The 55,319-nt window shown below is 43.9% G+C and carries 49 protein-coding genes and 2 pseudogenes; 20 read left to right on the plus strand and 31 right to left on the minus strand.

Annotated features, from left to right (window positions below):
* Positions 1-186 precede the first annotated feature (186 nt).
* Positions 187-1,359: an RCC1 domain-containing protein gene (locus ACGF49_RS11000; protein WP_387490938.1), complete on the plus strand. Its 1,173-nt coding sequence runs from the start codon at positions 187-189 to the stop codon at positions 1,357-1,359.
* 79 nt (positions 1,360-1,438) lie between these two features.
* Here the strand turns inward: ACGF49_RS11000 and ACGF49_RS11005 are convergent.
* Positions 1,439-1,600 (minus strand): annotated as a pseudogene (locus ACGF49_RS11005) (zinc ribbon domain-containing protein); the annotation flags it as partial.
* Between the two features lie 459 nt (positions 1,601-2,059).
* On the opposite strand from ACGF49_RS11005, the gene gmk reads away from it, so the two are divergent.
* From gmk to spoT, 3 genes are read left to right on the plus strand one after another with little or no spacing between them, the layout of a single operon-like run.
* Positions 2,060-2,683, plus strand: a complete 624-nt coding sequence (gene gmk, locus ACGF49_RS11010; protein WP_262978032.1) for a guanylate kinase — start codon at positions 2,060-2,062, stop codon at positions 2,681-2,683.
* A 54-nt stretch (positions 2,684-2,737) separates the two neighbouring features.
* A complete protein-coding gene (gene rpoZ, locus ACGF49_RS11015) occupies positions 2,738-3,013 on the plus strand; it encodes a DNA-directed RNA polymerase subunit omega (RefSeq protein WP_011144672.1) in 276 nt (91 codons plus the stop codon).
* Between the two features lie 17 nt (positions 3,014-3,030).
* Complete coding sequence (gene spoT, locus ACGF49_RS11020) at positions 3,031-5,148, plus strand: bifunctional GTP diphosphokinase/guanosine-3',5'-bis pyrophosphate 3'-pyrophosphohydrolase (RefSeq protein ID WP_271866041.1); 2,118 nt, start codon at positions 3,031-3,033, stop codon at positions 5,146-5,148.
* 27 nt (positions 5,149-5,175) lie between these two features.
* On the opposite strand, the gene ACGF49_RS11025 is transcribed toward spoT, so the two are convergent.
* The 12 genes from ACGF49_RS11025 to ACGF49_RS11080 all read right to left on the minus strand — a co-directional run bounded on the left by ACGF49_RS11025 (position 5,176) and on the right by ACGF49_RS11080 (position 16,707).
* Positions 5,176-5,544 carry a hypothetical protein gene (locus tag ACGF49_RS11025; RefSeq protein ID WP_271866040.1) on the minus strand — a complete coding sequence of 123 codons (369 nt, stop codon included), beginning with the start codon at positions 5,542-5,544 and terminating at the stop codon, positions 5,176-5,178.
* A gap of 33 nt (positions 5,545-5,577) precedes the next feature.
* Positions 5,578-6,045 carry a CaiF/GrlA family transcriptional regulator gene (locus tag ACGF49_RS11030; protein ID WP_262978030.1) on the minus strand — a complete coding sequence of 156 codons (468 nt, stop codon included), beginning with the start codon at positions 6,043-6,045 and terminating at the stop codon, positions 5,578-5,580.
* 155 nt (positions 6,046-6,200) lie between these two features.
* Positions 6,201-7,562, minus strand: coding sequence for a hypothetical protein (locus tag ACGF49_RS11035; RefSeq protein WP_387490943.1), 1,362 nt, complete (start codon positions 7,560-7,562; stop codon positions 6,201-6,203).
* A gap of 117 nt (positions 7,563-7,679) precedes the next feature.
* Positions 7,680-10,418 carry a fimbria/pilus outer membrane usher protein gene (locus ACGF49_RS11040; RefSeq protein WP_228900987.1) on the minus strand — a complete coding sequence of 913 codons (2,739 nt, stop codon included), beginning with the start codon at positions 10,416-10,418 and terminating at the stop codon, positions 7,680-7,682.
* Between the two features lie 75 nt (positions 10,419-10,493).
* Positions 10,494-11,288 carry a molecular chaperone gene (locus ACGF49_RS11045; protein ID WP_387490947.1) on the minus strand — a complete coding sequence of 265 codons (795 nt, stop codon included), beginning with the start codon at positions 11,286-11,288 and terminating at the stop codon, positions 10,494-10,496.
* Positions 11,289-11,324: 36 nt separating this feature from the next.
* The gene (locus tag ACGF49_RS11050) at positions 11,325-12,062 is read right to left on the minus strand and encodes a molecular chaperone (protein ID WP_228985051.1); all 738 of its coding nucleotides are present in this window, start codon (positions 12,060-12,062) and stop codon (positions 11,325-11,327) included.
* A gap of 62 nt (positions 12,063-12,124) precedes the next feature.
* Positions 12,125-12,814: a fimbrial protein gene (locus ACGF49_RS11055; RefSeq protein WP_387490950.1), complete on the minus strand. Its 690-nt coding sequence runs from the start codon at positions 12,812-12,814 to the stop codon at positions 12,125-12,127.
* Positions 12,815-12,864: 50 nt separating this feature from the next.
* The gene (locus tag ACGF49_RS11060; RefSeq protein WP_387490953.1) at positions 12,865-13,581 is read right to left on the minus strand and encodes a fimbrial protein; all 717 of its coding nucleotides are present in this window, start codon (positions 13,579-13,581) and stop codon (positions 12,865-12,867) included.
* Positions 13,582-13,648: 67 nt separating this feature from the next.
* The gene (locus ACGF49_RS11065; protein WP_387490956.1) at positions 13,649-14,275 is read right to left on the minus strand and encodes a fimbrial protein; all 627 of its coding nucleotides are present in this window, start codon (positions 14,273-14,275) and stop codon (positions 13,649-13,651) included.
* Positions 14,259-14,999, minus strand: a complete 741-nt coding sequence (locus ACGF49_RS11070) for a molecular chaperone (RefSeq protein WP_387490959.1) — start codon at positions 14,997-14,999, stop codon at positions 14,259-14,261. The genes ACGF49_RS11065 and ACGF49_RS11070 overlap by 17 nt, the downstream gene beginning before the upstream one ends.
* A gap of 125 nt (positions 15,000-15,124) precedes the next feature.
* Positions 15,125-15,715: a fimbrial protein gene (locus tag ACGF49_RS11075; RefSeq protein WP_262978024.1), complete on the minus strand. Its 591-nt coding sequence runs from the start codon at positions 15,713-15,715 to the stop codon at positions 15,125-15,127.
* A gap of 425 nt (positions 15,716-16,140) precedes the next feature.
* The gene (locus ACGF49_RS11080) at positions 16,141-16,707 is read right to left on the minus strand and encodes a tyrosine-type DNA invertase (protein ID WP_011144659.1); all 567 of its coding nucleotides are present in this window, start codon (positions 16,705-16,707) and stop codon (positions 16,141-16,143) included.
* Between the two features lie 430 nt (positions 16,708-17,137).
* Here ACGF49_RS11080 and recG point away from each other — a divergent pair, with 430 nt between their 5' ends.
* The 3 genes from recG (at position 17,138) to ACGF49_RS11095 (ending at position 20,508) form a co-directional block, all read left to right on the plus strand.
* On the plus strand, positions 17,138-19,219 hold the full coding sequence (gene recG, locus ACGF49_RS11085) for an ATP-dependent DNA helicase RecG (protein WP_387490964.1): 2,082 nt from the start codon (positions 17,138-17,140) through the stop codon (positions 19,217-19,219).
* 656 nt (positions 19,220-19,875) lie between these two features.
* Positions 19,876-20,154, plus strand: coding sequence for a hypothetical protein (locus ACGF49_RS11090; RefSeq protein ID WP_011144657.1), 279 nt, complete (start codon positions 19,876-19,878; stop codon positions 20,152-20,154).
* Positions 20,155-20,247: 93 nt separating this feature from the next.
* Positions 20,248-20,508: a hypothetical protein gene (locus ACGF49_RS11095; RefSeq protein WP_011144656.1), complete on the plus strand. Its 261-nt coding sequence runs from the start codon at positions 20,248-20,250 to the stop codon at positions 20,506-20,508.
* Positions 20,509-21,142: 634 nt separating this feature from the next.
* On the opposite strand, the gene ACGF49_RS11100 is transcribed toward ACGF49_RS11095, so the two are convergent.
* From ACGF49_RS11100 to ACGF49_RS11120, 5 genes are all read right to left on the minus strand, one after another.
* Positions 21,143-22,300, minus strand: a complete 1,158-nt coding sequence (locus ACGF49_RS11100) for an RCC1 domain-containing protein (protein WP_387490967.1) — start codon at positions 22,298-22,300, stop codon at positions 21,143-21,145.
* An 82-nt stretch (positions 22,301-22,382) separates the two neighbouring features.
* Entirely contained in the window at positions 22,383-23,591 is a 1,209-nt protein-coding gene (locus tag ACGF49_RS11105; protein ID WP_387490970.1) for a hypothetical protein, read from the minus strand.
* Between the two features lie 655 nt (positions 23,592-24,246).
* Entirely contained in the window at positions 24,247-24,468 is a 222-nt protein-coding gene (locus ACGF49_RS11110; RefSeq protein WP_146748055.1) for a hypothetical protein, read from the minus strand.
* Between the two features lie 124 nt (positions 24,469-24,592).
* Entirely contained in the window at positions 24,593-24,883 is a 291-nt protein-coding gene (locus ACGF49_RS11115; protein WP_011144654.1) for a type II toxin-antitoxin system RelE/ParE family toxin, read from the minus strand.
* Positions 24,873-25,127: a type II toxin-antitoxin system RelB/DinJ family antitoxin gene (locus ACGF49_RS11120; RefSeq protein ID WP_118985207.1), complete on the minus strand. Its 255-nt coding sequence runs from the start codon at positions 25,125-25,127 to the stop codon at positions 24,873-24,875. The genes ACGF49_RS11115 and ACGF49_RS11120 overlap by 11 nt, the downstream gene beginning before the upstream one ends.
* Positions 25,128-25,362: 235 nt before the next feature.
* On the opposite strand from ACGF49_RS11120, the gene ACGF49_RS11125 reads away from it, so the two are divergent.
* The 3 genes from ACGF49_RS11125 to ACGF49_RS11135 all read left to right on the plus strand — a co-directional run bounded on the left by ACGF49_RS11125 (position 25,363) and on the right by ACGF49_RS11135 (position 26,588).
* Complete coding sequence (locus ACGF49_RS11125) at positions 25,363-25,629, plus strand: type II toxin-antitoxin system CcdA family antitoxin (RefSeq protein ID WP_228902147.1); 267 nt, start codon at positions 25,363-25,365, stop codon at positions 25,627-25,629.
* Positions 25,630-25,908: 279 nt separating this feature from the next.
* A complete protein-coding gene (locus ACGF49_RS11130; RefSeq protein WP_012776389.1) occupies positions 25,909-26,178 on the plus strand; it encodes a type II toxin-antitoxin system Phd/YefM family antitoxin in 270 nt (89 codons plus the stop codon).
* Between the two features lie 2 nt (positions 26,179-26,180).
* Positions 26,181-26,588 carry a type II toxin-antitoxin system RelE/ParE family toxin gene (locus ACGF49_RS11135; protein ID WP_113041183.1) on the plus strand — a complete coding sequence of 136 codons (408 nt, stop codon included), beginning with the start codon at positions 26,181-26,183 and terminating at the stop codon, positions 26,586-26,588.
* Positions 26,589-26,863: 275 nt separating this feature from the next.
* Here ACGF49_RS11135 and ACGF49_RS11140 read toward each other — a convergent pair whose 3' ends face one another.
* The 4 genes from ACGF49_RS11140 to ACGF49_RS11155 all read right to left on the minus strand — a co-directional run bounded on the left by ACGF49_RS11140 (position 26,864) and on the right by ACGF49_RS11155 (position 31,293).
* Complete coding sequence (locus ACGF49_RS11140) at positions 26,864-27,691, minus strand: class I SAM-dependent DNA methyltransferase (RefSeq protein WP_387490977.1); 828 nt, start codon at positions 27,689-27,691, stop codon at positions 26,864-26,866.
* A gap of 558 nt (positions 27,692-28,249) precedes the next feature.
* Positions 28,250-29,017, minus strand: coding sequence for a Fic family protein (locus ACGF49_RS11145; RefSeq protein ID WP_387490979.1), 768 nt, complete (start codon positions 29,015-29,017; stop codon positions 28,250-28,252).
* 154 nt (positions 29,018-29,171) lie between these two features.
* Positions 29,172-30,143 (minus strand): TauD/TfdA family dioxygenase, encoded by a 972-nt coding sequence (locus ACGF49_RS11150; protein ID WP_113041186.1) that lies wholly within the window; start codon positions 30,141-30,143, stop codon positions 29,172-29,174.
* Positions 30,130-31,293 carry an MFS transporter gene (locus tag ACGF49_RS11155; RefSeq protein WP_158536487.1) on the minus strand — a complete coding sequence of 388 codons (1,164 nt, stop codon included), beginning with the start codon at positions 31,291-31,293 and terminating at the stop codon, positions 30,130-30,132. The genes ACGF49_RS11150 and ACGF49_RS11155 overlap by 14 nt, the downstream gene beginning before the upstream one ends.
* Positions 31,294-31,463: 170 nt before the next feature.
* Here ACGF49_RS11155 and ACGF49_RS11160 point away from each other — a divergent pair, with 170 nt between their 5' ends.
* The gene (locus tag ACGF49_RS11160) at positions 31,464-32,369 is read left to right on the plus strand and encodes a LysR substrate-binding domain-containing protein (RefSeq protein WP_158536488.1); all 906 of its coding nucleotides are present in this window, start codon (positions 31,464-31,466) and stop codon (positions 32,367-32,369) included.
* Positions 32,370-32,541: 172 nt separating this feature from the next.
* Here the strand turns inward: ACGF49_RS11160 and gltS are convergent, their stop codons facing one another.
* From gltS to ACGF49_RS11175, 3 genes are all read right to left on the minus strand, one after another.
* Complete coding sequence (gene gltS, locus ACGF49_RS11165; RefSeq protein ID WP_112895311.1) at positions 32,542-33,750, minus strand: sodium/glutamate symporter; 1,209 nt, start codon at positions 33,748-33,750, stop codon at positions 32,542-32,544.
* A 378-nt stretch (positions 33,751-34,128) separates the two neighbouring features.
* Complete coding sequence (locus ACGF49_RS11170; RefSeq protein WP_113041189.1) at positions 34,129-35,682, minus strand: 4-hydroxyphenylacetate 3-hydroxylase family protein; 1,554 nt, start codon at positions 35,680-35,682, stop codon at positions 34,129-34,131.
* Between the two features lie 48 nt (positions 35,683-35,730).
* Positions 35,731-35,874 carry a hypothetical protein gene (locus ACGF49_RS11175; protein WP_158536489.1) on the minus strand — a complete coding sequence of 48 codons (144 nt, stop codon included), beginning with the start codon at positions 35,872-35,874 and terminating at the stop codon, positions 35,731-35,733.
* A gap of 401 nt (positions 35,875-36,275) precedes the next feature.
* Between ACGF49_RS11175 and ACGF49_RS11180 the strand changes: the two genes are divergently transcribed.
* From ACGF49_RS11180 to ACGF49_RS11190, 3 genes and pseudogenes are all read left to right on the plus strand, one after another.
* Positions 36,276-37,985 carry an AsmA family protein gene (locus ACGF49_RS11180; RefSeq protein WP_271859125.1) on the plus strand — a complete coding sequence of 570 codons (1,710 nt, stop codon included), beginning with the start codon at positions 36,276-36,278 and terminating at the stop codon, positions 37,983-37,985.
* A 22-nt stretch (positions 37,986-38,007) separates the two neighbouring features.
* Positions 38,008-38,172, plus strand: coding sequence for a hypothetical protein (locus tag ACGF49_RS11185; protein ID WP_158536490.1), 165 nt, complete (start codon positions 38,008-38,010; stop codon positions 38,170-38,172).
* 21 nt (positions 38,173-38,193) lie between these two features.
* Positions 38,194-38,379 (plus strand): annotated as a pseudogene (locus tag ACGF49_RS11190) (NUDIX hydrolase); the annotation flags it as partial.
* 48 nt (positions 38,380-38,427) lie between these two features.
* On the opposite strand, the gene fabY reads toward ACGF49_RS11190, so the two are convergent.
* The 3 genes from fabY to yihX all read right to left on the minus strand — a co-directional run bounded on the left by fabY (position 38,428) and on the right by yihX (position 40,526).
* The gene (gene fabY / locus ACGF49_RS11195) at positions 38,428-39,345 is read right to left on the minus strand and encodes a fatty acid biosynthesis protein FabY (RefSeq protein ID WP_112878919.1); all 918 of its coding nucleotides are present in this window, start codon (positions 39,343-39,345) and stop codon (positions 38,428-38,430) included.
* 72 nt (positions 39,346-39,417) lie between these two features.
* Entirely contained in the window at positions 39,418-39,855 is a 438-nt protein-coding gene (dtd, locus tag ACGF49_RS11200) for a D-aminoacyl-tRNA deacylase (RefSeq protein WP_112878920.1), read from the minus strand.
* Positions 39,856-39,899: 44 nt separating this feature from the next.
* Complete coding sequence (gene yihX / locus ACGF49_RS11205) at positions 39,900-40,526, minus strand: glucose-1-phosphatase (protein WP_113041192.1); 627 nt, start codon at positions 40,524-40,526, stop codon at positions 39,900-39,902.
* Positions 40,527-40,682: 156 nt separating this feature from the next.
* Here yihX and ACGF49_RS11210 point away from each other — a divergent pair, with 156 nt between their 5' ends.
* The 3 genes from ACGF49_RS11210 (at position 40,683) to ACGF49_RS11220 (ending at position 43,577) form a co-directional block, all read left to right on the plus strand.
* Positions 40,683-42,137 (plus strand): carbon starvation protein A, encoded by a 1,455-nt coding sequence (locus ACGF49_RS11210; protein ID WP_113041193.1) that lies wholly within the window; start codon positions 40,683-40,685, stop codon positions 42,135-42,137.
* Positions 42,138-42,840: 703 nt separating this feature from the next.
* Positions 42,841-42,993, plus strand: coding sequence for a DUF5993 family protein (locus ACGF49_RS11215; protein ID WP_041380504.1), 153 nt, complete (start codon positions 42,841-42,843; stop codon positions 42,991-42,993).
* Positions 42,994-43,007: 14 nt separating this feature from the next.
* Positions 43,008-43,577 (plus strand): disulfide bond formation protein B, encoded by a 570-nt coding sequence (locus ACGF49_RS11220; protein WP_113041194.1) that lies wholly within the window; start codon positions 43,008-43,010, stop codon positions 43,575-43,577.
* An 85-nt stretch (positions 43,578-43,662) separates the two neighbouring features.
* Here ACGF49_RS11220 and typA read toward each other — a convergent pair whose 3' ends face one another.
* Complete coding sequence (gene typA, locus ACGF49_RS11225; RefSeq protein WP_113041195.1) at positions 43,663-45,501, minus strand: ribosome-dependent GTPase TypA; 1,839 nt, start codon at positions 45,499-45,501, stop codon at positions 43,663-43,665.
* A gap of 408 nt (positions 45,502-45,909) precedes the next feature.
* Between typA and glnA the strand changes: the two genes are divergently transcribed.
* From glnA to glnG, 3 genes are all read left to right on the plus strand, one after another.
* Entirely contained in the window at positions 45,910-47,319 is a 1,410-nt protein-coding gene (glnA, locus tag ACGF49_RS11230; protein WP_113041196.1) for a glutamate--ammonia ligase, read from the plus strand.
* A 153-nt stretch (positions 47,320-47,472) separates the two neighbouring features.
* On the plus strand, positions 47,473-48,522 hold the full coding sequence (gene glnL / locus ACGF49_RS11235) for a nitrogen regulation protein NR(II) (protein WP_113041197.1): 1,050 nt from the start codon (positions 47,473-47,475) through the stop codon (positions 48,520-48,522).
* A gap of 9 nt (positions 48,523-48,531) precedes the next feature.
* Complete coding sequence (glnG, locus tag ACGF49_RS11240) at positions 48,532-49,989, plus strand: nitrogen regulation protein NR(I) (protein ID WP_113041198.1); 1,458 nt, start codon at positions 48,532-48,534, stop codon at positions 49,987-49,989.
* Between the two features lie 7 nt (positions 49,990-49,996).
* Here the strand turns inward: glnG and ACGF49_RS11245 are convergent, their stop codons facing one another.
* Complete coding sequence (locus ACGF49_RS11245; protein ID WP_113041199.1) at positions 49,997-51,286, minus strand: ISL3 family transposase; 1,290 nt, start codon at positions 51,284-51,286, stop codon at positions 49,997-49,999.
* Positions 51,287-51,311: 25 nt separating this feature from the next.
* Positions 51,312-54,518 (minus strand): Eco57I restriction-modification methylase domain-containing protein, encoded by a 3,207-nt coding sequence (locus ACGF49_RS11250; RefSeq protein WP_271859126.1) that lies wholly within the window; start codon positions 54,516-54,518, stop codon positions 51,312-51,314.
* Positions 54,519-55,319: the final 801 nt, after the last annotated feature.

Raw genomic sequence — 55,319 nt, forward strand, 5'->3', positions numbered from 1 at the left:
AATCCTCATAATCTCTTCACCTGTTATGAGCGGGTTAACACACTGCGTTGACCGCCAGCAAATCAAATACCGCAATACAGGTGCTTACATCCTTTAAGCAGAAACCCAGTTTGACGGGGAAGAAATAGGTTTTGCGGCGCAGAATTCCTACAAATAAATCCGATACAGCCTTATCAGGAGAGCAATATGAATCAACATAACGAGTTCTCATTCAGCACAGAGACCAAAGACACTTTTATCAAACAACGATCTGGAAGCAAAGCTATCAACTATGATAGCAATGGCGTCATAGACTCTAATAACTCTGGAACCGCCATATTATTACAAAATGGTCATATCGTTGCCTGGGGGGATACGGACCACGGTGGCGAACTCCCACCTGAGATTGCTGAACTGAACGATATTGTCAGTTTAAGTGCCACACAATACGCCTTTGCCGCCCTGCGAGCCGACCGTAGCGTCGTTACTTGGGGGGATGCGGGCTACGGTGGCAAAACCCCGTCTGAGATTGCTCAACTGAACGATATTGTCAGTTTAAGTTCAACATATGCTGCTTTCGCCGCTTTGCGAGCTGACCGCAGCGTCGTTACTTGGGGGAGTGCAGGCTACGGTGGCGAACTCCCACCTGATATTACTCAACTGAACGATATTGTCAGTTTAAGTTCAACATATGATAGTTTCATCGCCTTGCGAGCCGACCGCAGCATTATTAGTTGGACCAGTAGTTATAGTTATGTCCCATCAAAAACTGCTCAGCTGAATGATATTGTCAGTTTAAGTATAAATGATAATGCTTTCGCTGCCCTACGGGCAAACCGCAGCGTTGTTGCCTGGGGAGGGGGTTATAGCACTTATGTCCCATCAAAAATTACTCAGCTGAATGATATTGTCAGTTTAAGTGCAAATGATGATGCTTTCGCTGCCCTACGGGCAAACCGCAGCGTTGTTGCCTGGGGAAGGGCTGATAGGAAGCATATCCCATCAGAAATTGCTCGGCTGAATGATATTGTCAGCCTAAGTTCGACAAATTCTGCTTTCTCGGCCTTACGGGCAAACCGTAGTGTCGTTGCTTGGGGAGATCTAGATAATGGTGGCATACTCCCACTCGATGTTGCTCAACTGAACGATATCGTCGGCCTGAGTGCAACAAATTCTGCTTTCGCGGCCCTGCGGGCGGACCGTAGTGTCGTTGCCTGGGGGAAGCCAAGTACCGGTGGGTTTGTTCCACCCGAAATCGCTAAATTGCAGGATATTGTCAGCGTAGACTCATCGGGGAGCGCCTTTACGGCTTTGCGAACAAATGGCAAACGAGTTGGCTGGGGAGGCGGGGATATTAAAGCACATGGTGAATACGATTAATTGCCGATTAAGCCATACTCTTTCATTGTAACCCGGTGACTGCTCCCCGCCGTAAAAAAACAGCGAGGCTTCCCACTTCTCAGGCCGCAACCGTCTTTATGACGGATTTACGCTGGCCTCCGTGGGCAGAAACGACGAGTCCCGCCGCCTGTAATGCTGTTATGCCCTTGCGCTGGATGTTGATCGCCGCATTGATATCGCGGTCATGTTCGACTCAACAGAAAGGGCATTGCCAGATCCGCCCGCTCATGGACTGCCGCCAGACGTAATCGGGCCTTGCCGCGGTTAGCACTGCCCTTTTAAGACAGTAAAAACGCTCAAAATAACGCGCTTTTTCATCTCAATGCGTCGGATATTATAGTGCTTCTTAACAATTAAAACTCCTTGAGAAATTAGCCATCGGCGGAACTCACTGTATTTCATCCATGCCTCCTTTTCGACCAAGCGACGATGACACATAAAACAGCAAATACACCATTTTTGTTTCATTCAACAACAGTTGTGATAATACATAGAGCAAAATTTTAACTAAAGAAGTCAACCCTTGGCGATACAAAATATCCATTGGCAATTTTTCCCCTAAGAAAATTTCGGCGGAAATGCATCGGCAACGCGACATGTGTGAATGGGTACGTGTATACTGTTATAAGAATTTTATTCTGCTTTATTTAATTATTATCCAATCAACCAAGATACCACCATGATCCAAGGCACGTTATATATTGTCTCTGCGCCAAGCGGAGCGGGTAAATCAAGCCTGATTCAGGCTTTGTTAAAGACTCAACCTCTGTATGATACTCAGGTTTCTGTTTCCCATACCACACGTGCAATGCGTCCCGGTGAGAATCAGGGTAAACACTATTTTTTTATCACCGAAGAAGCCTTTCGCCAGATGATCGATAATAATGAATTTCTGGAACACGCCCGTGTTTTTGATAATTATTACGGTACATCCCGGAAAGTGATTGAAGAAACGCTTGCCAGTGGGGTTGATGTTTTTCTTGATATCGATTGGCAAGGAGCGCAGCAGATCCGCAAAAAAATGCCCTCTGCCCGCAGCATTTTTATCCTGCCGCCGTCAAAAGAAGAGCTCTGTCGCCGTCTGCGCGGTCGAGGGCAGGATAGTGAAGATATTATTGAAAAACGCATGGATCAAGCCGTTGCAGAAATGGTTCACTATAACGAGTATGATTATTTAATCGTTAATGATGATTTCAATACTGCATTGGCCGATCTGCACACCATCATCCGTTCAGAACGCCTGCATCGGGAGCGCCAGGCACAACGGCATGATGCTTTAATCAGCAAATTATTGGCAGACTGAACCAAGTTTCAGTATGATGCCCAGTCATTTCTTTACCTGTGGAGTCGCACACATATGGCACGCGTAACTGTTCAAGACGCTGTAGAAAAAATTGGTAACCGTTTTGACCTGGTGTTGGTCGCCGCTCGTCGAGCACGTCAACTGCAAACAGGTGGTAAAGATCCTCTGGTTGCTGAAGAGAACGATAAAGTCACGGTTATCGCTCTGCGTGAAGTGGAAGAGGGCCTGATCAACGGTAAAATTCTGGACGTACGTGAACGCCAGGAACAACAAGAGCAGGAAGCCGCAGAAATGCAGGCGGTTTCCGCTATCGCGGAAAGTCGTCGTTAATCTACGGTAGGTCTGCCTTGTATCTGTTCGAAAGCCTGAATCAGCTTGCCCAAAAATACCTGCCCGGGGCTCAGATTGAGCTCCTCAAGCAGGCTTACTCTGTTGCGCGGGATGCCCATGAAGGGCAAACCCGTACCAGTGGTGAACCTTACATTACTCATCCTGTCTCAGTTGCCTGCATTTTAGCCGAGATGCGTCTCGACCATGAAACGCTGATGGCCGCCTTGTTGCATGATGTTATTGAAGACACGCCCGCCACCTTTCAGGATATCGCCCAGCCTTTCGGCCCGGTGGTTGCCGGGTTAGTCGAAGGGGTCTCCAAACTTGATAAGCTGAATTTCCGCGATAAAAAAGAGGCACAAGCGGAAAATTTCCGCAAAATGGTCATGGCAATGGTGCAGGATATCCGCGTCATTTTGATCAAACTGGCGGACCGTACCCACAATATGCGCACGCTCGGCGCGTTACGCCCAGATAAGCGCCGCCGTATCGCCCGGGAAACGTTAGAGATCTACAGCCCCTTAGCCCATCGTTTGGGTATCCATCATCTGAAAACAGAGTTAGAAGAGCTGGGGTTTGAGGCCCTTCACCCTAACCGCTACCGGGTTATCAAAGAAGTGGTAAAAGCGGCCCGGGGTAACCGTAAGGAGATGATCCAGAAAATTCTGTCTGAAATCGCAGGCAGGCTGACTGAAGCCGGCATTGAATGCAAAGTCAGCGGCAGAGAAAAACATCTCTATTCTATTTACCAGAAAATGCACCTCAAAGAGCAACGTTTTCATTCAATTATGGATATCTATGCTTTTCGGGTCATCGTTAATAATGTTGATATCTGCTATCGGGTTTTGGGGCAGATGCACAGCCTGTATAAACCCCGCCCGGGCAGAGTCAAAGATTACATTGCCATCCCTAAGGCCAATGGCTATCAATCCCTGCACACTTCCCTGATTGGCCCTCATGGGGTGCCAGTCGAGGTCCAGATCCGCACCGAAGATATGGATCAAATGGCCGAAATGGGCGTCGCGGCACACTGGGCTTATAAAGAACAAGGTGAATCCGGTACCGCCGCGCAAGTCCGTGCGCAGCGCTGGATGCAAAGTCTGCTGGAATTACAGCAAAGTGCCGGTAGCTCTTTTGAATTTATCGAAAGCGTTAAATCTGATCTGTTTCCTGATGAGATTTACGTTTTTACCCCAAAAGGGCGCATTGTGGAATTACCCGCCGGTGCCACCCCGGTTGATTTTGCTTACGCCGTACATACCGATATTGGTCACGCCTGCGTTGGCTCACGGGTTGATCGCCAGCCATATCCATTATCTCAGTCTCTTACCAGCGGCCAAACCGTTGAAATTATTACCGCGCCGGGTGCCCGGCCAAATGCCGCCTGGCTGAACTTTGTCGTCAGTTCAAAAGCCCGCGCTAAAATTCGTCAATTGTTGAAAAACCTCAAGCGGGAAGACTCCATTGGGCTGGGGCGTCGCCTGTTAAATCACGCGTTGGGTAGTGGGAAAAAACTGGTTGATATTCCACCGGAAAGTATCAATAAAGAATTGACGAGAATGAAACTCTCGACAATAGACGATCTGCTGGCTGAAATCGGGCTTGGCAATACCATGAGTATCGTCGTCGCCCGTAATTTGCTAGGCGCGCCGCCAGAAAATACCACAAATACCTATCACAACAATGGCGCCCGTAAATTACCCATTAAAGGCGCTGACGGTGTGCTGATTACGTTTGCCAAATGTTGCCGGCCCATCCCCGGTGACCCTATCATCGCCCATATCAGTCCCGGCAAAGGGTTGGTTATTCACCATGAGTCTTGCCGTAATATCCGTGGTTATCAGAAAGAACCCGAAAAATTTATGGCCGTCGAGTGGGATCACGAGATCAATAACGATTTCACCGCCGAAATAAAAGTGGACATGTTTAACCATCAAGGGGCGCTGGCAAATCTGACCGCCGCCATTAATGCAGCCAATTCCAATATTCAGAGTATGAATACCGAAGAGAAAGACGGCCGGGTTTACTGTGCTTTTATCCGGCTCACGACTAAAGACCGTATTCAGTTAGCGAATATTATGCGCAAAATTCGGATCATGCCGGATGTGATGCGAGTCAGTCGTAACAGAAACTAAACCGGATAGCTCGTGCAAATCAGCAGGTCAACAGCCAGCAGCGCTATCTACCGGTAATGACGTCGCCGGATATGGGGCTGGCGGCATATCATCCTGGTTATCAAAGAACAGACCAACCAATACTGAATCAACCTCATCCAGTATGCGGTCTAACCAACCCTCCCCATCCACACCAAACATCAATACCAGCCCGATAGCGATAAATAACAGTGGCAAGATCCATGTTCGGCACCAATACGCTAACAGCATACGGGGATACCGCGAGTAGCGAATTTTGTTGCCCAATAAAAACCCACAGACGGCCAACAATATGATCCCGATAACCAGTACTATCCGACTTATCAGCATCCCATAAGGCATCACACACAGAACCGATAAAACCTCATCTCCCATCATGGTCCCGCCAGACAGCCTCATGTGTGATACGACTCAGAAGATAAACGGACCACTAGCCCGCTGCAAAAACCAAGTGCGCATATGATTAGCTTGTGATGATGTCCGGGAGCGCGTCGACTTCACCGTTTTCGTTACCGACGCCTGACCCTTCTGAGGCATGGGTTCAACGACGGCCGTAACAATCAGCATCTGCCGGCGACTTCCTTGCTTCTCACGAAAGAAGACTTTTTCACAGGCGATCACATCACGTCGCTCATTGTAGATATAATTCATCACATCTGTTGCCCGGCGTTCTGTCACTCGGAACACCTGGCTGATTTCACTTTTGGTAAATCCACTCCCCTTCAATAATCCCCAATACGCGACTGCCATGTACAACGGTGTATCCTTCAAATGAGACAAACAGGCTGGCAGCCGAAAATCCCCATGATTACTTTGTTTGCCGGTAATAGTCTGACCTCCAGGCAAATCGGTCTGGCTGCCGCTTATCTGAAGCAGCATTGAATCATTAACATTGATTGTCATTTTACTCTCCACTGGTGACTAACGGGTCAATTTGTTACCACATGAGAAATGAAATAGTGCGATTTATTGAGATGAAATACCTATGGCGGCTAAGCCACCATGCCATATTTAAATACCTTGCCAGCACAGCGTTATTTCATGACTAGAGTTGCGTCCATAGACGTTTTGAACTCACCAGAAAGCTTGGGGTCTATCGCCTTCGTTTGCCAAAGCTGCACAGAAAACTTGTTGAGAGAATGATGAGAATAATACACTACATTATCTTTAGTTTTTTTCACGGCTGACTTATCATCTACATTAAAAACCAGCACACTTTTAGGGTCAGTCGCTGAACCAAATGTTACTGGCTGACCAATCTGGTTGCCGCCTACAAGCTTAGTCTGTATGCCTAGAACTCGCGGCAACACTTTTATCTCCAACGCGTTACCGAAGTCCTTACCCCCCCCAGTCTTATCATTGGTGTTCATCACTATACTTTTACCATCAACACCGAGATACTTGGTAGAAAAATTCACAATGGCTACGCCTGTATCGTCCTTATTGGGTGTATCGCATACAACACTTATCAATATATCAGCTGTCTCTACCGTTGCCCGGTGTAACTCTTTTGGGAATATCGCGTCCGACGGCTCCCGGCGAATCTCTCCTAAATCAAAATCCTCACTAGACTGACTTTCAAAAATACACTCCGGAGGGGATATCACTGTTACAGGGTCTTTGATAGTCGGAAGAATTGGTCTGGACCACCACATAAAATCCCCTCCATCAATTAAAATACCCACAGGTGCATGAACATTCTGGGTTTCGAATTCAACTTTTTCATCGGCCTTTCGCTCCCATGAAAAATTTACCCCTTGACAAGACACATCAAAAGAAAGGTCACTTAGTTCTGCCTTTGCTACACTCTCATCATCCTGATTACCAGTAGTTCTCGCCACGAGCGCTACTGGTGATTTAGAATACTTTGTCCCTGTACCATCGATATCCACCGTCATCTTTTCCTCGGGAATGGCTACTCCTGGACGACCATTTGTAAATTTGGCTTCAATTGAGCATTCGTAACGGCCTGAAACCACTCTCGGGACTTTAAAAATTTCCCCATGCCCTGCTTTGAGCCGGAACTCGACCTGATCCAACGTTTTACTACTACCCCACTGCATAGACAGTGTTGGAAACACATCTTTTAAGGTCGCTTTACCCGTTGCCGGATAAGTGATTATTCCGTCACTCCACTTTACCTTTCGAGCAGGCCCCAGAGCGTCAATGGCGCGATCAGCATTCCAATTTATTGTCGGCGCGGCGAACAGTGTGGGAGAAGAAAAGATACCCATGGATAGGCATATCATCCCCACCCATATCGGCATCGACCACCAGCGACAATGAACCACCATCCAACTCATATCCTGTTTTATCTTGTTAATAAATGTCTTATTCGTCTTCATCGGCTGCCCAACCGGGAGTAACTTCCCAGTTGTCCTGTTAGAAATTTTCATTCGTTGATACACCCCATCCCGACCAGATTACATCCGCCTTTCAGAGGGTCCTCTTCCTAATAATTATGGTTTTCCCCATTAGGTTGTCAGTGCAGAACCACAACACATTGCCTCATCTTAACGACAGGTTTCGTTCAATTGCCTCATTGGATTCCAGCGTTTATCTGCCTTCGCCTTTACCGGAGGGGGCCCCAGGTTAAATGCCACCTCGCACTGCTTGTCCGGTGTACTGCCCCACTTCACTTTCAGTACCCCGCTGGGTGGCATACCACTCAGATACACTTGTCCACCCTCCCCGACTATCGCGGCCAGATTTGTGTCTGTATCCCCTTTAAGCCCCGCCATTGCCCCAAACGGCACAGGCTTACCGTTATAGGTCAAATTCATCAGCAACTGCTGCCCAATACGCACGGGGTAATCCACCATCACAACCGCACCACTCGTCGGGAATACGTTCTTGCTACCCTGTGCCATGTCAGCCCCTTCCGGCAGCGATGACGGATCTAAACTGATACTATTACGGCTGTACGTCTGGGCATAAGGCACAACCGCATATCCCCAGCGATTAGTAGTCACCGAGCTGGAATTCATCACACGAATACCTGCAACCCCCGATGTCCGCACTAATACAGCAGCATCACCAATACGCGATGCCAAAGTAACGCCATGCTGATGTGCAATCAGTCCTCCACTAAACCCGTAGTTCACACCACGTCCCCCCCATGAATCGTAGTTGTATCCCAAGTTGGCTTGCCCAAAGGAACCAAGATATCCCATTGACACTGACCCGCTGCGCCCTCTCCCTTTATTCGCCTGACTCTGCGATACGTTCCAAGACAGACTATTATCATCCAGCACCGATCCGCCTATGCCCAACTGGTTATTACTGCGTCCCGTACTATCACGGGAAAAACTATAGTTAGCATACGCATTATTCAGCGCCGCATAGGAGCCAAACAGACTCAGTGGAACATTTACGTTCAACGAAATTTGCCGGTTTTCAGGCCAGTCGCCGTTACCGCGCATGCGATCAATGCTGTAATTAAGCCCCCAGCCCACACGGTAGAAGGAACCATTCAATCCCATCGATAGGGTGGTGTTAGTTTTAGAGCTTCCCCAGTAGTTATCCCGCTGACCACTGAGCCACAGAGAATAGTTACCGGGCAATGACTGGCTCAGTCGCATCTGCCAACTACTGCGTCGCCGCTCAGACATCCAAGAAGGGAGTTCTCCCCAAACACTGTAGCCTTGAGTATTCGCATCCGAAAAACTCAGGTAATTACGTGTGGAATAGCGGTACGCGGTTAAATCCACCGTCGTGCCAGTGGTCAGCATGCTTTTCGAATATTTAGCGCGGTAAGATTCCCCACGCAGGATGTCAGGCGTATTTTGTAACCGGGTCCGGGAAGTCGTGATATCCGCAGATAACGCCCCCATCATGCCCAGAGAGAGCCCGGTTCCCAGCGCCGCGGATTGGTACGATTGCGCCACCAGGCCACCACCGTATAACGTGACGTTACCAGGCAGCCCGTAAATCATCGAGGCCATACCAAACACCGGCTTACGTATACCGCTGCCATATCCACTACTGTAATAACGCCCGGCGGCCACTTCGTACTTGAATTGCCCCTGCCGCAACATCATAGGCAGACTGGAATAAGCCTGAGTGAACCCATGGTGAGTACCATCGGCCTCAGTTATCGTTACCTGCAAGTCGCCTCCGACACTGCTGCCCACTAAGTCTGTGATACGAAATGGACCGGGTGCCACGTTGGTTTGATAAATCACACTGCCATTCTGCGTCACCGTAATCTGAGCATTGGATTTAGCTATCCCACTGATAATCGGCGCAAAACCACTCAGCCTGCCGGGCATCATCGGGTCACTGGTGGCAAGCCCAATACCACGATAAGGAAAACCATCAAATACCTGACCTGCCACACTACCGGTCGAGGTATCCCCTATCGTCAGATCACTGCGTAACGCCACCACGTCCCGCTGCAAATAGGTTTGCTGAAAGTTCCAATGTTGCTGGGATTCGGTCGTTTTTTTCACTGCGTCATTGAATGAGTCATACCGGTTATAAGTTTGACTGCTATAAGAATAAGTAGCCGTATTACGAAGACGCCAGGCCCCCAGATTCAATCTAGAATTGAAGCTACCGAACAGACTCTGATTAGTCTGTTTATTACCAAATTGTGAGCGTTGATTCTGGCTGCCATTGATGCTGTAGTTCAGTAAAAAAGCCGGAATGCCCTCCTGCCATAACTTCGGATCAACCAAGCCATTCGTTGAAGGCTTCATCGCTATTTGGGGTACGCTCACATTCAGCCGCATCTGGGAAAAGTTCAAGCGGGCCGCCGCTTGGGGAATTAATTTACCCAACGGACTCTCTATCGGCTTATCCACCGGCAATGCTTTCAATGCTGGTATGCCGCTGATATTAACACCAGCCGCTTCCAACAAATCTGGGGTAAGTACCGGCGTCAGCTCGGCATTACCCTCGCTATGACGCTGGAACGTAATATCACGCGTATCAAAAAAAGTACCATTCACATAGATATCAACACGGTAAGTTCCCGGCGCCTGACCTCCTACGGTCTCAAACTGTGATAAGTCTACCGGTTGACCGGAATTCGAACCAAAGCCCAATAAAGCCGGATCAAAATAATCACGCGCTGTTGCCTGAGCGCTCCATCCCGTCAGAAATACCAGCATCACCCGACAAAAAACGAGAGAACCCCCCATTTGGTGCTTTGATAGGGTAAGAGAAGTAGAAATACCTTGATTTACACAACGACAACAAGTAAACGGCCGTTTTGAACGACAACTTATTGCCGGAATCAACACTTTCATTCTTAATTACCATCTCTTATTTAACATATAGAGGTTCATTGCTCATATCTATTCTGTCGATATCTTGCAACATCGCTATTGACCACTGCCGGATACGGCAATAGATCTACTCTCTTCATCAGTGTCTAACCCAAACTCATCAATAGCACGCCACGATACAGTGACATGACTACCAGGAGACACTTTACCTGCCGGCAGCGACCAGCTCTGCTGACCAAAGGGTGGCACCATCCTAAACAAATCCTTGCCCGGTACAGCAAACGAACTGACATGCAAAGTCTGCAACGTTATCCAAAACGGTGACGGATTAGTCAGCATCACGACATCCTCTTTTACTGACGCGCTTAACTGTTTCACCGCACCGGCAACCCCCTCTTTTGGTATCCCTTCAGGACGGTAGAACAATTTCACCGCCAGAGCTGTCACCATTTTCATCTTGCCAGAGCCATCTCTAGATACTGGTAATTGTTTCTCAGAAGGCAACATATGCAGATTCAGAAAGAACAGAGATTCTCGATCTTTCGGCAAAACCCCACCAATACGAAGGATTTTCAACACCAGCCGTTCATCTGCCCCCACCTTTGCAATCGGCGGAATAACGATAAATGGTGCCTTAGCCCCCAGCGGTAAACCGGTCTCTGGGTTTAGTTCTTGTACGATTGACTGAATGAGATAATTGTTGTCGCTGTTATTAATGAGTGTCGAAGAGACTCCGTTGCTGGATGATTCAGGATAAATCACACGAGTGTCATTGAGATGCAACCCCTTCAGACTCTCTGCTGCCCTGAGTGGCAATACCGGTAATATTATTGCCAGAATACATGACACAGTTATAACGATCTGTTTTATTGAAATATTACGCTCCACCATGTCATGCTCTTCCAATTTCAAAATATAAAAACATACTTAGTCGGCCCGTAACGTACCGCTCTGTAGTCTACTCACTCCACCGGCATCGGTGATCATCGACCATGTCACTTTACTTCCCGCCGTACCTGCCAAGGAAAAAGTCATCTGGCCGAAAGGGGCCAACATTGACGGGGCTTTGTTAAGATCTACTGCCTTGCCATCAAATTTCAATTGGGCAAAAGTCTGGTAATACGGTGTTGGGTTAGTCACTACGACAGTATTGCCTGCTCGTATAAATGTCAGTCGGCCATAGGCCTGCTCCGGTGTCATCGGCAGCTTATCTGGCCGGTAGATAAGTTTAATATTCATCCCCAGCGCAATAGACAGAGATGCACCAATCTCTCCTGGTTTTCCATTGCCATTGGCCTTGCTCTCATCTAGTGTTTTCTTCGCCGGAATCGCATTAATACGAAAACGAAACAGAGACTCACGATCAGCTGGGAAATCACCACCGGTACGTATAACACGCATCACGTTCAAGCTATTACCCTCCATGCGAAACAACGGAGGCAACACGGTAAACTCCGATGAACGGGTATTTGAGTTATCTCCCGGAGTCACAGCAGCTTGTATTAGATACACCTCATCGCCTGAATTCTGCAATGACATGCTTTGCACCTTGTCGCCCTGATGATAAATAATACGTGTCTTCCTCAACATAAGACCCGCATGTGCTGGTGACGATGCCATAACCGCCCATATCGCCAGCATTCCCATGACTATCATCTTTTTCATATATCCCACTTCATCTCAGAGAATCAGATAAAATCCCTTGAATACACCCGGCTTAACACCATCTACTGATACACGAACTCAAAATGTATACTCACATTCGCTATTCCTCCGCATAATACATTGGTATCGTTACTCTCTGTTTTACACGTTGCTGGATTCTTTTCATCGCCCACACCTCCCACATACGCCCTGAACCTCCTCATTGTTCCCTCCAATTTCCCACCATTTCCTTTTACACTGTCTGAGAGGTCTACCCTATACGGGTCAGTCTCATTCCTTACCTGTACAAACTTGTTAGTTTTTTCGTCTAATATCCTAACTCCTACTCCTTTAGCAGTAGAATAATCATCCATGAAAAGCTCCGGATCTGTTATGGCAGGCACATCACTCCATATGTAGAAAGCGGGTTTTGATTCGCCTAGATCACAGTCACTAAACATAAAGTTCAGTTCCACGGGATCTCTTGCGATATATTTGCTATTTCTGAGTTCACTGGCATAGACCGGAGCGAACTCATCCGAATAAGTGTCGGCAAAGCTGGACCCATTCACACTCAACACACAAGTCGGAGGCAATAACATGCCTCTGAAATTGATTGTACGATTCGTATTTGGATCCTTCGCCTGCACTGGAAAAGTCGTCACACAACCGATGGTCCATCCAATCAGCATCATGAAGAGCAACACATATTTTGCCCTGCTGTGATATGTCATTAATTCACTGTTTATAAGATTGCTATTTTTCGTTTTCATCTAACTCTTTCCGCCTCTCCCAATTTTTACCATCCGTGATAAATCACACCTCACTGATAAGAAAATGTAAATGTGACGTGCGCAATCAGCGTGCCGGGTTGAATAACCTTACTATCTCTTCCACGTGCAATTGCTACCGTTACATCAGTCTCACCACTGCCCTCATCAAATTCAACCGGAACATTGATTTTGCGATGATTTATTATCAAATCATCATTCAGCCCTATTTCCTTCTTTTCTTCTCCGATTAAAATAATAAACCCCAGCCCCTCAGAAGCCCCAGGATCACCGGAACCAGGATCACTAAATATTGAACCCTGTTCAGCGTCGATGGTATTTCCAGATACAGTGAGCTTGGGGACAAAGCCCACACTATCCGGATCGCCACAATTCGTTAATTTCAGCTTAAATGACTTGGTGGCTGATACATCCCCTTCATGACTAAACTCCGCCGCCAGCAGGGAACCAAAATTCAGCTCCGAACCCTTCATATCATCACCATCGATCTCTATGTCACAAGGATCAGGATAAACAACTACATTCAGCTGTACGTTTACCCCACTCGTGATCGTCGCTGGGTACTTGGGCCCGGTCTTGGGCTTGGGGTCATCAGCCATGACGCTGCTCGCCAGGAACAGCAGAACCATTACAGAACCCCAGCAGAAGCAGCGCATCACAACCTGCAATACCGGGTTTCTACCCTTGGGCAGGAAGGTCGACGGGTCATTCAGCCTGCTTTTTTTTTGTTCTGTCGCTGTCCCAAACATCGTGCTCACCTCAAATTAACCCTATCACTCTTCTGTTAACGCGATATCACGCTGCAATGCCGATACATCAACGATAATTAAACGTAAACGTCAGTGTAGCCTTGATTTTTCCTGCCTTTTTGCAGACCGCTACCGTCTGCCCGCCTGCCAAAGCACATACCAGTGAAAATTTCACCGGCACAGTAGGCGTTTTATCGTTTACGATTGTGCCTTTATTAGCCAGATGAAACGGTTCATCGTCCTTTAAATCTGGGGACCATTCTGTTCCACTAAACTTCTTCAATTGCACAGTGATGCCCACTGCCGTTGAAGCTTCGTTTTTTTCATCTGCCCCTTTATCACGAAACAAGCTCTTATCATTCGTACCAACATGATTTCCGGTAACGGTAATCGTGGGAGTAATACTGTTGCTATTGACCACACTCGTGCAATTTCTCAGCGTAATCTGAATTTCCCTGTTAACTTTTCCTAATACCAAGTCTGCAAACTGCACTATGCCCAGCTCGATATTATTGCTGTCCACAATGACATCACACGTGCCTTGCGTAATTTCGGCCCTAAATGTGGCCCCAGCAGAATTCGCTGCCCACAAGGGACCAGAAAAGAGCCACAGAACCCCACCCATGCCGATGTAATTCAGGTACCTGCGTAGATGCTGAACCCTTGAGATACCGGCTTTACTGAATTTCACCATCGAAGTTCTCTCCACCGCCGAGATCGCTAATCACCGCCCATTCCACCTTCTTTTTATTCTGACTATTCTGAGCGGGATAAACATGGGTGCTGAAAGGTGCCAGCATTTGTGGATGACTGTCAGAAAACTTCACCGGTACACCATCAACTTTAATCTGGGTAAAGCTGATGTGATAAGGCGAATTATTACTAACTTGAACGCCCCCGGAAGCATGGGTAAAACGCAGCGCTTTGTATGCCTGCTCTGGCGTACCCACTAACCCCGTTGGCCGATAAAATAGTTTGATGGTATTGCCGATGGCATAGACTACTCCACCCGCAATCTTGTCACCTTCAAGACGCTGCCCAGAAGGCTTACTGCTGGGAATAGCAGCAGCATTAAAATAAAAGACACTCTCCCGGTCAGTCGGCAACTTACTGGTATCGCCTAAGATGTGCAGGACATTATTTCCTTTAGGGTCCAAACGAAATAAAGGAGGCGTGACGTAAAATGGTGTTTTACCCTTGCCATCAACGGTGCTGGTGATTTTAGTTGTCACTAGGTAAGGGATATTGGTTGTTGTATTGCGCACCGAGACTATTGCTTCAGCTTTATCCTGTAAGAAAATAATGCGTGTAACATCGATGCCAAATCCGCCTTCAGCCCAGCTCTGTGACGCGAACAAAAACGCGCCTAGTACAAGGCTTCTTACTATGATGTTGGGAAGTCGGAGTTTACTGATCATCTTTTCTTTCTCATATCTTGGCTCAATCAGCCAGTAGTTGCCTAATAAAAGGCATCATCAATCATCTAGGATTTTTCATCGAAGGAGCCTGAGGAAGCATCCCTCAGGCTAAAACAACATAAGCATTAGTTATACGCATAGGAGAAGGTAATAGGAGCATCAATAAGCTGCTCTTTAGGGGCATCCTTATTTGATGCTATATATGCAGTAAAATCTACGTGACTCTTATTGAAATCAGCTTTACCAGCTGTGTCATTAGGAACGATCATAGAAATTATGCTACCACTTTTAACAGGCTTTACTTCATTACCTTCTGGGTAAGTTAATACTATACCTGACTGTTCACTTTTAACGTTATTAAAGAGATACTCTGATTGATTCAACGTATTACCTGTCACATACAACTTAACTTTACCTGCCTCTTTATTGTCTGCATCACAATTAGCAAGACCAATAGTGAAATGCCTTTCACTCTGAACTATATATTTCTCAATTTCTATGCCTGGAAATTTATTATCAGCTGGTTTTACAAAATCGGTTTTTTTATGGTTTCCCGTATCCACAGCTCCATTTGAACCAGGGTTAGTAACATCACATGTTGCAGCCACAATCGAACCGGTAACATTTACTATGGCATTATTCGCCGCATTAGCAGCCGAAGCTGCCCCCAAAACCAACGCCGCCACGACGCTTATCTTTAATATCTGTCTTTTCATTTCATTAATCTCTTTTTAACTACTTAACTAAAATCTGGTTCAAACTCATGCATCACGTTTTGACAAACAGAGACATCTAGCTGTACAAATATTTGTCAATTAGGACCATTTTGACAATTGGTATACAAAAATTTTTCTGTGCAAAAACAAAGCAATATGGATATAACTATAGTTATTTCGCAAATTTTAAGGATATTTAATTATTTAATCCGAAATTAGTAACAGTAATTTCTTTAAAGTAACGAAGGAAGTGTGATGTTTTTACATATTGGAATAAAAAGAGTGGATTATCGAAATGTTTTTGTGGTAGGATAGCTGCGTTTTACAAATATATACAAATCTATCTCTTTTTTTATTAGAAAACTTTTAGTATAATTTCTAGGCAATTGTATACCAATTGTCAAAATGGTCCTAACTGTCATACCTTAACGTCTACCTTTTATACTCCAAACTCCTTGAAAACGTTCAGCATTACTGGCTGTATAGCGTACCGTATGGCGAATGTTTTTATGTCCAAGATAATCTTGTATCAGTCGGGTATCTATCCCTCGATCTGCAAGAGCAAAACCGCAGGCATGACGCAACATATGCGGATGCGGATCTACCGCGATATTCGCCCGTTGTCCTAACTGGTTGATAATCTGATAGATACGCTGGCGAGTAAGCGGTTTCCCACAACGCGACAAAAACAGCCAATCACTATCAGCGCCCTGTAAAGTTTTGCGCACTTTAAGCCATGCCTTAATCGCCTTAACCTCACGCTGCAACAGGGGATGGTTAGTACAAAACCCTCCCTTTAACCGCCTGATATATAAACATTTTTCTTTTAATTCCATGTCAGATAACCGTAAATGCCTGGCTTCACTAACACGAAAGCCGTGGATATAGCTCATATAAACCAGACAGTAATTCCGTTCTGGATTAGGCCCAACTTTTGCCATTTCCAACATGCTTTCTACTTCTGATTGAGTCAGATATTTTCTTTGGCCCATGATTATTTCTCCAAAATATATTGATAGTACAACCCGGCTATATCCCGCTTAGAACAGGATAAAATAGACACCGCTACCCAAAACGATGGCCTATTGTTCACCGAGACTACAAGAGGTTATACAGATATGGGGCAAAATTTAAACACCTTTTTTGATTATTTTTTCACCTCACAAGCACGTTAGTTTACATTTGACTGACAAGACAGATTATTCAAAACAGGCTACAAGAACCTGTCGTTACAAATCGCCTTTTTCGTTATAGCGGCTTACTCTTAAGGTATTGATATGGTTTTCAACCAGTTACGAAGGAAAATATTCCATTGATTACGTTAAACTCGTCTGTATTATTATGGATGGTAAACAGGCTCAGGCCGTGACCTGCGAAACCTGATGGACTACCATGCAATCTAACGGAGATAAAAGAAACCTTATGAGAGGCCCATTGCTTGATGCCATCCCTCTGACTTCCCTACGTGGCGTCGGGGCAAATCAGGCCGCAAAATTAGCAAAAATAGGGCTGGTTAATTTGCAGGATCTGCTGCTGCATTTCCCGCTGCGTTATGAAGACCAGACACGCCTTTATACTATTAATGATCTTTTACCCGGTATTTCCGCCACCGTCACAGGTGAAATCCTGCGTACCGATGTTGTTGTTAGTCGTCGTCGAACCCTGATCTGCAAAATTAGCGATGGTACCGGCGTGCTCACACTGCGCTTTTTTAACTTTTCGGCGGCAATGAGAAACAATCTCGCGAAAGGGAAACAGGTTGTTGCCTACGGTGAAATCAGAAGAGGCAGTCAAGGCGCCGAAATTATTCATCCTGAGTATAAGATTCAAAATCATACTGGAAATGTACAGCTTCAGGAGACATTAACCCCGATTTACCCGACAACAGAAGGTGTTCGTCAGGCGACGCTGCGTAATCTCATTGATCAAGCACTGAAATTACTGGATACCTGTACAATCAATGAACTTTTACCGGAAGAACTTAGCCGCTCTATTATTAGTCTGCCGCAAGCACTGCATACCTTGCACCGCCCAACACCAGATATTGCGCTGGTGGATCTGGAAACCGGCAAACATCCAGCTTATCGCCGTCTGGTTCTGGAAGAACTTTTGGCTCACCATTTGAGTATGTTAGCCGTCAGAGCTGGCGTACAACGTTATCACGCTCAGCCGTTGCCGACTGAGGACAAGTTAAAACCGCAATTCCTTAATCGCCTGCCATTTTCTCCAACTCATGCTCAGCAACGGGTTGTCTCAGAAATTGAACAGGATCTGGCAAAAGATGTTCCCATGATGCGACTGATTCAAGGCGATGTAGGTTCAGGAAAAACGCTGGTTGCCGCATTAGCTGCGTTGCGTGCCATTGCACATGGTAAACAGGTCGCCTTGATGGCACCGACTGAACTACTGGCAGAACAGCATGCAAATACATTCCGGCGATGGCTGGAACCTTTGGGTATTCAGGTCGGCTGGCTGGCAGGTAAGCAAAAGGGGAAAGCGCGTCAGAAACAACAAGAAGCCATTGCCAACGGTCAAGTCGCCATGATTGTTGGTACGCATGCCATGTTTCAGGAACAAGTGAAGTTTTCCGGTCTGGCGCTGGTGATTATTGATGAGCAACATCGGTTTGGTGTGCATCAACGTCTGGCTTTATGGGAAAAAGGACGTGAACAGGGTTTTCATCCTCACCAATTGATTATGACGGCCACCCCGATTCCCCGTACCTTAGCCATGACTGCTTATGCGGATCTCGATACTTCTATTATTGATGAATTGCCACCGGGGAGGACACCAGTCACAACCGTTGCGATCCCGGATACGCGCCGTGAAGAAATTATCAAACGGATCAGAAACGCCTGTCTTGATGAAAACAGACAAGCCTATTGGGTCTGTACGCTGATTGAAGATTCCGATGTGCTGGAAGCTCAAGCGGCACAAGCCACCAGTGAAGAATTGACGCTCGCTTTACCGGAACTGAAAGTCGGGTTGGTACATGGCCGAATGAAAGCCGCAGAAAAGCAGGCAGTGATGGAGGCTTTCAAGCGTGGAGAACTACAGCTTCTGGTTGCAACAACGGTTATCGAAGTGGGCGTGGATGTGCCGAATGCCAGTTTGATGATCATCGATAACCCGGAACGGCTCGGCTTGGCGCAACTTCATCAATTACGCGGCCGAGTTGGCCGTGGCGCTATCGCTTCTCATTGTGTTTTACTTTACAAAACGCCACTGAGCAGTACCGCCAGAATTCGCCTGCAAGTGCTTAGAGACAGTAACGATGGTTTTGTTATCGCGCAGAAAGATCTGGAAATTCGCGGCCCCGGGGAGCTATTAGGAACACGCCAAACTGGGAATGCGGAATTTAAGGTAGCTGATTTGCTAAGAGATCAGGGAATGTTGCCGGAAATTCAGCGTATTGCCCGGCATATTCACCAACACTATCCTGAACATACCCGTGCCTTGATTGAACGCTGGTTACCGGAACGGGTACATTATGGTAATGCGTGATTGAGAACATGTCGGAACGGACTTGTCGTTTCTCAACGCCGCCAAAAATACGGATATCTGGTTTTATCCAATAATTAAGATGCTCTGTAACAGAGCTTTCTTTTAATTATTCTATTAAATTGATAATGCATTATTGCCAAAGGAATGGAAAATAGAACCACAATTATTCCTAAATTAGCATCAGCGTTAAAACATATCCCCATAAAATATAAATGGTTTTTTATTATTTTCTTAAAAAATCGAATCTAATACCTCGGATTAATTGATACGACGTGTCACTATTCGAAGTCTTTTATCAGCTAACTGGGGTGACAGGTGGTTCCGACATTTTTCATCAAATTAAGTTGATGATGTGTACGGTATTAGCGCAACATTATGCTCAAAGGTTAAAACGAGAATAGATGTAAATCTATGATAGGAAATTTTAATTAATGTAACATTGAATTACTAAGTTTAAATAGTAAATATTTCTATTAACTCAATGAATTTAATTTTAAATATTTTCTTTTCGAAGTATAAAACCTTGATGGAGGTCACGCAAATAATAGTAGTTTTGTTGGTTTTCTTATCTATACTTATATTTCATTATGGTACGTGTTAGGATGTTTTTAAATCAGAGCTAAATAAATCTACGTTGATATAATGGAGAATTTAATATGATTTATGCCAAAAATATTTCAGATAATGTGGTTAAAGTTGCAATTAGTAAATGGAGTAGTGACGAAGGTGATGATGAATATATTGATATTCCTCCAGGAGAGGTGGCTCAATGGGGTAGATCAGATAAGCGCGGTTATTTAATGTCATTAGCACGTAAAGATAGTGCCACAATGTTGTATTCAATAAAATCAAATGGCTACATAATTATTTATACTAGCTATGTTGAAAATAACGGTAGCCGGATAGACTCTTTATATTCGATACCAGCTGTCTAAAAAATTTTATTATCGCACTAGTTTTTTTAATTTAATTTTTCTTACATCATTGAATTTAATAAAAATATTCATTATTGATATAGTGGAGGATTTATGATTTATGTTAAAAATCTCTCAACTGAACCGGTTAAAGTTTCGGTTAATAAATGTGGAGAGGAAGGTAGAGAGGAATATTTAGCTCTTGATTGTGAAGATGTCAAGGTGTGGGATCTCTCCGATACGCATGGTTTTATATTGTCAGTCATACAGAAAGGTATTGAAAAATCATATTCTGCTTCTCATAACAGTTTTATTATTATTTTTGATGATTATGTACAAGATAGCGGCACCAATATATCTCATCAAGAGAAATAAATGAGAGCTTGTCATCCGATTTAATTGAGTGTTAGACAAAATTAAATCACCATAATCAGGAATGGAATCTCCATTCCTGAACTATTTATATTCAACGGTTTGCTACTTTTCCCCTAATGCTTGTTTTTCTAATTAATTTATAAAGATATTTCCAACCTCTTTGATAATTAATCAGTTGTTTTATCAACTTCCGCTGACAGAATTTCCAGACTGGGTGTTTAGTCCCAATATTTGATAAATAAGATAATAGAAAAAAATTATCGACTGACAACTATAGGTTAATACTAAATTGATTTTTTGGTAGTTGGTTTTAGATTATTTTTTATCGATAATGAGTAAAATTAAAATTATGAGGCTTGAGCAGAATAATTTAATAAAGATGTACATCTTTATGGATATTCTTATTAATACGTGAACATGTAACTTAATTTACCAAGCATTAACCGTAAAGCAAAGAACAAAAATCACCCAAGGATGGCGTAATATCTTTTCTGTTTATAAAAAAGTGAGTTATTTTGGTAATAACAAGAGCGGGAGAGCTAATATTTCAAATTAAATAAACGATAGGCCGAACCGAGGTATTATGGCCCAGCCTTGGTTTTAGGTTTTTTTAGTGATTTATAATGACAATAGATTAATCATCATATTCACTGTGTACTATATTACTACCCTTATCATCCAAAAGATCCCAAGCTAATCTTTGTCCATTTGCCCGTAAGACTGCGAATGAGTTGCCTGATGCACTTAGACTGATTATATCTTGTAGTCGGGCTATTCCTGGTGGGACTTGGAAACTAGAATTTCTGGGCCCCCAAGAAACTACACTACCATTCGCTCGCAGAGCTGCGAAACCGCGATAAGATGCTGCACTCAGGCTAACAATATCCTTTAATTTAGCAATCTCGGGCGGGACACTGATATCATCCCAGGAGACTATGCTGCGATCTGCCCGTCGAGCTATAATCGTACTTCCTGTTGAATATAGGCTGACGATATCTTTTAATGCGGCAATTTCTGGTGGGATGCTGATATTACCCCAAGAGACTACGCTGCGATCTGCCCGCAAGGCCACGAAAGTATTAGGTATTCTAACTAGGCTGACAATATCCCGTAATGTAGCAATTTCTGGTGGGACTTCGCCGCCATTGTCCCGATCACCCCAGGCAACTACGCTACGGTCTGCTCGAAGGGCTGCGAAAGCATCATTTGTTTTACACAAGCTGACAATATCTTGCCATCTTGCAATTTCAGGGGGTATAGAAAGTCCACCTCCCCAGGTGACTATGCGGAGGTTTGCCCGCCGGGCGATGAAAGTACTACCTATTGAACTCAGACTGATAATATCCTTTAATTTAGCAATTTCAGATGGGACTTCGCCGCCATAGTACTTATATCCCCAAGCTACCACGCTACCGTTCGCCCGAAGGGCTGCGAATGCAGAATCTGTTGTACTCAGGCTGACAATATCCTGTAATTTAGCAATTTCGGATGGGACTTTGCCGCCATAGTCCCTATCGTCCCAATTATCTCCCATCCAAGCTACCACGCTACGGTCTGCCCGCAGGGCTGCGAATGCATGCTTTGTTGAATGCAGGCTGACGATATCCCGTAATTGGGCAATTTCTGGCGGTACACGGCGTCCCCCCCAGACGATCACACTGCCATCTTGCAATAACATGGCGGTTGTGCCGTAAGCGGAAGTGATGGAGATCTTGTTGTCAGAGTTACTATATATTCCAACCCCAGAATGCCGGTATAGGTTGTTTGGTGAGAAGTCGTTATTTTGGTTCATATCATTCTCCTATACAAGGTCATATCGGATTTACTTTACTCACAGGGAGTCTGTACCGTAAGACCTTTGCTCAATGGATGAATTAATTATCATATTCATTATGCAATTTATTATCATCAGCCGATCCCCAACCAACTCTCTGACCATCGGCTCTCAATACTGTAAATGAGTTTCTTGACGCACTTAGGCTAACGATATCTTGTAATCGAGCTATCCCGGCTGGGACTTGATTGCCTTGATTACCGTGATCATAGTCTGAATAATTGCCATATCCCCAAGCGACTACGCTACCATCCATCCGTAGAGCTGCAAATGCGGTTTCTGTTGCACTGATACTGACAATATCCTGCAATGCAGCAATTTCTGGTGGGGTTTTGATATCATTACCTCCCCAGACGACCACGCTGCGGTTTGCCCGCAGGGCTGCAAAAGCCCCCGATGTTGTACACAGACTAACGATATCTTGTAATTGGGCAATTTCCGGCGGAATACTGCTACCCGAAGATGAGTCCCCCCAAGCGACGACACTGTGATTTGCCCGTAAGGCGGCAAAAGCAAAATTTGTTGCGCTTAGACTGACAATATCCCGCAATTGAGCTATCTCTGGCGGGATTTGAGTACCTGAGTTCTTGAACCCCCAGGCGACAACACTACGGTCCGATCGTAGGGCTGCGAAAGCAGAAACTATTGCACTGATACTGACAATATCCTGCAATTTAGCTATTTCTGGCGGGACCTGACCGCCCCAATTTTTAATTCCCCAAGCGACCACGCTGCGATTTGCCCGCAGGGCAGTAAATGCGTTTATTGTTGAACTCAGGCTGGTAATATCCTGCAATTGGGCAACTTCATCAGGTATTTTACCGCCATAAAATTCATCTCCCCAGGCAACTATGCTACCGTTTGTCCGTAAGGCCACGAAGGCAGAACTTGTTGCCTTCAAGCTGACAATATCCTGCAATTTGGCAATTTCTGGTGGAATTTGACCACCTTTATCCTCGTTCCCCCAAGTGACCACGCTACGGTTTTTTCGCAGAGCCGCGAAAGCCTCACTTGTTGCACTGATACTGACGATATCCTGCAATTCGGCAATGTCAGGCGGGATTTGGCTACTATAATCATTTCCCCAAGCGATCACTCTGCCGGTAGGCAATAACATGGCGGTTGACTCGTTATTAGAGACGATGGAAGTATTATTCTCAGAGGAGCTATTTCGGTCCGGTTGCCAATATTGCTTGATAGGATTACCTTCGGCATCCATGCTTGGTGAGGGCTCGTTATTTTGATTCATATTATTCTCCTAATGATGGTGATATCGGATTAACCTTCTTACCCACAGGGGAATCTATGCCATAAAACCTATCCCTTGCGGGTTAAGCTGAATTTCTACTGCAATTTGATACTAGCTATTCTTTGATGAAGAAGATAATAGAAAAAAATTATCGACTGATAACTATAGATTAATACCAAATTGATTTTTTGGTAGTTGGTTTTAGATTATTTTTTTATCGATAAAGCGTAAAAATTAAAATTATGAGACTTGGGCAACAGAATTTAGAGGGGATGTACATCTTTACTGCTACTTTTATTAATACGCAAACATGTAACTTAATCTACTAAGTATTAACTGTAAAGCAAAGAATAAAAATCACCAAAAGGGGCGCAATATATTTTCTATTTATAAAGAAATGAGTTACTTTGTTTCTTTAGGATTTACATTAAAAACTATTTCGTAGAGAGCGGGAGTGATAAAATTTAAAGTGAATACTCCATAGGTTGAATTATTATATTTTTCTCAGTCATTGGTTAATGGCCGGCAATAACAAAATAACACTTAATAGATTAACTAATCATATTCACTATGTGCTTTAAGTCCTGAATGACGAAGTTTCTCGGAAACTAATTGATAATCATTGTGGAACCAAATGGCGCGGGTAAATTGACGCTCATTTATACCCGTCATCTTTCAAGTTGCTTCTTTGTTGGCTGCACTCTCTCACCCCGGTCACATAGTTATCTATGCTCCCGGGGATTCGCTCCCTTGCCGCCGCGATCCATCTTGAAATCCATTGGGTATATGTTGTTGAGACACTCCTCATCAGTAAAGGCGAAAGTAAGCGGATAATGACTTTTTTATCGTAAAACAAAGGTAAAGAAGAACCAGACACCAGACAACTCATTGAATTATTTTTACTTTATTGGAATATCATCACGCTGGACGCTCTGCATTGCCAGACAGAAACCCTCAATCTTATCACCCAGCGTTAGGGCGATTTCATTGCGGTATATTTATTATACAATTCGTTTACAAGCTATTTCATAAGTTTTCGCATCTTCCCGTTTACCAACAGCGATCACCAATATTACGATCTCTTCTTCTATCACTTGGTAAACCAGACGAAAGCCTGAAGAACGGAGTTTAATTTTAAAGCAGCCAGCCAGATTACCGTGTAATCTGGCTGAATCAATATAGGGATTGTTCTGTAACTTCCGTAGCTTCTTTTTAAATTGGTCGCGTATGCTCTGATCCAGTTTGTACCACTCTTTCAGGGCTCGTTCGTCGAAATCGATATTAAATATCATCAAGGTTTACCCTGATACGTCTAGCGGGATTTTTAAGACGGTCACGTACCACTGCTAAGATGTCTGCATCTTCATCATGATCTGCCACCATAACGGAAACTTCAGCGAACGGCAGCTTTTCATTCTCCACAACATAGCGCAGAAAGAGACGTAGCGCATCGGATGGCGATAAGTTCAGTTTCTCAAATGTCTGATACGCACTTTTTTTAAGTTCTTCATCAACTCTGATCTGAATAGTACTCATAACATTATCTCCTGTAATGACATTTGTATTACATTCTATTGCATAACATTTGTAATGCAATAAAAATTTTTTGCTATAACTGGAGTATATACCCGTCATCTTTCAAGTTGCCTCTTTGTTGGCTGCACTCTCTCACCCCGGTCACATCGTTATCTATGCTCCCGGGGATTCGCTCCCTTGCCGTCGCGATGCATATTGAAATCTATAAGGTATATGCGCATAGATGAGGTATCTGATGAAAAGACAATGTGTCTCAACCGTAGAACGAAAACAATCCGGTAAACGTAGTACAAATGTGTATTTGACCGCTAAAGTGGTAGATGAAACCCGTGATTTAGGAATCAACTTATCAGCGACACTAGACAAAATGTTGTCCGATGTTGTTCGTGAGAAAAGAAGACAGCTATGGAAAACTGAAAACAAAGCCGGTATCCACGCTTTCAATGAATTTGAGCGTGATGCAGGGCTATTTACCGATGATGATGAATACGGGGTTATTTGATGGCTCAGTATGCTGTTTACCGCAATAAATCCCCTAAATCGAGGGAGTAATACCCTTTCATTATCGACATTCAGAATGACCTATTAGACGATTATAATTCACGGACAATATTACAAAGTCAGTGACAACGGTAGCAAAGAATTGCCTCAAATAGACGCGTTAAGAGCAAAAGATACCCAAAAGTCATCTTGGTTGGCGGTTGGCTATTTTAATTATTGGTAGCTCCATGCACTTTTAGCTATAATAGCTATTCGAGCCATTTTAGACGGAAGGTGATGTATGGAAATTATTCCCGCACAACTAGCTAAGAACCAGTTTGGTGATCTGCTTATGAAAGTTCAGCGTGAACCTGTAGAAATTAGTAAGCATGGTAAGCGTGTAGCCGTGGTTATCTCTCCTGAAGAGTATGATCAGTTCGCACAGCTCAAGTTACAGAATTTAAAAGCCGTTCTGGCTGAATCTATTGCACAAGCTGATCGTGGCGAATTGCATAGTATTGATGATGTATTTGCACCGTTGACGGTTGATGAACTTGAGGGTAAGGCTTAAGGATGAGTGTCCGGTTTACAAAGAAAGCCAGAGAGCATATTCGTGCAATCAAACTCTATTCTATGCGCCGATGGGGGGCGAATGTCGCGGAAGCTTATTCAACTTCGTTACGTGTGACTATGACGGAAATTCTTGATCGTCACCCATCCCCCGGTCGTGATCGCAGTGAGGATCTTTATTTTGGTGTGCTAAGTTTCCCCGTAGAGAGCCACATTATTTACTACCGGGAAGTTCCGACGGGTATTGAAGTGTTGGCGGTGTTGCATCAAACGCAAGATCCACATAATCATCTATACCCTATGGATTTCAAGATGCATCGCGACGGCAAGGGAGCAAATCCCCGGGAGCATAGAGAACTATGTGACCGGGGTGAGCGAGTGCAGCCAACAAAGAGGCAACTTGAAAGATGACGGGTATATAATGAAGAGCATAAAACGTGGGATACTTTATTTAATTGGCAATAAAATAAGCAGCTAAACTTTTGTATCAGATGCTTGAGTGAGTTACCCGAGCGCCGTTTTCCTCAGAAACCTGAGTTGTCGAACTATTTCATCCGGTTCTCACCAAAATCCCGGCTGGAGGTCAGGAAAAGTTGTTTTGCAGGACGAAGGAAATTCAAAAAAATCCCTCGATTTTCACCGGGGGATTGGTATAGGAAAGACAACAGATCTCGGGGATTATCTCGTTAAACCTGACAAACAAGAGCTGTATCAAGACAATTTCGTTGGAAATCATCCCAAAAACCTGGGGGATGAGCCTCAACATCGCTTTCTAACAGCATGGGTTTTTGCCATTTAAATTGTTTGAACCCCGCCTTTTGGATCGCTGTTTGATATTGTTCACGACTCCAACGATACATAGTGAAAGGGCTGGGTGGTGTGGTAAGAAATTCAGCTTTCACGAGAGTGGTGTCTTTCACCGGCTCTTCACTCAGAATTTTTATACAATAATTCTCATAATTCCCTTTCTCTAATCGATAATCAGGTTCAAAGGTATACGCAATTAATTTACCGGAAGGCTTGAGATGAGCGGCAATGACACGGAACATAGTTTCAAGGTCTTCGAGAGATTCTGCATGGCAGAATAACCAGGCTGCATTAACTATGTCAAACTTGCCAAATGACTCCATCTTGCAGACATTTCTTACGTGAAATTCGATATCGTCACCGTATTGTTGTGATTTGCTTTTCGCAATCGCTATCATGTTATCTGATATATCGACTCCAATGACTTTTGACGCACCACGATTTTTGTATTCTCGACTAAAGAGACCATATCCACAGGCTAAATCTAACACTGATTTCCCGTGTATATCTCCTGCCAGATTGAAGATAGTTCTGATTTCTACTTTGATATGGTCAGTAGCATCTGAAAAGCTCTCGTAAAGATGTGCAATAGGGCCATATAAAGTGTTATCTTTCATGTTGTTATCCTTAGCTAAAGGCCAAAATACTTTATACCCGTCATCTTTCAAGTTGCCTCTTTGTTGGCTGCACTCGCTCACCCCGGTCACATAGTTACCTATGCTCCCGGGGATTCACTCCCTTGCCGTCGCGATGCATCTTGAAATCCATAGGGTATATTTATCGAAGAAATATATTATTTAGTACGAATTAATAATTACTGAAAGTTTTTCTCTTGTTATAAATAAGATTCCAAAATAGCGCCACATCTTACATCACTCATAATTTCACCTATAACAATAGGTTAGTAAATTCGCGCGTGGCAGAATCATGAAACGTTATTTATATTAATATGTTAGTGATGAATTAGATATAATTTTTTAATATTGGTTAATTTTCGGATAAATATGAGGAAGTAAAATAAATATAAAACACCTATTTTTTGTAGAAACTATTATTCTTATAATAATTATGTTGTTTAAACAATAGAGAGATGCCAATGAGCCGTCGTTATTTGAGGAACTATTTCCATCCTTTAATGTTTAACGGTATACCCGTCATCTTTCAAGTTGCCTCTTTGTTGGCTGCGCTCACCCCGGTCACATAGATAGAGGCGATAGAAGTATTATTATCAGAATGACTACTCCTGTCCGGTTGTCAATATTATTTCATCTATTCGCCGCTCGAATTTGCTCTGCATCCGGGTGACAGTCCACAAGGAATGCCATCATTTCAGTGGCATCTTTGCTCAGGTAGAAGCGTACCATCTTTTCGTTGAACTCATGTATTTTCGCCGCAGGCACGCTGATGGCGTCTATACCGTTTGACATCAAAATACCATTCATCATGAAACGGGAAGTACGTTTATTACCGTCAAAAAAGAATTGCTGTAACGCACCAAAAAGGAAGAATGCAATTCCCTTTTCAAAAGGCTGACATTCATCCAATACCGCCATACCGGCTTGAAAAATGCGGTTCAATTCTGGAGCGCCTGATGCGGTAGGTAACGGAATATGCCGCCCACACTCACCCAAACTAACATCTGGGGTGTAGTTGGTCTCCCGCCCTTCTCCACGGAATATTCCCCATTCCAAGGCTTCATTGCGAGCAACTATGCTATGAAGTTCAGTAAACATAGCCTTGGTCAACTCAAATTGACCTTTTTTCACCAGAGATAACAAGCGCTTGGAACTTTCTGCAAGATTCAGTACTTGCTCCTGATCAGAAACCTTCCTACCACCGACGGTTACACCATCCAATAATGTTTTCACTTCGGGGAAAGTAAAAGGATTACCTTCAAGAACGCTAGCATCCCAAACAAATTCTGGTAGCATCCGGTGAAAACGGAAGCATACCCGCTCAATAGAATAGATCGGAACAATAAGAGGAACCGCAGATCGGTCCCAACTAAACCCCAGAGCGTTAAAAAGCTTCATCGTTGTTCATTCTATTTCACAATCTTGAATGTGAGGAACTCTAAAGTTGCTCCACTCTAGAGTTAACATGATAAAATCTCCCACTTGAAAGATGTAATCACAGATTAAATAAGTCTCTGTGTCAATCCGGCAAACCCAGATATTCGTTAACAACTTACACTTTTATCCAAATTCTCATTAAATGCCGTTGATAATCAATAAAGCTACTGCGATAGTGTAATAATTCATGATTATTCACAAAGATCGCGCTGTCTTCCTCAAGCTGCATTTCTATATGATTATCAGGCTTATCAACATGCCTTAGAAACTCGCGAATAGCAGTGGTCAAAGCAATACCAGAAAGGTCATTTTTTATCTCAAATCCACTTTCAATAGAATCCAGTCTTAAGCGGACGGGAGTTTTGTAACCAAAAACCTTAGCTTCAATGGTTTCGATACCACCACTTTTCGTGAACGAGGTAGGGACTTGAAATATAGCGGTGCGCTCTGTCATCAACTTAATCATCCATGATGTATTAGGCTCTCTAGAGAGCTTATCTCGCAGCGCCAGCGCATTGCAAAAACGATTAACCCCACCGCCGCAAGAAGCGGATTTTCGGCAATATAAACCAAAATATTTAACCGGTTCATTATAAAAGGCGGTATCGGTATGATAGGTTGCTTCATCCGACCCTTCTGAAAAAGTTTGATACAGAGCATCATTATTCATCTGCTTTCTGATATCCCAAACAACTTGTCCCGTAACTTTATTTGCCGCTAAAGGAAAACCTATCATTAAAGCAATAACGTAAAAGCAGATAGCCTGCTCATCCGCCGACTTTCCTGCTAATCCTAACTGTCTGATGTGAATAATATGATACCCCTGTAAGGCCGCATTTCTTAATGTTTTTTCGATCTCCCAAAGCATTGGAATTTTATTAAACAGATTTATTCTAAACGATTCAGTGAGTAGGTTTTCATTTAGTTCTGCTCTGGATAGCCACTGGTTCCTGCCCAAATGATTCATTTGGCTAAGTATATTTTCCCAATCAATTGCTGAAAAATCGTGAACTTCCAGGATATCAATGTCTTTGATAAGATAGCCTATCGAGGGAGGATAGGAATGGTCAAGATTAAGGGTGCACATTAGGATGGATTTCCTTTCGCAGATGGATAAACAAAAAAAGTACCAAAATGATAATCAGGTGAACGATAGCTAAGAACTTCATCACTCCATACCAGCCTGATTGATAAAAAGCATAACCTGAAAAAATCGCTCCTAAAGCGCCACCACCGTAGTAACAACTCAGATAAAGTCCACTGGCAAAAGTGACAGGAATATAATGGACCTGACTGACAAGTCTGGTCGTCAATGTTTGTATAAAATAGGTACATATTGCAAAAATAATGACTCCTGACAGGACAACAACGATTGAATACCCCATCATGACAATAGATGCCCACAGCAATATACCTGCTCCTATTACCAGTACACTTTGGCTGTATTTTCTGTGCAGATACGGACTCAGTAATATCACTATCAGGGCTGGTAAACAGGCCAAATAAATCAATCCGATATGTGTAGGTTGCTGATTAAAAGGAGTGGCAGCAAGACGTAATCCTAAAGCCGTAAAAATAGCGCTTTGAGTAAATAGCAGACCAAATCCAGATAACAAGGCGATCAGTAACCATTTTTCTTTTATTACAAGCGGAAAAATAGAGCGCAGAACATACTCTGGCGGATTAGTATTGTCTTCAGAGGTAACAGAGACGTGCCCCAATCTATGAATAACCAGTATAAGCGCCAATGTAAGCCAGAAAGCACAGGTAAAAAACCCCAGTGTCCATCCCACCACATCTGTAGCAATAGCAGGATAAAATCGACTCAGAGTACTGCCTAACACTGTCCCTGCGACATAACAACTCACAACATGAGTACGTTTATGCTCACTTTCAGTTTGACTGATGAGAACCATACTAGCTGTTAATACAGCGGGTACAATGAAACCTTGCATAATGCGGATTATAAAAAGTTGTTGTATTGAGTCACTAAAACCAATACATAAATTTAGTAAAATAAGACCACACAATCCAGCTTTGAGGGCATATGCTGTACCAAATTTCCATACCCATTGGCTCACAAAAGGTGCTGTCATCATCATTCCCAACAAACTAGCCATATTTAACCATCCTGCTGTCGTTGGCATGACACCAAATCTTGCAGTCAGCCACGGATATAGAGCTTGAAGCTGGTATAGATTAAAAAAAGCAGCCGTCGAACAAATGAACAGAAACAATCTCATAACTTATTGAAGAGAATGAAATTAATGATGAGAATAATCTATATAAGATCATTAGAAACGGGAAAGTCTAATATTCACTCACGGTGATAGCCAAAACATAAGAGTGAACATGAAATCAAATACAAGGTAAATTTACTTTCACACCAAATCAGAGGAATTAAGTGTTGGAGCTTAAACAATTACGCTATTTTATTGCCGTAGCAGAAACTTTGAATTTCCGGCGCGCAGCGGAACGCTTACACATTACACAACCCCCTTTAAGCCAAAGTATTAAATCTCTTGAATCTTCTTTGAATGTGAAGTTGTTTCACCGAAATACTCATGGCGTCCAACTAACCAAAGCGGGCGAAGTCTTTTTAGATGAGGCCTTAAGAGTTTTGGCGACAGCCCAACATAGCATCAATAGAGTCAGACAGGCAGAAACCGGAGAAATCGGTATCTTGCGCATCGGATATTCTGCCAGTTCAATCTTTTCATCTGCTTTAACCTCTGCTTTATCTGTTTTGCTGAAGGAACGTCCCAAGCTTGAATTACAGCTCTGCGAAGGTAATGCATTTACGCATTTGACCGCTTTACGCTCAAGGAATCTCGATGCAGCAATACTTAGAGCTGATTTAAGTAATGAATCGGTTAAAGGGTTAAGGATTCTTTATTTAGGAATGGAACCACTTTATGTGCTACTACCTGAGGGGCACTTTCTAGCCTCTGCAAAAGGAATTAAACTTCATGAACTACAAGGAGAACGATTGCTTTTACAACCAGCCAGTCACAGGACTTTTTTACGGCGCCAAATAGAGTCATTATCAGAAAAAACGGGCTTTTCACTATCTCATTTTCTTGAAGTGCCCAATATTGCCAATATGATTTGCTTTGTTTCCGCTAACCTTGGTGTAGCAATCCTACCTGCCAGTGTAGCGAAAATTGCTCACGGCTTGGTAGCGATTCCTCTTCTGGAAACAGGAGCAACACAATCCTTAATGCTCGTCAGTGTACAGGGAAATTCTTTGGCAGAACATTTAGACAAAATATTCCGAAAATTGGCGATAAATTCAGAAAAACAACAGAAATAAAGTTAAATATTCTGCAAAAATATTTCCCCTACTACCATTAATAGTTATATCCCCAATTACATTAGTAACAAAATTGAACAGTAGTGGAAAATTTGAATTATGCATTACAGCAGAACACAACAACAATACTGCGCCAACTGCATAGCTGGCGCAGGATCTTGCTAATTTATCCCTACACCGCCGGGAAAACGGGTAACAGCAAATAGAGTTTAATCACAATCGCATTAACGATATCGATAAAGAATGCCCCGACCATCGGCACCACCAGAAACGCCACATGGGATGGCCCGAAGCGATCGGTAATCGCCTGCATGTTCGCAATGGCGGTAGGTGTCGCCCCTAAACCGAAACCACAGTGACCCGCCGCCAGCACCGCAGCATCATAGTTTTTACCCATCACCCGATAAGTGACAAAAATCGCATACAACGCCATGACGATGGCTTGGATGGTGAGAATGACCAGCATGGGTAATGCCAGCGATGCCATCTGCCACAATTTCAGGCTCATTAATGCCATTGCCAGAAACAGGGAAAGACTCACGTTACCCAATACAGAAACCGCTCGGTCAAAGACCCGGTAGAAACCTAACACCGACAGACTGTTACTGAGGATAACCCCGATAAATAACACACAGACGAACGTCGGTAATTCAAACCATGTACCTTGCAGAAGTTCAGATACAAAATTACCTGCCATCAGACAGATAGCGATCAAGGCGATCGTTTCCAGCATCACCAGTGCTGTGATCATCCGCCCGGTATAAGGTTTTTCAAATGCCGTTGGCACTTCGGTATCATCGGCCCTTAGCCCCGGGGTTTTTGTGTTTCTCACCAGAAAACGGGCAACCGGTCCACCAATCAAACCACCCAGTACTAAACCGAAAGTCGCACAAGCCATTGCCACTTCTGTTGCATTTTCAAAACCATAACGCTCACTAAACAGTTTACCCCAAGCAGCACCCGTACCGTGACCACCAGACAGCGTAACAGAACCCGCCAGTAAGCCCATTAATGGGTCCAGACCTAACAGTTCAGCCAGGGCGATACCCACCGTGTTCTGAACCAGCAACAAGCCAACAACGACGAAGACAAACGTGAACAGAACCTTACCACCCGCTTTCAGGCTAGCAAGATTAGCATTCAAGCCGATAGTGGCGAAGAAAGTTAACATCAAAGGGTCTTTAAGAGATAAATCAAAGTTGATTTCCCAGCCTGTTGTTTGTTTAACAGCTAAAAGAATCAGAGCAACTAACAGACCACCGGCGACCGGCTCAGGAATGGTGTATTTTTCAAGAAATGGGACTGATTGTACAAGTTTGCGCCCAAGTAATAGTACTAATGCGGACGCCACAAGCGTGCCATAAACATCAAGATGATACATCTATGTACCCCAACTATATTGTTAAAATTATGTAAGTTATTACGACGTTATACTCATCCTTTAGAAAACGCCAAAAGCAGGCAACGCTGGATTAGAAAAAAAATCTGCAACAAACACAAGTTAAAACATATAAAAATGTGACCAGGGCGAATCATGGCAACGAACAGAGTTTTTACGCAAACGATTGCTTTACGCAGTCGATCATTAAATGCGTTCTTTGTCAGTCTGGAATTTCACACCATGCTCACCTCATCCGAACCTCTTAATCTGGTGTTTCCTCAGGAGAAGTCATCTTTCTACAAATCTGATATCGGGTTACACATAATCAACTCATCACGCACGTATATTTCATCATCGTGCGTGATGATGATTTATCTCCTAGCGGTTGGAAGGCCAAATAAAATCGTTACCAACCCAACCATCGAGATCGTATTCACTCATACACTGCTCAGCAAACCCTTTCAATTGATCCACTAAGCCCGTGGCTTGGGAAGCCAATAACACATCGATTCTGATAGCTTCGTGGTTGCCGGAATAATTGCGCTCGTATAATTCATGCCTGCCAGCGAATTCCGTACCGATAGAGTCCCAAATCAGTTTCATGAGCTTGACTCGCTCAACTGCACTGTAACCATTGGAGCCACGCATGTATTTATCAAGATAAGGAGACAGTTCCGGGTTGGAAAAATCGCGGGCATGAGAATTAATATAAATCAAGGAACTACCTAGATCCTGTTCAATAATTTCTTTTACCCGCGGGTAACCCAGCGTCATAAACCAACGATAAGCTATCCCATACTCGTATCGAGGCAATAGGGCATCTCCACTCCAAGGCTCCGGGGATTTAATCATCGCATCACTGAGCGCCCAAAACATATTACGCCATGACAATACTTCACCAACCCGTGCTTGCACGCCACGAAAATCCTTCGTACCCGTAGCTTCAACACCCTTAATAAGTAACCCAGAAAGAAAATCAAGTTTAACCGCCAGTCGAGTCACACCATGCAACATAGCCCGATGAAAATAACCCGATTCAGCAAAAAATAACGAAACTTTATCTACATCTCCATAGATAAATATGTTTTCCCAAGGAACCTTCACTTTATCCAGAATCATTATCGTATCGTTCTCATCAAATCGGGACGAGAGCGGATAATCAAAAGGGCTGCCCATTTTATCAGCCGCCATGGCGTAAGAGGGACGACAAATTAATTTCACTCCCGGGGTATTCATCGGCAAGGTAAAGACCAACGCAAATTCCCGTTTCTTTATTGGTAAACCGTAATGACCAATAAAGTTGTAGTGACTAATCGCCGATCCTGTGGCAACAACTTTAGCGCCGCTGACAATTAATCCATCATCACACTCTTTTTCAACATGAATACAAATATCCCCAATTTCATCAGGTGATAAATGACGATCTATTGGCGGATTAATAATCGAATGATTCCAGTAAAACACGCTTTCTTGCGAACGGATATACCAGTTTTTTGCATTATCAGCAAAATCACCATAAATTTCCGGTTTTACGCCGAGCGAGGTAAGAAACGAAGCCTTATAATCAGGGCTTCTACCCAACCAGCCATAACTCATGCGAGCCCACGCGGCAATAGCATCACGATCAGCAATTAAATCCTGCTGTGAGCGCGGTATACGGAAAAAAGGATGTGTCACACCACAACTCCCCGTATCTGTCGCCGTGGTCAGTACGTCACGATAAGCAGGATCGTGCAAAGCGTCGTAGAGTTTCGCAACAGCTCGGGCCGGATTTTGAAAAGCAGGATGGTTGACAACATCGTGAATGCGTTCACCATAAGCCCAGACTTCCCGGCCATCATTTAGCCCATCCAGAAATTCCTTTCCATTAAGTGGGCGGGTTGTGCGGATATTACCTTCATCCGACGATTTTTGTTTCATATTTTCTGACATAGTAGATTCCTTACATTATTTATTTACCAGAAGATGGGTGAAAATAAACTATGCAGTGTTATACCCGTTATCTTTCAAGTTGCCTCTTTGTTGGCTGCACTCGCTCACCCCGGTCACATAGTTACCTATGCTCCCGGGGATTCGCGCCCTTGCCGTCGCGATGCATCTTGAAATCCATAAGGTATATTTCAAGCATCAATCAAATTGAGAAAGGAATAGAAAGGAATGACGAAAAAATATCATTATTCCATTTATAGCCATCCATTAATACATTAATTCATTCGGATGTCATTGGCTATATTGTCATGCAATAAAATATAGATTTAATAATTATATTAATCACACAATATAATTATTAACAAATTCATAAAAATATTCCAAATAATTAATAAAACTTAGCACGAAAAACAAAAATACAATTAATTAAAGATTAATCTCCGAAGTTTATTTTAATAGAATAAAACGATAACGAATAATTCATTACTTTTTCATTTCATACCCTGAAATTATTAGAAATAACAACTAATATAGTGACTTGTTGATATTTTTATTGTTAAATTATACAAAGGAAGCTATAAGCCGATTGGAGTCTGATGATGAAATGGTTAGGAAAATCGCTGGTTACCCTGTTATTACTGGTAATACTGGCAGTAATCACGGTTTATGTCGTGATGCAGACAAACTGGGGAACACATCAGCTTAGTCAATGGCTGAGTCATCACAGCCGTTATCAGGTTCAAATAGGTAATATCGAACATAACTGGTCACAACCGGGCACCCTGACATTTTCCAATATTGTCATTAGCAATCAGCAACAGACTTTCATTTTAGCGGCTCAAGTTGTCGCATTCGATTTCAACTGGCAGCAACTTACTTCCCCGCGCCATTTTCATCGTCTGTTATTGCAACAGGGCCAATTAACAATCAAAGGCCAGCAGCAATCCTTACCTTTTAGCGCCAACATTCTGCAACTTAATCAGATGGCTATTCAGTCAGAAAATGCAAGCTGGCAAATTCAAGGGCAAAACATCACTGGCGGTATCACTCCCTGGAACCCACAATCAAATACGTTGGCAGGGAATGGGGAATTTCAATTCAGCGCTGATAAACTGAATTTCAATGATATTTCTCTCGAAAAAGTCATTATACGAGGAAATAACCAGCAAAATACCCTCACTCTCCGTTCATTTGGTGCAACATTGGCACAGGGTTCGGTATCAGGTAATGGGCAACGTCTGCCTGATGGTAGCTGGCAGTGGGATAATTTACTTATCAGCAATATTCGTTGGCAAACGCCAATGACACTTGACGAGTTATTGCTAAAAACAAACAAATTACCCGCAGTTAGCATCAAAGATTTGAGTCTCACTAATGCCAAGCTGGAAGGTAAAAACTGGTCCGCTAACTATCTGGATGTCTCAGTAAAAAATGTCGGGTTAACTAACGGAAACTGGCAGGCAAAAGAGGGCATCATTGATTTCAACGTTATGGATATTACACTGAATGATCTTCATTTCACCGATGTTATTGGTCACCTTCTTCTTGCAGACAATGAACTCACTATTTCCAATCTCACTTCCCGTTGGGAAAAGGGGTTATTCCACGTCAAAGGGCAATGGAATCACCAAACAAAACAATTCAACATCACCAATGCTACGGTTGCCGGTTTAACTTATACCTTGCCACAAAACTGGCATCAGTTGCTGAAAAAATCATTGCCTAAATGGATATCGCGATTTTCCATTAACGAGCTGACAATTAACAACAGCTTACTGATTGATATTAACCCCGATTTTCCATTCCAGCTTACTGCCCTCAGTGGTTATATCTATGACATGGAATTACTGAAAGAAGGGAAATGGGGAATCTGGCATGGCTCTTCGAATCTAAGTGCCACTAGCGCAACATTTAACAAAGTTGAATTACGTCGCCCTTACCTTAAATTACATACAGAAGGAGATACACTGATCCTCGATCAATTAGATGCTTCTGTTGATAACGGATTACTGAAAGTGAAGGGTACAGTAGATCAACAGGTACAGAAGCCATTTACTTTAGATTTCCGGGGAATAGATGCAGATTTAACGATTTTGCCTCAATGGCGGTGGGTGCCGTTGAAATTACAGGGTAAAGGCAATTTCACGCTGTTAATACAGGGAGATCTTGCTGCTGATAATATTAAAAGTTCTATCGATGGTTCATTGACTGCCACGGATAAACAATCAGGTAGCGAAACTCAAGTCATTGATAAGGGGAAAATATCCACACCAAACTGTGAAACTTGTCCGGTTGTTAAGCTATAGTAACGAATATTCGGGTACCTATGTGACCGGGGTGAGCGAGTGCAGCCAACAAAGAGACAACTTGAAAGATGACGGGTATAATAGTTATTTGCTATTTCAATCCGTTAATAAAATCTCCGAACAGTATCAGCCGAAAAACCGCATTAATATCGGTGACATTAAAAACGCAATTAAATTTTACCAATGAAGTTGTAACAAGGTATAAAAAATGACGTGTATACTGCCTGAATCCATTGAAAACAAACTGCAAAATTATGACCGTATTGTTGTCGGTGGCATCATCAGAGACCAAAATAGTCATATTCTGTTCTTACAACGAGCTCCTGATGAATCCCCGCCAAATCTCTGGGAAATTCCTTCTGGCGGTGTAGAAAAAGGAGAAAATCTATTACAAACACTATCTCGTGCCCCCCCAGTGGCATATTTAATGCCACTGAGAAATCTAAGCGATAGCCGTATAAGCATTTGGCAATACCATATAGGTACCCGTAAATACCGCACCGATTCCCTGATCACCACTAACAATCACATCCAACTTCACTCTCGCTTTACTACCTTGTGCCAAACGAGCCAAATCGCCGCTCATATTTTTAAGATCGGCAACAGATTTTGGCCTGCCAACAACCGGTTTTTTGTAACGGATATCGGCATCAGCCAGAATGATATCACCACCTAGTTGACGTTCCTGCAACAACAGCCAAATCAATCCCCAACCGGTCAGGGTTGCCAGAGAAAACAGACTGCCAGCAAAGATAGTTTGGTGAGGATTTTGATTCCCGGCTTCCGGCATGGTGGTAATAAAGCTCTGACCGGTATATTGAGAAATTCGTACCCCCATTTTTTCACTGAGGGGAATATGTTTGTACCAAGCCTGTTGCAGTTCGTTGCACCAATCTGGCCGGTGAAGAATATCATCAAGTGTTGCAACCGGCTTTATCATCAGAAAATGGCGAATGGGTGTCGTTTGTGGGCTAGCAATTAGCCCACGGTTTTCAAACCCCAATTTACTGAAAAACTCCACCGCATGTTCACGAGCACTGCATACTACCCGTTTAACACCCTCCTGGCGGGCAACAGATTCCAAGGCCATTGCGATTAATTTTCCTAACCCTCTACCTTGCATGTTGGGATGCACTGCCAGAAAGCGGATTGCCCCTTCACTATCCGCATTGATATATAAACGCCCTACCGCCACCGGGTTCCCTTTCTCATCCACAACCATCTGGTGATGAGCCATCGTGTCGTAACCGTCTTTCTCAGAGCCTACAGGTTGATGCAGTGGCTTACGCAACATTTCCCAACGAAATCGATAATATGCTTCCAGTTCTTGTTCTGTTTCAGGTACTCGCAGATGATACATAGAAACTGCCCCTTTCTTTTGATCATGATGTTTAATCGGGGATGGTTGCGTTCTACTGGCTATTTTTGGTTGCTAGACCTGCAACCAGAAAGTGACTGGCCCATCGTTTGTCAGGCTGACTTTCATATCGGCCGCAAACCGCCCGATTTCTGTTTTTACACCACTTTGGCGGCATAGTTCAACAAAATAGCGATATAGTTCATCGGCCTTATCTGGGGCAGCACCACCGGAAAAACTGGGTCGCATGCCCTTTTGAGTATCGGCAGCCAGTGTAAACTGGGAGACAACTAGCAAACTGCCTCCGATTTGTTGGACGTTCAAGTTCATTTTGTCCTGTTCATCACTGAATATCCGATACCCTATCACCTTCTCACACAACCGTTTTGCCTTCTGTTGATCATCTCCTTTCTCAACACCTAGCAACACCAGCAGGCCGTGACCAATTTCCCCAACAACTTCGTTCTTAACAACAACATTTGCCTGTGTTACCCGCTGGATTAACGCGATCATATTTTTCCTTTACTCAAATAGTAGCATCAGCACACTATCCTCTATTATCCGTTCAATCCCTCATTTTGTTCAGAAAAACCGATTGCTTCGAAATAATCTGGCACTGTCTGCCTATCAACAACATGAATGCTATTGATCCCTAACGCCCTGGCCGCTTCCACATTTTCCAGCACATCGTCAAAAAACACCGCCTGATCCGGTGAAAAACCTTCTGTTTCAAGCACATATTTGAAAATATCAGGTTCAGGTTTACGCATTGCCAAATCCTGCGATAAATAGAGGTAATCAGCGGATGCCGCAATCTCAGGATAATTATGCGGCCAGTAATCCAGGTGCAAACGGTTCGTGTTGGATAACACGACAACCCGATGTCCCGCCTCACGCAATTTTTTCATTATCTGAATGACTTCAGGTCGAATATTAATAAAGATAGCATGCCATCCAGCAGCAAACTGCTCAAAACTGAGTGAAATATTCATTTCCTGGCATAAAGTATCAGCGAATTCCAGATCAGTAATTTGACCACGCTCATGTTTTTCAAACGTTTCTCCCATAGAGAAACTTTTAGTCAAAGTCGCAAGAGGTGTCCCGCTCAAATTACTCCATACCGCTAAAACTCTTTTAAAATCAATCTCAATAATCACATTACCCATATCGAAGATATATAACATAATTACCCCCTGGCTAATTAATAACTTTTTACTTTAATCGTATTTTCAATGAGAAAACAGTACGGACAAGTAAAAAGCGAATCACTTCACGGTATTTTTCTTACGAAACGATAAAGTAGCATCCAGATTAAAAAAGTCGAGTAAGGTGTTATAGTTATGTTGTGGTTCCTCCTCTGTATCGGCCTTCTTCTGGCTGGATATTTCATATATGGCAAGATTGTCGAAAAGATATTCACTATTCGACCAGAAAGAAAAACCCCCGCTCTTTCTATGGCTGATGGTGTTGATTACGTTGCTATGTCCACCCCAAAAGTTTGGTTAATTCAGTTACTAAATATTGCCGGCGTTGGTCCTATTTTCGGCCCAATTCTTGGTGCCCTCTATGGCCCGCTTGCCATGCTGTGGATTGTATTAGGCTGTATCTTTGCCGGTGCAGTACACGATTACTTCTCCGGTATGCTCAGTGTGCGTGCCCACGGTGCATCCGTGCCCGTTATCGTTGGTAACGAACTGGGCAAAGCGATGAAGCATTTCATGAACATATTTGCGGTTATTCTGCTGATGCTAGTTGGAGTCGTCTTTGTTTTGAGTCCAGCCGGCTTACTGAATAACTTGCTGAAAGAGGCAATGGGTTGGGATAACATTGCTATCTGGGTCGGTGTTATCTTTGCTTACTATATTCTCGCAACGCTGGTGCCTATTGATAAAATCATCGGTCGCCTTTACCCACTGTTTGGTGCATTGCTGCTGTTTATGTCTGTTGCGCTGATGGTCGGTTTAGCGATGAGCGATAAGCCTTTCTATTCACAAGGATTGGATTTTACCACTAACTTTAATCCGAAAGATCTGCCGGTCTGGCCATTGCTGTTTGTCACGATTGCCTGTGGCGCTATTTCTGGTTTCCACGCCACTCAATCTCCACTGATGGCACGTTGCATGCAGAATGAAAAAAATGGCCGTTTCGTTTTCTACGGTGCAATGATTGGTGAAGGTATTATCGCACTAATCTGGTGTACATTGGGCCTGAGCTTCTATGAAGATACTAACGCATTACAGGCCGTGATTGATCAAGGTACAGCCTCTCTGGTTGTTCACGAAGTGTCCACGTCTCTGTTAGGTACTGTCGGCGGTATTCTGGCAATCCTCGGTGTGGTGATTTTGCCAATTACTTCTGGCGATACCGCATTCCGTTCTGCCCGGCTTATTATTGCTGAATTCCTGAATATCCCTCAGCAACAAATGACCAAACGTCTGTTATTAAGTGTGCCAATGTTTATTGTCGGTTATCTGATTACAAAAACCGATTTCAATATCATCTGGCGTTATTTCGGTTGGGCGAACCAAACCACAGCAATGGTCATGTTATGGGCTGCTTCCGCATGGCTGCTGCGCCGTAATAAATTCCATTGGATTACCACCCTACCAGCCATGTTTATGACCGCGGTGTGCTTTACCTATCTGGCATTTGCACCAGAAGGTTTTGCGCTAAACTGGAATATCTCTGTTGTTATCGGCCTGGCAGCAATGGCGGTTGTCACAATTGCTTTCTTTGCAAAAGTCCGCGCCCAATCAGCTTCCGATAATATAAAAGCCAAAGCATTAAATGAGTAAAAACCCAAGATAGAAATTAAATATCACAACAACCCCTCACGATAAAAAGTTGAGGGGTTTTTATTGCCCATGATAAGAAACACTTATTCCTCCTGAAAATATCAGGCGAGATATCACATGGATATTGATAATTTAAGCGTTACAGCCAGAACAATGAGTGTCTACATATTGCAAGTTATGCCAAGCTCACGGCTCATTATCGTGAAAAACAATGAAAAGGAATTCATCTGGGTAAAGGATTAATTGTAGAAAATTGGGAAGTTTCCAGGCAAAGATACGATTTGTCGTTTTTAATCGTTTCCTGCTTAACTATTAAATAAAAAAACAACTCATTGAAACTCTCGCCAAATGATAATCACGCTAATCCTGCTGAATGGTGGCAAACATAAACAAGATTGACTACAATTGTTATTAGCAGCACACTACGTATAGTGTGTTAAATCATACACCACTCGAATACTAAAACTTTGCTTTAATAAATGTAGGTTTGTACGTTTTTAAATGCGATACCAAAGAGAGCAACGCCCATTAATGGCACCAAAGCTTTTCTTTTAATGGACAACCTATCTTTGAATAATTGATCGCTTGTATCGAAGTAAACGATCCTAAACTGAGTTCGATAAATTCCCTACCCTAAAGAAAGCAATCTACTACTGGGAAAGGTCTTAAATGTTTTTAGAAAACTGGAGAATCAACCATGTATATGTTTTTGCCTTTTTTACTCGCATTATTTGCGGTTATCACCACCCTATATGGAAAGTATAAAACGAGTTATACCCTATGGGGTCTTCTTTCAGTGACGACTGTAGCTTGGTTTATCCATCATGCAACTGATTCGTTAAATCTATCTTTTTAACGGGAGACAATCTGATGAATCAGGTATTAGCAACAAAACAACAGATCAGCTTCGGCATGATATTTAACCTCATTGGGTTATTTGCTATCAGTGCTGTTCTAACCCTTGCTTTCTATTATCAATTGGTCCTTTCCGAACTCCCTTGTCCGTTATGTCTGCTACAGCGAGCAGGCATGATCATGATAGGGTTTGGTTTCCTGTTTAATCTGCGTTTTGGTATCAAAAGTGCGCACTATGGCTTATCACTTATCGGCTGTGTCGTGACTGGCATTGTTGCGATCCGACAAGTATTTTTACATATCACACCCGGTGATCTCGGTTATGGTTCCGCGCTTTTTGGTATACATTTCTATACTTGGGCCCTTATCTGCTCAGTTATCGCGATTATCGGCATATCAGTCATGCTGATATTGAAAAGCCTGGAAAAAACAACCGAAGAAAAGCAAAAGACGTCTGCCATCGGTCAGATTATTATCGGATTATTTGTCATATTAATTACCGCAAATTTAATCTCCACTATTTTGGAGTGTGGCGGTGGGCAGTGTGATGACAACCCAACGTTCTATCAATTGCTCGGTAAATAATCTTCGATTTGTTCAATTTGAACAGACAAGTCCCAGAAAACTCAGGGCGCCATTGGCGCCCTAAGCATTGGTATTGCAGGAAAGATTATGCTTCTTTACTGCGATACGCACGACGGCGTTCGTTTTCCGTCAAATGGCGTTTACGCAGACGAATAGATACCGGGGTCACTTCCACCAGCTCGTCATCATCAATAAACTCCAAAGCCTGCTCCAGGGTTTTCTTAATATGTGGAGACAGGGTTGTCGCTTCGTCAGTACCAGATGCACGGACGTTAGTCAGTTTCTTACCTGTCAGACAGTTAACTGTCAGGTCATTAGAACGAGAATGAATACCGATCACCTGGCCTTCATACACTTCTGCACCATGACCAAGGAACAACTTACCGCGATCCTGTAAGCTGTAAAGTGCATAAGCAACCGCTTTACCCTGACCATTGGAAATCATCACACCGTTCTGACGGCGACCGATTTCACCCGGACGAATATCATCATAGTGGCTGAATGTTGCATACAGCAGACCGGTACCGGAGGTCATCGTCATGAACTCAGTACGAAAGCCAATCAGACCACGGCTTGGAATAATATAATCAAGGCGCACACGACCTTTACCGTCTGGTAACATATCGCGCAGATCTGCTTTACGCTCACCCAAAGCCTGCATCACATCTCCCTGATGCTGCTCTTCAATATCCAGCGTTACTTGCTCGAAGGGTTCTTGCTTACGACCATCGATCTCACGGAAGATAACTTTCGGACGGGATACCGCCAGTTCAAAACCTTCACGGCGCATGTTCTCAATCAGAACAGATAAGTGCAATTCACCACGGCCAGAAACACGGAACGCATCCGGATCTTCGGTTTCTTCGACACGCAGGGCGACATTGTGAACCAGCTCTTTCTTTAGACGCTCAAGGATTTGACGTGAGGTGACATATTTACCTTCACGTCCACAGAAAGGGGAGGTGTTAACACAGAAATACATGCTTACCGTCGGCTCATCAACAGCCAACGGTGGCAGCGCTTCAACAGCATTAGTATCACACAGCGTATCGGAAATATTCAGCTCACCCAAGCCGGTAATCGCAACGATGTCGCCCGCTTCCGCTTGCTCACTCTCAATACGCTCCAACCCCAGATGGCCCAGTACCTTACCGATTTTGCCGTTCCGGGTTTTACCTTCACTATCAATAATTGTGACGTTCTGGTTTGGCTTAACAGTACCGCGCTTAATACGGCCAATCCCGATAACACCAACATAATTGTTATAGTCCAGCTGAGAAATCTGCATCTGGAATGAACCATTAAGGTCAACTTTCGGTGGCTCTACATGATCGACAATCGCCTGATACAACGGCGTCATATCTTCCGCCATATCATCATGATCGGTACCGGCAATTCCCATCAATGCCGATGCATAGATAATGGGGAAGTCCAGTTGCTCATCAGTCGCACCCAGATTGACAAACAGGTCAAACACCTGATCCACAACCCAATCAGGGCGTGCACCAGGACGGTCAACTTTGTTAATGACCACAATCGGTTTCAAACCATGAGCGAACGCTTTCTGTGTCACAAAACGGGTCTGAGGCATTGGCCCGTCCATAGCATCGACCAGCAATAGTACACTGTCAACCATGGACATAACACGTTCTACTTCACCGCCGAAATCGGCATGTCCCGGAGTGTCTACGATATTAATACGGTAGTCATTCCATTTAATGGCGGTATTTTTTGCAAGAATAGTAATTCCCCGCTCTTTCTCCAAATCATTGGAGTCCATCACACGTTCTGTCGCTGTCGCACGGTCACCGAAAGTACCGGATTGTTGCAGCAGCTTGTCAACCAGGGTAGTTTTACCGTGGTCAACGTGCGCGATGATGGCGATATTACGCAATTTTTCGATCACAAACTTTGCCTCAGGCATTTTATAAATGGCGCGCTATTGTACACACATTGGTCGAAGGACTAAACAGGATCACAATAATCTATGCTTAACAACTTGATAACAATGAAATTGTGATCCCTTTCACGCCCATAAACAGACGCACTTTCGGCACAAATGCACTAATATTGTGCTTCGCAGTAACATAATTGCACCAATTTAGTGCAACATTCCCAAATATCAAGCTATCCCATCACGGGTATACTCACAACACAGTATATGGCAAGGCGTTAAAAAGTTGGCACGCTTTTCGCAAATGCTTTCGTGATTGAATTGATTTTCACAACTATAAGTTTGCAAACGTGTAAAGTAAAACGATGTGACTGTGTTTTCTTTAGTCTTAACCACGACCATTTTATCAAGACCGACACAAACCAGGAGAAACCAAGTATGTCCGTTGAACATGTTTTAACCATGATTGAAGAGCATCAGGTGAAGTTTATTGATTTGCGTTTCACTGATACCAAAGGCAAAGAACAACATATGACCATTCCTGCTCATCAGGTTAATGCAGACTTCTTTGAAGATGGCAAAATGTTTGACGGATCTTCAATCAGCGGTTGGAAAGGGATTAACGAATCTGACATGGTACTGATGCCAGACTCAAGTACAGCCATGCTTGATCCCTTCTTTGACGATGCCACATTGATCCTACGTTGTGACATTCTGGAACCGGGCACCATGCAAGGTTATGATCGTGATCCCCGTTCCATCTCCAAACGTGCTGAAAACTTCCTGCGTTCAAGCGGAATTGCCGATACTGTCCTGTGTGGACCAGAACCTGAGTTTTTCCTGTTTGATGATGTGCGCTTCGGCAATGCCATGTCTCATTCTTACTATTACATCGATGATATCGAAGCTGCATGGAATTCCGGGACGCAATACGAAGGCGGTAACAAAGGCCATCGGCCTGCGGTAAAAGGCGGTTATGCTCCGCTGCCTCCTGTTGATTCTTCGCAGGATTTACGTTCAGCGATGTGCCTGACGATGGAAGAGATGGGGTTGGTTGTAGAGGCTCACCATCATGAAGTAGGAACAGCAGGCCAAAATGAAATCGCTACCCGCTTTAACACCATGACCAAAAAAGCGGACGAAACCCAGATTTACAAATACGTCGTACATAATGTCGCGCACAATTTTGGCAAAACCGCAACCTTTATGCCAAAACCACTGGTTGGTGATAATGGTTCCGGTATGCACTGCCATATGTCTCTGTCTAAAAACGGTACTAACTTGTTTGCCGGTGACAAATACGGCGGTCTATCTGAACTGGCGCTATTCTACATTGGCGGTATTATCAAACATGCTCGTGCGCTGAACGCGTTTACCAACCCGACAACCAACTCTTATAAACGTTTGGTTCCGGGCTATGAAGCACCGGTGATGCTGGCCTACTCTGCCCGTAACCGTTCGGCATCTATCCGTATTCCCGTTGTTGCCAGCACCAAAGCTCGCCGTATTGAAGTACGTTTCCCTGATCCGGCGGCTAACCCTTATCTGGCATTCGCCGCTCAATTGATGGCTGGCCTTGACGGCATCATCAATAAAATCCATCCCGGTGATGCGATGGATAAAAACCTGTATGACCTACCACCGGAAGAAGCCAAAGAGATCCCCACTGTCGCCTCTTCTCTGGATGAAGCACTGGCAGCACTGGATGCCGATCGCGAATTCTTGACCCGTGGCGGTGTTTTCACCGATGACGCCATTGATGCTTATATTGACTTAAAAAACAGTGAAATAGAGCGTGTCCGTCTGACACCACATCCACTGGAATTTGAACTCTATTACAGTGTGTAATTAGCAGCGCCGTTTCCGCTGATCATTTTTTGTTGCCGTGAAACCTTTAGCCCATCTTTGGATGGGCCCTTTTCCTACCATCTACATTTCAGGCTTTGACTGGGTTTTACGCTCGAACATGATACAGTGCACCAAAAAAGTGCAGGAGTGTGGATGAAAACGGAAAATCTGCCCGATAGCGGGCAAATATTAAATTCGCTCATTAACAGTGTACTGGTACTGGATACTGATCTCGTCATCCGCTATGCCAACCACGCAGCACTACAATTATTCGCTCAGAGTGCCCGTAAATTATTCGGTACACCTCTTCCAGTGCTGTTCAGCTATTTTTCACTGGATACAGAATTGATGCGCTCTAGTCTGGTCAGTGGTCAGAGTTTTACTGATAACGAAGTAACATTAGTGGTTGAGAACCGCTTTCACATTATGTCGCTCAGTGCCCAACCCATTTCCGAGCAGTTCATCTTGCTGGAACTGGCGCCTATGGATAGTCAACGCCGGTTAAGCCAAGAGCAGGTACAACAAGCTCAGCAGATAGCCGCACGGGAATTGGTTCGGGGGCTGGCACATGAAATCAAAAACCCCCTTGGTGGGTTGAGAGGAGCCGCACAATTACTGTCAAAAGCACTGCCTGATCCTGCTTTGCAGGAATACACCCAGGTGATTATTGAACAAGCCGACCGATTGCGCCATCTGGTAGACAGATTGCTTGGCCCACAACATCCGGGTGAACGAATTAAACAAAGCATTCATTATGTTGCTGAACGGGTCTCCCAGTTAGTCTCGCTGGAAATGCCGGATAACGTCACACTGGTAAAAGATTATGATCCCAGTTTGCCAGAATTGGCCCACTATCCTGATCAAATTGAACAGGTATTGCTAAATATCACCCGTAATGCCTTACAAGCGCTAGAAAAACAGGGGGGAACCATTACTCTCCGCACTCGTACTGCTTTTCAAATTACCTTGCATGGCAAGCGCTATCGTCTGGCTGCCAGAATTGACGTGGAAGATAACGGGCCGGGTATCCCACCACAAATTCAGGACACCTTGTTTTACCCAATGGTCAGTGCTCATGAAGGTGGAACAGGTCTTGGTCTATCCATTGCTCGCAATTTAATAGACCAACACTCTGGCAAAATAGAATTCACCAGTTGGCCGGGACACACAGCATTTTCTATCTACTTACCAATTAAGAAATAGAGGATAACGATGCAACAGGGAAAAATCTGGATCGTCGATGATGACAGTTCAATCCGCTGGGTACTGGAGCGGGCGTTAAGTAACGCGGGGATGGAATGTACCAGTTTTGCAGACGCTGATAGCGCCCTGACCGCACTAGCCCAAAACACGCCTGATGTACTGATTTCGGATATCCGTATGCCGGGAATGAATGGGCTAAACCTGCTGAATAATATCAAACAGAGCAACCCGTTGCTGCCAGTCATCATTATGACCGCTCATTCTGATCTGGATGCTGCGGTCAGTGCTTATCAGCAAGGGGCTTTTGACTACTTACCAAAACCCTTTGATATTGATGAAGCCGTTGCTTTGCTGGAACGGGCACTTAGCCACTCCCGCGATCAGAATCAGCCAACTAAAAACCCGCAGGTCGTCACACCCGTTTCTGACATGATAGGAGAGGCGCCTGCCATGCAGGACGTTTACCGCATTATCGGCCGCCTCTCCCGTTCCTCTATCAGCGTCCTGATTAATGGCGAATCCGGTACCGGAAAAGAGCTGGTGGCCCATGCGCTACACCGTCACAGCCCACGGGCCAATGAGCCATTTATTGCCCTTAACATGGCAGCCATCCCTAAAGATTTAATTGAGTCAGAGTTGTTTGGTCATGAAAAAGGGGCTTTCACCGGCGCTAATCAGGTACGTCATGGGCGGTTTGAACAGGCTAATCGCGGTTCACTGTTTCTTGATGAAATTGGTGATATGCCTCTGGACATTCAGACCCGTCTGTTACGGGTATTGGCGGAAGGTCAGTTCTACCGAGTTGGCGGTTATGCTCCCGTAAAAGTGGATGTGAGAATTATCGCGGCAACCCATCAGGATCTAGAACGTTTGGTAGAGCAAGGAAAATTCCGTGAAGATCTCTATCACCGCCTCAATGTTATTCGTATGCAATTACCGCCGTTACGTGACAGAGTGGAGGATATCCCTCGCCTGACGCGTCATTTCCTACAACAGACCGCCAAAGAGTTGGGCGTAGAAACAAAGATTCTCCATCCTGACGCAGAAATGGCCTTAATGCGCTTACCCTGGCCGGGCAATGTTCGCCAGTTGGAAAATATCTGCCGTTGGCTGACAGTCATGGCGGCAAGCCAAGAGGTACTAGTACAAGATTTGCCGTCTGAATTATTTGAACCCCATCATACCGAAATCGGCACAACAACATCTGTAAATACCGTACCCGCAAATAGAACACCTACCAATACCATACCGGAAAACTGGTCGCAGCTACTTGCCCAGTGGGCAACAAATGCCTTGGAAAATGGTCAGCAGGATCTGCTATCTGAAGCATTACCATTATTGGAGCGTACCTTACTTGATTGTGCACTTAAGCATACCAAAGGCCATAAACAAGATGCTGCCCGATTGCTGGGTTGGGGACGCAATACTATTACACGGAAGTTAAAAGAACTTGGGTTGGAGTGTTGAAACAAGGCTATAATCGCCCCGTTTCTATCTCTCTTACCAGTGCTGATATATCTACACCGTAATTCATTAACGTTTCCGACTCTGGTCCGCATACCTGCTCAGGAATCCGTTGACGTTGATAGTGGAGATTCTTTCTCTTCTGAAAGCCCTTAGTAAACAGTATATCAGCTCGCAATGCTTCAAAACTGTAACCACGACCAACAAGATTCACCACGCTAATCAGGTTGTTCAGACTCTCTATATAAGCATTGGAGATCGGGTGGTCGAAGTAAGCAAAAACATCATCGTGCCAGTTATCTATAGCTTTAACGAGTGGGTCAAAATGCACCTTCATTTCAGGTGTTATCTGTCTAAGCCAAACATAGTAAGCTTGCTGTGCCTCGTACCTATTTTTGAAGTTCCAGATGTCGAAAAATGACTCTTTCAGCTCGTAAGCATAACCCAGCTCAGGATAGTTGAGTATCCAGTCAGATAATCGCATATATTCGGCATCTGTCTGCTCGTGGCGACGTTTCAGCAACACAAAGTGATCTTTCATCAGTCTTCGACGCTGCTGAACGTTCAAGCCGCCTCTGATGACCTTTAGCACTCTTTCTAGTGACTCATTCGCCATACGGACAACATGAAACTTATCGATGATAACCGTAGCGTCAGGGATCATAGTAGCCACTGCATCTCTGTATGGTCGCCACATATTCATAGCTACATAGCGCACCTGATAGCGATCTTTTCGTTTAGTTAGGTAGCGCATAACAGAGGCTTTGTTATTGTTATCGAGCATATCAACAATGGTTTGCAGCTCGATATTGGCGATAACGCACCGGGGTTTTATGATATGGATTTCGTCAATACCCAGCCATTTAGGCATTTCAAAATTGAGGGTCTTTTCCAGTCGCTCACAGGAGTCGTGAAATATATTACGAACAGTCTTTTCATCCACGCCTACGTCCTCTGCTACGCTGGAGAAGGTGCGCCGTAGACTCTCGCGCTCGATGTATTGGATCAAGCGGTGAGTCATTTGCCGCTTACCATCCTTGTGCGGTACTGGTTCCATAAACGTCTTACAACATACTTGACAGCGGTAGCGGCGGCGATTCAGTATAATCCCTGTCCGCTTGCCATTGACAGGAGTATCCATGATCACCTCATCACGACGGCCAAAGCCAACGATTCGAGAATGTTTGCAGTGGATGCAGTGAGTAGGTGGGCTGGCAGTTCCTACATGTACCTGGTAATCATGCTCCAGTTCGGAGACAGACAGGACGACATAATCAGGCCAGTTAATGATGTTTGCCATAAATAGCCAACTTATTCTTTGTCAGTTATTCTACGAGCGTTACACTCCAAGCGATCAAAACATTCTCCGCGACCGATTTTATTCGCTTGATAATTTTCTGGCGTTCTGTTTTGTCGTGACACTGGTGAGCCTCCTCAACAAGCTCTGCAAGGTTAGTGTGCATCGTGTTGGTAATATCAAAATTAGGTAATGATAGATGTTTGAACACATCCGCAACTTGAATGGATACATTGTGACTGTTAATCCATTCTTGAACAGTTAATGAATTCAGTAATCCGCACAAATAATACGCTGTTTCTTTGTTATCAAAGGATGCAAAGTATACTTTGTGATCTGGAATATAAACACGTTCGCCAACAACAGGTACATTCTGAAAGCTTGCAACCGCTGCATAAAACGATGAGGACATTTCCGGCCATATCACTTTCCATGGTTTGAAGGTGTAATCACCAACATTATAAACAGCATGGTAAGGAGCACCTTTCATTTGGCGACGATAGGTAGAACGTTCCAGCAACAGTCTCTCGAACCCCTTAAACCATGCTAAGGTTTTTTTCATCTTCGGGGAATGCAACTGTGCATCCGCACTCTCGTACTCAGCATTTGAAATACCTGTGTTTGGTACGAATGTAAACAGCCTTTGTTCAACATCATCATAATCTGGAGCATCAAGTTTCAAGTAGCACTCATCGAAATCACTCGCTCCCTTAATTAAAGGGTAAAGCATATCGGGCTCTACCCATTGAGTTTTCTGTGGCCCAATGTCTTTCCGTCCAGCTTCAGGGCGGCTTTGAATCTGAACGAGAGTGCCATTGTTTTGCAAGATTGGAACAAAATAAACTCCGTTAAGATCCGTGGTAATCCCCTTCCGCCCTTTAGTCCATTCACACTGTAATGATAGATATTTAATCGCATTGAAGCGCCCAGGAGCGAGTATCGCCCACGGAGAACCTTCATCACCAACCGGAAACGCTTCTTTTGTCGTATGAGAAATAGCTTTCAGCACGTTATTAAGAGGTGTGCAGGGCCTAATAGCTTTCCTGTGACCAGGATTAGCTGACCATACCCTGTAAGCTACGGGGTATTGTGCGGTGACGATGGATTTTCGAAACAGCGCAACAGACGTGTGGTTGCTTGCATCTTCAAATGGTTTTAATTCCTTCATGTCATCAACAGACAATGGTTGAAGATAAAGTGAATCCTCTCGCTGTGAATCTAGTTTAAATGTTCTAAAACCTGCTGATGATGGGTTCTTAAAAAGTGTGCCAGTGATGACAAACGCTAGTTTGCCACCTATATCCAGCCATTTATCGGAGACCGTATAGGTTATCATGGCAGATATATCAAGTTCATTCCCACCATGGCGTTTGGTCTTAGAAAAAATACCATAGTCTTCACACGTTGGTTTAACACGTTCACGATAAAGGTCAGGTAGCTTTGACCATCTAACCCAAGGAGGATTGCCAATAACTAAATCAAATTTACCTGCTGCCGCTGACCAGAAGAAGTTCCTGACAATCCGAAACCAAATACCGTTCCATTGTTTTCTGTGTAGATTTAACACTTGATCATAGGTATGTCGGAGTGGTTTGTCCCAGTTCGATAGCTCTTCTTGGGTGACTATACTTGCTGCTGTCAGTTTTTGGCTGGATTTGTCGAACTCTAATCCCTGCTCAACATCTTTGCCCATTCGTTCAAAAACAAAATCGAGGCGCTCCCTGTTTAAAGCTAACTCAACAGGCAAGTGAATATTCAGTTTGGCTACCTGACTTCCAATGTTGTATTCAACAATTCTATTTTTTCCAGAGGGGATCTCCGCAGGTGAATAAATGGCATCAGCCATTAGTACAGGAACCTCAATATCCATTCCTGGACATGCAGCGAGAAGGTCTGCAATTTCCATCAGGAAATTTACACGAGCAGTCTGAACAGCAAGCGGGTTCAAATCAAAACCCCATACACTATCACATAGGTTTTTGATAACTTTAGACACACTCCACCCCTGTATTGCCGCCAGCTCACGTTTTTTGCGAATCACCGCCAGTAAGAATGCCCCGGATCCACAGGTAGGATCTAACACACGCTTCTCTAATAATGTGTTGTTAGCAGCTCTCTGAAGCGTAAAATCAACCAACCAGTCTGGGGTGTAAAATTCACCAAGGCTCTGCCGGAGTTTGCCAGGAACAAGACCTTGGTATAGATCTCGCAAAACATCCCTTGTCCTAGATAAGTGATCAAGCCGATATAACGATAAAACCGAGAGCAACCGCCTCAAGGAAGGTAGTAACGCCGGAACAACCTTGTCTCTAGCAAGGCCAATATACCAGCTAAAAATAGCCTCTTCGACAAAACCGTTAATGCCTGCTTCCCTGAAAATGGCCGATTTCTCGACAGAGTAGTCCAAATAATTCACCAACTCGTCATCATCTTTTTGAGCCGACATACTCTGAGCAGGTTGAGTCGACGATGTTAATCCATGTGCTGATACAATCTCGGCAGCTAACAGTTTAATGAGTATCGAATTGTAAGTATGAATGACAAATAGCCGTGCCGATGTAGAATCTTCCCGAAAACCATTCCAAATAAATGCAATCTCTTTGTTAATAGCCTCTGTTTGTGAAATTGACATATCAGCAACTTGGCCGTACAAAGTTCTCCACTCCTCAAAAAGCATTTTAATTTTGTTGTTGCCTTGCTGTTTTAAGTAGTAAAGCAGGCCATCAGACATAGCCTGCATAAATTCACGAGCATCTGCTGACCCATGTCCAAAATCAGCCAATAGGTTCTCAGTTGTTAAGGCTTTTCGCGTATCGGAGACAAAAGCGTCAATCACCAAATCGACCGCATAGGTTGAAAAGGGAATTAAGTGTTGAGTATGAATCTGATCACCATGGACCTGAGCAAAACAAATGTGTTCACCGTCAATAGCTATTCCAATGAAATCAGATTCAGGAATTCCTGTTTTCGCTGACTCACACTGTATATATGGCAAAAGTCGTTCTTCTGTGGCACTTTTGAAGCCAGGGCTGTCCTTCTTGCCACGAAACAAACCTGGCGCTTTGAATTCAATGATTACGTGATTATGGCTTGAGTCTTTACGCCCTCGCTCAGCATTCAAATGAAGACCAGTTGCATCTTCTATCACCTTCATCCAAATGTATCGAACTTCCTCTTCGCCTTTCCAAGGCTTTAGGCGCTTTTCCTGAATAGCTTCGTATGCGTCTTGACTCATTACGTACCACCTTGTAAACCGGTGTAAAAATTTTCCCAATTATGGACCTGAACAATAATAGCATCAACCGTATAATCCGATTTTAAAATATTTAATCAGATAAGGCTGTTCAATACAGAATGCCGTGTCAACAATTCGGCAAGTTAGGGATCGTCATAACTGATTGACTGGCTGTATTTTATCTGATAAAACCAGTATCAAACGTGATTAATTTACGATCAATCGAGATAATAGAATCGACAAAAGGCAAGATTGAGCAGCATCTATCACCCTCCGGTTGAAAACGACAATTTTGTCCAAGTGAACAGAGCATATCTGAAAGAACAACTTTTCCTGATAAGGAGAAACCAATAACCTCAGAAATCCTGATATATACCTTTTGAGAATGTGGGGCACACAACCAACGCAGGAGTATGTTGCTATTTAACTCTGATCGAATACGGAGGTATCTTGAGTGCCTGTAACGCACAGTAAAAATACTCACAGAAGATCGCTGAATTGAGTCTGTAAAGTTCGGCGATGTAACAACATATTGTCTCACCAAGTGAGCAATAACCTAATTAAAAAAATCACAGCCTTCGTTGTGATTTAAATTCAAACTAGTAATTAAAAGGTTGGTTTAAGATGATGAAGTGGTGCCGGATTATTATGGCGATTATTTTGTTTTATTCTCTTTTCGTTGGTATGATGCCAGGGCGCGAGCATACTTTTTTACCCCCCCCTTGAATGAACCGTAATTATATGATCTCATTCTCCTTATTTTTCTTTTTAATACTCGCCCATGAATCCGAACCAGACCCT

Source organism: Photorhabdus sp. RM96S, assembly GCF_042879335.1.
Classification (GTDB): Bacteria; Pseudomonadota; Gammaproteobacteria; order Enterobacterales; family Enterobacteriaceae; genus Photorhabdus; species Photorhabdus kayaii.

What these genes read in the sequence shown, in the direction of transcription:
- ACGF49_RS11065 (WP_387490956.1), bottom strand. Translation starts at nt 14,275, where the DNA reads ATGGTGAAATTCAGTAAAGCCGGTATCTCAAGGGTTCAGCATCTACGC.
- ACGF49_RS11075 (WP_262978024.1), bottom strand. Translation starts at nt 15,715, where the DNA reads ATGAAAAGACAGATATTAAAGATAAGCGTCGTGGCGGCGTTGGTTTTG.
- ACGF49_RS11115 (WP_011144654.1), bottom strand. Translation starts at nt 24,883, where the DNA reads ATGATATTTAATATCGATTTCGACGAACGAGCCCTGAAAGAGTGGTAC.
- glnA (WP_113041196.1), top strand. Translation starts at nt 45,910, where the DNA reads ATGTCCGTTGAACATGTTTTAACCATGATTGAAGAGCATCAGGTGAAG.
- yihX (WP_113041192.1), bottom strand. Translation starts at nt 40,526, where the DNA reads ATGTTATATATCTTCGATATGGGTAATGTGATTATTGAGATTGATTTT.
- glnL (WP_113041197.1), top strand. Translation starts at nt 47,473, where the DNA reads ATGAAAACGGAAAATCTGCCCGATAGCGGGCAAATATTAAATTCGCTC.
- ACGF49_RS11050 (WP_228985051.1), bottom strand. Translation starts at nt 12,062, where the DNA reads ATGAAAAAGATGATAGTCATGGGAATGCTGGCGATATGGGCGGTTATG.
- fabY (WP_112878919.1), bottom strand. Translation starts at nt 39,345, where the DNA reads ATGTATCATCTGCGAGTACCTGAAACAGAACAAGAACTGGAAGCATAT.
- ACGF49_RS11245 (WP_113041199.1), bottom strand. Translation starts at nt 51,286, where the DNA reads ATGGCAAACATCATTAACTGGCCTGATTATGTCGTCCTGTCTGTCTCC.
- ACGF49_RS11095 (WP_011144656.1), top strand. Translation starts at nt 20,248, where the DNA reads ATGATTTATGTTAAAAATCTCTCAACTGAACCGGTTAAAGTTTCGGTT.
- ACGF49_RS11250 (WP_271859126.1), bottom strand. Translation starts at nt 54,518, where the DNA reads ATGAGTCAAGACGCATACGAAGCTATTCAGGAAAAGCGCCTAAAGCCT.
- gmk (WP_262978032.1), top strand. Translation starts at nt 2,060, where the DNA reads ATGATCCAAGGCACGTTATATATTGTCTCTGCGCCAAGCGGAGCGGGT.
- ACGF49_RS11080 (WP_011144659.1), bottom strand. Translation starts at nt 16,707, where the DNA reads ATGGGCCAAAGAAAATATCTGACTCAATCAGAAGTAGAAAGCATGTTG.
- ACGF49_RS11070 (WP_387490959.1), bottom strand. Translation starts at nt 14,999, where the DNA reads ATGATCAGTAAACTCCGACTTCCCAACATCATAGTAAGAAGCCTTGTA.
- rpoZ (WP_011144672.1), top strand. Translation starts at nt 2,738, where the DNA reads ATGGCACGCGTAACTGTTCAAGACGCTGTAGAAAAAATTGGTAACCGT.
- ACGF49_RS11105 (WP_387490970.1), bottom strand. Translation starts at nt 23,591, where the DNA reads ATGAATCAAAATAACGAGCCCTCACCAAGCATGGATGCCGAAGGTAAT.
- ACGF49_RS11100 (WP_387490967.1), bottom strand. Translation starts at nt 22,300, where the DNA reads ATGAACCAAAATAACGACTTCTCACCAAACAACCTATACCGGCATTCT.
- ACGF49_RS11040 (WP_228900987.1), bottom strand. Translation starts at nt 10,418, where the DNA reads ATGAAAGTGTTGATTCCGGCAATAAGTTGTCGTTCAAAACGGCCGTTT.
- ACGF49_RS11180 (WP_271859125.1), top strand. Translation starts at nt 36,276, where the DNA reads ATGATGAAATGGTTAGGAAAATCGCTGGTTACCCTGTTATTACTGGTA.
- ACGF49_RS11055 (WP_387490950.1), bottom strand. Translation starts at nt 12,814, where the DNA reads ATGAAAACGAAAAATAGCAATCTTATAAACAGTGAATTAATGACATAT.
- ACGF49_RS11215 (WP_041380504.1), top strand. Translation starts at nt 42,841, where the DNA reads ATGTTTTTGCCTTTTTTACTCGCATTATTTGCGGTTATCACCACCCTA.
- ACGF49_RS11125 (WP_228902147.1), top strand. Translation starts at nt 25,363, where the DNA reads ATGAAAAGACAATGTGTCTCAACCGTAGAACGAAAACAATCCGGTAAA.
- ACGF49_RS11145 (WP_387490979.1), bottom strand. Translation starts at nt 29,017, where the DNA reads ATGAAGCTTTTTAACGCTCTGGGGTTTAGTTGGGACCGATCTGCGGTT.
- gltS (WP_112895311.1), bottom strand. Translation starts at nt 33,750, where the DNA reads ATGTATCATCTTGATGTTTATGGCACGCTTGTGGCGTCCGCATTAGTA.
- ACGF49_RS11220 (WP_113041194.1), top strand. Translation starts at nt 43,008, where the DNA reads ATGAATCAGGTATTAGCAACAAAACAACAGATCAGCTTCGGCATGATA.
- ACGF49_RS11035 (WP_387490943.1), bottom strand. Translation starts at nt 7,562, where the DNA reads ATGAAAATTTCTAACAGGACAACTGGGAAGTTACTCCCGGTTGGGCAG.
- ACGF49_RS11090 (WP_011144657.1), top strand. Translation starts at nt 19,876, where the DNA reads ATGATTTATGCCAAAAATATTTCAGATAATGTGGTTAAAGTTGCAATT.
- ACGF49_RS11030 (WP_262978030.1), bottom strand. Translation starts at nt 6,045, where the DNA reads ATGCTGCTTCAGATAAGCGGCAGCCAGACCGATTTGCCTGGAGGTCAG.
- ACGF49_RS11130 (WP_012776389.1), top strand. Translation starts at nt 25,909, where the DNA reads ATGGAAATTATTCCCGCACAACTAGCTAAGAACCAGTTTGGTGATCTG.
- ACGF49_RS11170 (WP_113041189.1), bottom strand. Translation starts at nt 35,682, where the DNA reads ATGTCAGAAAATATGAAACAAAAATCGTCGGATGAAGGTAATATCCGC.
- typA (WP_113041195.1), bottom strand. Translation starts at nt 45,501, where the DNA reads ATGCCTGAGGCAAAGTTTGTGATCGAAAAATTGCGTAATATCGCCATC.
- dtd (WP_112878920.1), bottom strand. Translation starts at nt 39,855, where the DNA reads ATGATCGCGTTAATCCAGCGGGTAACACAGGCAAATGTTGTTGTTAAG.
- ACGF49_RS11060 (WP_387490953.1), bottom strand. Translation starts at nt 13,581, where the DNA reads ATGTTTGGGACAGCGACAGAACAAAAAAAAAGCAGGCTGAATGACCCG.
- ACGF49_RS11000 (WP_387490938.1), top strand. Translation starts at nt 187, where the DNA reads ATGAATCAACATAACGAGTTCTCATTCAGCACAGAGACCAAAGACACT.
- ACGF49_RS11025 (WP_271866040.1), bottom strand. Translation starts at nt 5,544, where the DNA reads ATGATGGGAGATGAGGTTTTATCGGTTCTGTGTGTGATGCCTTATGGG.
- ACGF49_RS11210 (WP_113041193.1), top strand. Translation starts at nt 40,683, where the DNA reads ATGTTGTGGTTCCTCCTCTGTATCGGCCTTCTTCTGGCTGGATATTTC.
- ACGF49_RS11135 (WP_113041183.1), top strand. Translation starts at nt 26,181, where the DNA reads ATGAGTGTCCGGTTTACAAAGAAAGCCAGAGAGCATATTCGTGCAATC.
- ACGF49_RS11120 (WP_118985207.1), bottom strand. Translation starts at nt 25,127, where the DNA reads ATGAGTACTATTCAGATCAGAGTTGATGAAGAACTTAAAAAAAGTGCG.
- glnG (WP_113041198.1), top strand. Translation starts at nt 48,532, where the DNA reads ATGCAACAGGGAAAAATCTGGATCGTCGATGATGACAGTTCAATCCGC.
- ACGF49_RS11150 (WP_113041186.1), bottom strand. Translation starts at nt 30,143, where the DNA reads ATGTGCACCCTTAATCTTGACCATTCCTATCCTCCCTCGATAGGCTAT.
- ACGF49_RS11045 (WP_387490947.1), bottom strand. Translation starts at nt 11,288, where the DNA reads ATGGTGGAGCGTAATATTTCAATAAAACAGATCGTTATAACTGTGTCA.
- recG (WP_387490964.1), top strand. Translation starts at nt 17,138, where the DNA reads ATGAGAGGCCCATTGCTTGATGCCATCCCTCTGACTTCCCTACGTGGC.